The organism is Proteus sp. HMSC14B05 (assembly GCF_001808035.1).
In the GTDB taxonomy this organism is placed as follows: Bacteria; Pseudomonadota; Gammaproteobacteria; order Enterobacterales; family Enterobacteriaceae; genus Proteus; species Proteus mirabilis.
In genome coordinates this window covers 173,015-216,970 of sequence record NZ_KV792002.1, presented here as the reverse complement: position 1 = coordinate 216,970, position 43,956 = coordinate 173,015, and the positions used below count along the sequence as shown (strand labels likewise).

The 43,956-nt window shown below is 39.5% G+C and carries 40 protein-coding genes (1 of these 40 running past the window's edge); 13 read left to right on the top strand and 27 right to left on the bottom strand.

Annotation, left to right across the window (positions count from 1 at the left end; translation table 11 throughout):
• Nucleotides 1-61: 61 nt before the first annotated feature.
• Nucleotides 62-628, bottom strand: a complete 567-nt coding sequence (gmhB, locus tag HMPREF3129_RS17025) for a D-glycero-beta-D-manno-heptose 1,7-bisphosphate 7-phosphatase (RefSeq protein WP_017827605.1) — start codon at nucleotides 626-628, stop codon at nucleotides 62-64.
• A 210-nt stretch (nucleotides 629-838) separates the two neighbouring features.
• Here gmhB and metN point away from each other — a divergent pair, with 210 nt between their 5' ends.
• The 6 genes from metN (at nucleotide 839) to proS (ending at nucleotide 6,561) form a co-directional block, all read left to right on the top strand.
• Complete coding sequence (metN, locus tag HMPREF3129_RS17020; RefSeq protein ID WP_004245446.1) at nucleotides 839-1,870, top strand: methionine ABC transporter ATP-binding protein MetN; 1,032 nt, start codon at nucleotides 839-841, stop codon at nucleotides 1,868-1,870.
• Nucleotides 1,863-2,516, top strand: a complete 654-nt coding sequence (locus tag HMPREF3129_RS17015) for a methionine ABC transporter permease MetI (protein ID WP_004245447.1) — start codon at nucleotides 1,863-1,865, stop codon at nucleotides 2,514-2,516. The genes metN and HMPREF3129_RS17015 overlap by 8 nt, the downstream gene beginning before the upstream one ends.
• A 94-nt stretch (nucleotides 2,517-2,610) precedes the next feature.
• Nucleotides 2,611-3,426: a MetQ/NlpA family lipoprotein gene (locus HMPREF3129_RS17010; protein WP_004248707.1), complete on the top strand. Its 816-nt coding sequence runs from the start codon at nucleotides 2,611-2,613 to the stop codon at nucleotides 3,424-3,426.
• Between the two features lie 130 nt (nucleotides 3,427-3,556).
• Entirely contained in the window at nucleotides 3,557-3,967 is a 411-nt protein-coding gene (rcsF, locus tag HMPREF3129_RS17005; protein WP_004248708.1) for an Rcs stress response system protein RcsF, read from the top strand.
• Complete coding sequence (gene tsaA / locus HMPREF3129_RS17000; RefSeq protein ID WP_017628595.1) at nucleotides 3,964-4,671, top strand: tRNA (N6-threonylcarbamoyladenosine(37)-N6)-methyltransferase TrmO; 708 nt, start codon at nucleotides 3,964-3,966, stop codon at nucleotides 4,669-4,671. Before rcsF ends, tsaA begins: the two co-directional genes overlap by 4 nt.
• 174 nt (nucleotides 4,672-4,845) lie before the next feature.
• Nucleotides 4,846-6,561 carry a proline--tRNA ligase gene (proS, locus tag HMPREF3129_RS16995; protein ID WP_004245451.1) on the top strand — a complete coding sequence of 572 codons (1,716 nt, stop codon included), beginning with the start codon at nucleotides 4,846-4,848 and terminating at the stop codon, nucleotides 6,559-6,561.
• A gap of 117 nt (nucleotides 6,562-6,678) precedes the next feature.
• On the opposite strand, the gene nlpE is transcribed toward proS, so the two are convergent.
• Nucleotides 6,679-7,359: an envelope stress response activation lipoprotein NlpE gene (gene nlpE, locus HMPREF3129_RS16990; RefSeq protein WP_004245452.1), complete on the bottom strand. Its 681-nt coding sequence runs from the start codon at nucleotides 7,357-7,359 to the stop codon at nucleotides 6,679-6,681.
• Between the two features lie 261 nt (nucleotides 7,360-7,620).
• Between nlpE and rof the strand changes: the two genes are divergently transcribed.
• Nucleotides 7,621-7,881 carry a Rho-binding antiterminator gene (gene rof / locus HMPREF3129_RS16985; RefSeq protein ID WP_004245453.1) on the top strand — a complete coding sequence of 87 codons (261 nt, stop codon included), beginning with the start codon at nucleotides 7,621-7,623 and terminating at the stop codon, nucleotides 7,879-7,881.
• Nucleotides 7,882-7,917: 36 nt separating this feature from the next.
• Here the strand turns inward: rof and tilS are convergent, their stop codons facing one another.
• From tilS to rpsB, 19 genes are all read right to left on the bottom strand, one after another.
• The gene (tilS, locus tag HMPREF3129_RS16980) at nucleotides 7,918-9,243 is read right to left on the bottom strand and encodes a tRNA lysidine(34) synthetase TilS (protein ID WP_017628593.1); all 1,326 of its coding nucleotides are present in this window, start codon (nucleotides 9,241-9,243) and stop codon (nucleotides 7,918-7,920) included.
• A gap of 174 nt (nucleotides 9,244-9,417) precedes the next feature.
• Nucleotides 9,418-10,161 (bottom strand): SDR family NAD(P)-dependent oxidoreductase, encoded by a 744-nt coding sequence (locus tag HMPREF3129_RS16975; RefSeq protein ID WP_036918946.1) that lies wholly within the window; start codon nucleotides 10,159-10,161, stop codon nucleotides 9,418-9,420.
• A gap of 296 nt (nucleotides 10,162-10,457) precedes the next feature.
• A complete protein-coding gene (gene accA, locus HMPREF3129_RS16970) occupies nucleotides 10,458-11,417 on the bottom strand; it encodes an acetyl-CoA carboxylase carboxyl transferase subunit alpha (protein ID WP_004245456.1) in 960 nt (319 codons plus the stop codon).
• A gap of 12 nt (nucleotides 11,418-11,429) precedes the next feature.
• Nucleotides 11,430-14,912: a DNA polymerase III subunit alpha gene (gene dnaE, locus HMPREF3129_RS16965; RefSeq protein WP_036918949.1), complete on the bottom strand. Its 3,483-nt coding sequence runs from the start codon at nucleotides 14,910-14,912 to the stop codon at nucleotides 11,430-11,432.
• Nucleotides 14,913-14,934: 22 nt separating this feature from the next.
• On the bottom strand, nucleotides 14,935-15,525 hold the full coding sequence (gene rnhB / locus HMPREF3129_RS16960) for a ribonuclease HII (RefSeq protein WP_004245458.1): 591 nt from the start codon (nucleotides 15,523-15,525) through the stop codon (nucleotides 14,935-14,937).
• Nucleotides 15,525-16,697: a lipid-A-disaccharide synthase gene (gene lpxB, locus HMPREF3129_RS16955; protein ID WP_017628592.1), complete on the bottom strand. Its 1,173-nt coding sequence runs from the start codon at nucleotides 16,695-16,697 to the stop codon at nucleotides 15,525-15,527. The genes rnhB and lpxB overlap by 1 nt, the downstream gene beginning before the upstream one ends.
• 7 nt (nucleotides 16,698-16,704) lie before the next feature.
• Complete coding sequence (gene lpxA / locus HMPREF3129_RS16950) at nucleotides 16,705-17,508, bottom strand: acyl-ACP--UDP-N-acetylglucosamine O-acyltransferase (protein ID WP_017628591.1); 804 nt, start codon at nucleotides 17,506-17,508, stop codon at nucleotides 16,705-16,707.
• Between the two features lie 3 nt (nucleotides 17,509-17,511).
• Nucleotides 17,512-17,964, bottom strand: coding sequence for a 3-hydroxyacyl-ACP dehydratase FabZ (gene fabZ / locus HMPREF3129_RS16945; RefSeq protein ID WP_004245462.1), 453 nt, complete (start codon nucleotides 17,962-17,964; stop codon nucleotides 17,512-17,514).
• Nucleotides 17,965-18,090: 126 nt separating this feature from the next.
• The gene (gene lpxD / locus HMPREF3129_RS16940; RefSeq protein ID WP_004245463.1) at nucleotides 18,091-19,119 is read right to left on the bottom strand and encodes a UDP-3-O-(3-hydroxymyristoyl)glucosamine N-acyltransferase; all 1,029 of its coding nucleotides are present in this window, start codon (nucleotides 19,117-19,119) and stop codon (nucleotides 18,091-18,093) included.
• Between the two features lie 3 nt (nucleotides 19,120-19,122).
• Complete coding sequence (locus HMPREF3129_RS16935) at nucleotides 19,123-19,620, bottom strand: OmpH family outer membrane protein (protein ID WP_004248713.1); 498 nt, start codon at nucleotides 19,618-19,620, stop codon at nucleotides 19,123-19,125.
• Between the two features lie 92 nt (nucleotides 19,621-19,712).
• On the bottom strand, nucleotides 19,713-22,106 hold the full coding sequence (gene bamA / locus HMPREF3129_RS16930; RefSeq protein WP_004248714.1) for an outer membrane protein assembly factor BamA: 2,394 nt from the start codon (nucleotides 22,104-22,106) through the stop codon (nucleotides 19,713-19,715).
• 40 nt (nucleotides 22,107-22,146) lie between these two features.
• The gene (gene rseP, locus HMPREF3129_RS16925; protein WP_036918952.1) at nucleotides 22,147-23,499 is read right to left on the bottom strand and encodes a sigma E protease regulator RseP; all 1,353 of its coding nucleotides are present in this window, start codon (nucleotides 23,497-23,499) and stop codon (nucleotides 22,147-22,149) included.
• A gap of 9 nt (nucleotides 23,500-23,508) precedes the next feature.
• Complete coding sequence (cdsA, locus tag HMPREF3129_RS16920; protein ID WP_004245467.1) at nucleotides 23,509-24,372, bottom strand: phosphatidate cytidylyltransferase; 864 nt, start codon at nucleotides 24,370-24,372, stop codon at nucleotides 23,509-23,511.
• A 1-nt stretch (nucleotide 24,373) separates the two neighbouring features.
• Nucleotides 24,374-25,075, bottom strand: coding sequence for a (2E,6E)-farnesyl-diphosphate-specific ditrans,polycis-undecaprenyl-diphosphate synthase (gene ispU, locus HMPREF3129_RS16915; RefSeq protein ID WP_155195897.1), 702 nt, complete (start codon nucleotides 25,073-25,075; stop codon nucleotides 24,374-24,376).
• A 282-nt stretch (nucleotides 25,076-25,357) separates the two neighbouring features.
• Nucleotides 25,358-26,551, bottom strand: a complete 1,194-nt coding sequence (gene ispC, locus HMPREF3129_RS16910; protein WP_036918958.1) for a 1-deoxy-D-xylulose-5-phosphate reductoisomerase — start codon at nucleotides 26,549-26,551, stop codon at nucleotides 25,358-25,360.
• Between the two features lie 190 nt (nucleotides 26,552-26,741).
• On the bottom strand, nucleotides 26,742-27,299 hold the full coding sequence (frr, locus tag HMPREF3129_RS16905) for a ribosome recycling factor (RefSeq protein ID WP_004245470.1): 558 nt from the start codon (nucleotides 27,297-27,299) through the stop codon (nucleotides 26,742-26,744).
• 116 nt (nucleotides 27,300-27,415) lie between these two features.
• Complete coding sequence (gene pyrH / locus HMPREF3129_RS16900; protein WP_004245471.1) at nucleotides 27,416-28,144, bottom strand: UMP kinase; 729 nt, start codon at nucleotides 28,142-28,144, stop codon at nucleotides 27,416-27,418.
• Between the two features lie 135 nt (nucleotides 28,145-28,279).
• Nucleotides 28,280-29,131, bottom strand: coding sequence for a translation elongation factor Ts (tsf, locus tag HMPREF3129_RS16895; RefSeq protein WP_004248719.1), 852 nt, complete (start codon nucleotides 29,129-29,131; stop codon nucleotides 28,280-28,282).
• A gap of 135 nt (nucleotides 29,132-29,266) precedes the next feature.
• Nucleotides 29,267-29,992, bottom strand: a complete 726-nt coding sequence (gene rpsB, locus HMPREF3129_RS16890) for a 30S ribosomal protein S2 (protein WP_004245475.1) — start codon at nucleotides 29,990-29,992, stop codon at nucleotides 29,267-29,269.
• A 518-nt stretch (nucleotides 29,993-30,510) separates the two neighbouring features.
• Here rpsB and map point away from each other — a divergent pair.
• From map to HMPREF3129_RS16870, 4 genes are all read left to right on the top strand, one after another.
• Nucleotides 30,511-31,308, top strand: a complete 798-nt coding sequence (gene map, locus HMPREF3129_RS16885) for a type I methionyl aminopeptidase (protein WP_004245478.1) — start codon at nucleotides 30,511-30,513, stop codon at nucleotides 31,306-31,308.
• Between the two features lie 154 nt (nucleotides 31,309-31,462).
• Nucleotides 31,463-34,108, top strand: a complete 2,646-nt coding sequence (gene glnD / locus HMPREF3129_RS16880; protein WP_049257150.1) for a bifunctional uridylyltransferase/uridylyl-removing protein GlnD — start codon at nucleotides 31,463-31,465, stop codon at nucleotides 34,106-34,108.
• 34 nt (nucleotides 34,109-34,142) lie between these two features.
• Entirely contained in the window at nucleotides 34,143-34,967 is an 825-nt protein-coding gene (gene dapD, locus HMPREF3129_RS16875; RefSeq protein ID WP_004245480.1) for a 2,3,4,5-tetrahydropyridine-2,6-dicarboxylate N-succinyltransferase, read from the top strand.
• Nucleotides 34,968-35,036: 69 nt separating this feature from the next.
• Nucleotides 35,037-35,423, top strand: coding sequence for a DUF3461 family protein (locus tag HMPREF3129_RS16870; protein ID WP_004245482.1), 387 nt, complete (start codon nucleotides 35,037-35,039; stop codon nucleotides 35,421-35,423).
• Between the two features lie 119 nt (nucleotides 35,424-35,542).
• Here the strand turns inward: HMPREF3129_RS16870 and HMPREF3129_RS16865 are convergent, their stop codons facing one another.
• From HMPREF3129_RS16865 to syd, 6 genes are all read right to left on the bottom strand, one after another.
• Nucleotides 35,543-35,986: a flavodoxin gene (locus HMPREF3129_RS16865; RefSeq protein ID WP_004245484.1), complete on the bottom strand. Its 444-nt coding sequence runs from the start codon at nucleotides 35,984-35,986 to the stop codon at nucleotides 35,543-35,545.
• 71 nt (nucleotides 35,987-36,057) lie between these two features.
• Complete coding sequence (locus HMPREF3129_RS16860) at nucleotides 36,058-37,551, bottom strand: hypothetical protein (protein ID WP_036918960.1); 1,494 nt, start codon at nucleotides 37,549-37,551, stop codon at nucleotides 36,058-36,060.
• 121 nt (nucleotides 37,552-37,672) lie between these two features.
• Entirely contained in the window at nucleotides 37,673-39,121 is a 1,449-nt protein-coding gene (gene ptsG, locus HMPREF3129_RS16855) for a PTS glucose transporter subunit IIBC (RefSeq protein WP_004249509.1), read from the bottom strand.
• A 289-nt stretch (nucleotides 39,122-39,410) separates the two neighbouring features.
• The gene (gene truC, locus HMPREF3129_RS16850; RefSeq protein ID WP_004249508.1) at nucleotides 39,411-40,184 is read right to left on the bottom strand and encodes a tRNA pseudouridine(65) synthase TruC; all 774 of its coding nucleotides are present in this window, start codon (nucleotides 40,182-40,184) and stop codon (nucleotides 39,411-39,413) included.
• Between the two features lie 8 nt (nucleotides 40,185-40,192).
• Nucleotides 40,193-40,516: a YqcC family protein gene (locus tag HMPREF3129_RS16845; protein ID WP_004245488.1), complete on the bottom strand. Its 324-nt coding sequence runs from the start codon at nucleotides 40,514-40,516 to the stop codon at nucleotides 40,193-40,195.
• Between the two features lie 473 nt (nucleotides 40,517-40,989).
• A complete protein-coding gene (gene syd, locus HMPREF3129_RS16840) occupies nucleotides 40,990-41,538 on the bottom strand; it encodes a SecY-interacting protein (RefSeq protein WP_036920129.1) in 549 nt (182 codons plus the stop codon).
• Nucleotides 41,539-41,701: 163 nt separating this feature from the next.
• Between syd and queF the strand changes: the two genes are divergently transcribed.
• Together queF and ppnN are read left to right on the top strand one after the other, a co-directional pair.
• Complete coding sequence (gene queF, locus HMPREF3129_RS16835) at nucleotides 41,702-42,547, top strand: NADPH-dependent 7-cyano-7-deazaguanine reductase QueF (RefSeq protein ID WP_004245492.1); 846 nt, start codon at nucleotides 41,702-41,704, stop codon at nucleotides 42,545-42,547.
• Nucleotides 42,548-42,638: 91 nt separating this feature from the next.
• A protein-coding gene (gene ppnN / locus HMPREF3129_RS16830; protein WP_036918962.1) for a nucleotide 5'-monophosphate nucleosidase PpnN crosses the window boundary here: on the top strand, nucleotides 42,639-43,956 show its 5' portion. 50 nt of this gene lie beyond the right edge of the window; only the first 1,318 of its 1,368 coding nucleotides appear in the window; the start codon lies at nucleotides 42,639-42,641; its stop codon lies beyond the right edge, outside the window.

Below are 43,956 nucleotides of genomic sequence, written 5' to 3'. Positions count from 1 at the left end.
TGAGGCTGGCAATAGTTTTTTGAAAAAAAATGTTTGTTTGTTGGTTAATTAAACGAAGTGCCTATTTTTTGTGGCTTTTAAGCCATTTTGGCAAGTCGGATAAGCTATCTAGAACAAAATCTGCACAAGTTTCGGCCTCTTCTGTAATCGCTTTTCCTGTGCGAACGAGAATTTTATGCCCAACGCCAGCCGCTTTTGCTGCCAACATATCTTCTTTTTTATCTCCCACCATATAAGAAGATGCCATATCGATGTTTAATTGTGTTTTCGCATCCATAAACATACCTGTTGCAGGTTTACGACAGTCACACTCTTTTTTGTATTCTTCTATAATTGCATCTGGATGATGTGGGCAATAATAAATGCCGTCTAAATCGACGCCTCGATCAGCTAAAGACCAATCCATCCATTCAGTTAAATGTAAAAACTGATCTTCACTATAATACCCTCGACCAATACCTGACTGATTAGTCACTAGCACTAAAGCATATCCCATGGCTTTTAATTCAGCCATTGCTTCAATCACACCTTCGATAAATTCAAAGTTATCAATTTCAGATACATAACCATGATCGATATTAATCGTTCCATCGCGATCTAAAAAAATCGCAGAAATCCCCTTGCTCACAGCATTACTCCTTTTAGATATTTGCGCTTAGTATCGCATGTTTTTTCTTATATAGAGAAGCATATCCACCTTTCTTTCTTTTATTGACTATTATTACCTATTACGCTTCTGCTCTTTTTTGTTGACTTGGACGTCTAGACGCCTTAACATCTATTTTAACTCGGGCAGAATAGCGTGAATGCCCCATATTCTACTTATATAAAGAACAAGATGATTAAACTGACGAATATAAATAAAGTATTTAAGCAGGGAGCGCGTTCAATACAAGCGCTATCAAATATTAACCTGCATGTGCCACAAGGGCAGATTTTTGGTGTGATTGGGTCGTCAGGTGCAGGTAAAAGTACTCTCATACGCTGTGTAAACATGTTAGAAAAGCCGACATCAGGTGAAGTTTGGGTTGATGGTCGTGATCTAACAAAATTATCTGATAAAGAATTAACCAAAGCACGTCGTGGCATTGGCATGATTTTCCAACATTTTAATTTACTGTCCTCAAGAACGGTATTTGATAATGTTGCCTTACCTCTAGAACTTGATAACACGCCGCGTGCAGATATTAATAAACGTGTTAATGAGTTATTAGAATTAGTGGGTTTAGCAGATAAAAAAGAGTATTACCCTGCCAATTTATCAGGGGGACAAAAGCAGCGTGTTGCGATTGCTCGAGCATTAGCTAATTCACCAAACGTTTTATTGTGTGATGAGGCAACTAGTGCTCTTGATCCTGCAACGACGCGTTCTATTTTAGAACTGTTAAAAGATATTAATCGTCGTTTAGGATTAACTATTTTACTTATCACTCATGAGATGGATGTTGTAAAACGTATTTGTGACCAAGTTGCCGTGATCAGTGGTGGTCAATTAGTTGAAAGTGATGCGGTAAGTGAGGTTTTCTCTCACCCTAAAACACCCGTTTCTCAAGCATTTATTCAATCAACATTACAATTGGATATTCCTGACGATTATAAAGAACGTATGAAGCCAGAGTGGGAAGAAGGCTTATTCCCGCTGTTAAAGCTTGAATTTAATGGGTTATCTGTTGATGCGCCATTAATGTCTATTGTTGCTCGTCGTTTTGATGCTGATATTAATATTTTAAGTTCTCAAATGGACTATGCCGGTGGAGTAAAGTTTGGCGTGATGCTAGCAGAATTACACGGTAAAAATGGTAACACAGAAAAGTCTATCGCGTTTTTAGAAGAGCATCATGTGAAAGTAGAGGTTCTCGGTTATGTCTGAAGGAATGATTTATTTATTAATTAGTGGGATCTGGGAAACCTTAGTCATGACATTTGTCTCAGGCTTTTTTGGTTTTGTCATTGGATTACCATTAGGTGTCTTACTTTATGTGACTCGACCAGAGCAAATTATGGCGAACTCACCCGCTTATAAAGTAATTTCTGCTTTAGTTAATATTTTTAGGGCCATCCCTTTTATTATCTTATTAGTTTGGATGATCCCTTTTACACGTATGGTAGTAGGAACATCCATTGGTTTACAGGCGGCTATCGTTCCGTTAACTGTAGGAGCTGCACCTTTTATTGCACGTATGGTAGAAAATACCTTATTAGAAATACCTCATGGTTTAATTGAAGCTTCTCGTGCCATGGGGGCAACACCAATGCAGATAATCAAGAAAGTTTTATTACCAGAATCTTTACCAGGTTTAATTAATGCTGCAACCATTACACTCATTACATTAGTCGGTTATTCCGCAATGGGGGGCGCTGTGGGTGCCGGTGGTTTAGGTCAAATTGGTTATCAGTATGGTTATGTGGGCTATAATGCCACAGTAATGAATACCGTCATTGTACTACTTGTTATTCTTGTTTTTATCATTCAGTTTATTGGCGATCGTTTAGTTAAACTGACAACACATAAATAAATGAATTAAAGGTTTCTATTCATCTACTATCTAATCAATAAATGTAGTTTGTATGAAACCTTTTATTTAACCAGTTCAAAGAAAGGGTAAATCTATGTCATTGAAATTTAAATCACTTGCTGTAGTCAGTGCGTTAGTCGGTGCTTTAGCTTTAGCAGGTTGTGGCGAAAAAGAAAAAGATCCCAATCATATCCGTGTGGGGGTTATTTCTGGTTCTGAACAACAAGTTGCTGAAGTTGCTAAACAAGTCGCTAAAGATAAATATGGACTTAATGTTGAACTCGTCACTTTCAATGACTTTGTCATGCCGAATGAATCATTAAGCCGTGGTGATATTGATATTAATGCCTTTCAACATAAGCCTTATTTAGATCAACAAATCAAAGATCGTAATTACAAAATTACGGCTGTAGGTAATACCTTTATTTACCCTATTGCTGGTTATTCTAAAAAAATAACGGATTTAGCAGATTTACCCGATGGTGCACAAGTGGCTATCCCTAATGATCCAACCAACTTAGGTCGTTCACTGCTACTTTTAGAAAAAGTAGGATTAGTGAAATTAAAGGAAGGGGTTGGTTTATTACCGACTAAACTGGATATCATTGAAAATCCGAAAAACATACAATTAGTTGAGTTAGAAGCACCACAATTACCGCGCTCTTTAGATGATCAAAAAATCTACTTAGCGGTTATTAATACAACCTATGCGAGTCAAGTTAACTTAACTCCAGCAAAAGATGGTATTTTTGTTGAAGATAAAGATTCACCTTATGTCAATATTATTGTTGCCCGTGAGGACAATAAAGATGATGAAAATGTGAAGAAATTTATTCAATCTTATCAAACAGATGAAGTTGATAGCGCTGCGAATAAGATTTTTAACGGTGGTGCAGTAAAAGGTTGGTAATCATCTCACAACTCAACTTAATAATAAAAAAGGCGGACATTTGTTCGCCTTTCTCTTTTTTACTGGGCTAATTTGCATTAAATTAGGGCGGTTTAATTTTTGTATAGACAATAATAAAGAGGATATACCCATGCACATGCGCTTGCTACTTATTGGCATTATAGCGCTGTTTATGACCGGCTGTTCAATGCAGAAATCATCTGATGTTGATCAGTCTAAGTTTACGGATATGCGTTTAAATAAACCTGGCCAACCACAAAAGCCCAAACAGCAAACTTTATCTCCTGTTCGCATTGTTGAAAAAACAGAAGATCTTTTAGGTGCGCCTTTTAAAGATTTAGGTGTTGTTGCCGGTGAATCTTGCCGACAAACACTACAAGATCCACCCGCAAGCTTACCTGCTGCGAAAAAAAGAATGGCTATCAAAGCGGCTTATAAAAATGCGAATGCAGTTTTATTACATGAATGCCAAATAGTCACAGGAATGGGTTGCTATCAATCGGCAATCTGTGAAGGTTCAGCACTATTAATTACTCAATGAATAGCTACCAAATAACATCTATAGGGCATATTATCAGCCCTTATAAAGAGAAATTTGCCGTTCCTCGCCAACCTGGATTAGTCCAGGATGGCGTAGGCCAGCTAATACTACACACACCTTATAATCATCCCGATGCAGTAAGGGGCTTAGAACAATTTAGCCATCTTTGGTTATTATTTATTTTTCATCAAACAGCGCAACAAGGTTGGCATCCATTAGTGCGCCCACCAAGATTAGGGGGGAATAGCAAACTCGGGGTTTTCGCCACTCGCTCAACTTTTCGCCCTAATGCTATCGGCATGTCATTAGTCGAGCTAAAAGATATCATTATTGAAAAGCAATCGGTGATCTTGCAACTAGGCAGTCTAGATCTTATTGATGGAACCCCCATTATTGATATCAAGCCGTACCTTCCCTATGCTGAATCTATTGCTGGTGCAACAGCAGGCTTTGCCCAATATGCTCCTCATGAAGAGATGGAGATTCTTTTTTCTGAAGATGCCACACAGCAGTTACAATATTACTCTCATCAATATCCTCATCTTATGCGATTTATCACTCAAGTATTGCAACAAGATCCGCGTCCTGCTTATAAAAAAAGCGAACAAAGTGATAGAGTATATGCCGTGCATTTACTGGATTTTAATATTCGTTGGCAAGTCAATGGGCAGCAAACACTTGTTCTTAGTATAGAACCGCGCTAACTTGCACTTACTAACATTGAAACTTCTTGTCTTTAAGCAAATCAGATTGAAAAAAATGCTTTGCCTCTTTTGGCAAACCTAAGTCACTGGTAGACTAAAGACTTTCTCTATTTATATTGATGTAGACTGGCCTGACAGTCAGCCTAAGTATTTTTGTTCTAATGGAACCTAATAATGCGTACTAGCCACTATTTGCTCTCTACTTTGAAAGAGACGCCTGCTGATGCCGAAATTGTCAGCCATCAACTCATGCTTCGCGCAGGTATGATCCGTAAACTCGCATCTGGCCTTTATGATTGGATGCCGACCGGTGTTCGTGTCCTGAGAAAAATTGAGAAAATTGTTCGTGAAGAGATGGACAACGCAGGCTCACTTGAAATTTCAATGCCGGTTGTTCAGCCTGCTGATCTATGGCAAGAAAGTGGCCGTTGGGAACAATATGGCCCAGAATTGTTGCGTTTTACAGATCGCGGTGAGCGTCCTTTTGTTTTAGGTCCAACCCATGAAGAAGTGGTGACCGATATTGTTCGTAATGAAATCACCTCTTACAAACAACTACCACTCAACCTTTACCAAATTCAAACTAAATTCCGTGATGAAGTACGCCCGCGCTTTGGTGTTATGCGTTCACGTGAGTTTATCATGAAAGATGCCTATTCATTCCATATCTCTCAAGAGTCTCTACAAGAGACTTACGACAGAATGTATCAAGCCTATAGCAATATCTTTACTCGTATTGGTTTAGACTTCCGTCCAGTATTAGCTGATACAGGCTCTATTGGTGGTAGTGCCTCTCATGAATTCCAAGTATTAGCAGATAGCGGAGAAGATGATATCGTATTCTCAACAGCATCTGACTATGCTGCTAATATTGAATTAGCAGAAGCGGTTATGCCAGCAACACCTCGTTCACCAGCAACAGAAGAGTTACGTTTAGTAGATACACCAAACGCAAAAACTATTGCTGAATTAGTTGAACAATTTAATCTGCCTATTGAAAAAACAGTTAAAACACTTATTGTTCATGCAACTGAAGAAAGTGGTCATAAATTAGTGGCTTTATTAGTCCGTGGTGATCATGAGCTCAATGAAATAAAAGCAGAAAAATGTAGCATTGTCGCTTCACCTTTAGTTTTCGCGACTGAAGAAGAGATCCGCCAAGCTGTTAATGCAGGTCCAGGCTCTCTTGGTCCAATTAACTTGCCATTACCAATCATTATCGATCGCGCTGTATCTGTTATGAGCGATTTTGGTGCTGGTGCAAATATTGATGGTAAACACTACTTTGGTATTAACTGGGAGCGTGATTTACCTCTTGCTGAAATGGCGGATATCCGTAATGTTGTCGAAGGTGATCCAAGCCCAGATGGTAAAGGTACTTTACTTATCAAACGTGGTATTGAAGTCGGTCATATCTTCCAACTAGGTAAGAAATATTCTGAAGCATTAAAAGCGACGGTACAAAACGAAGAAGGCCATAACCAAGTTGTGACTATGGGTTGTTATGGTATTGGTATTACTCGTATCGTTGCAGCGGCAATCGAACAAAATCACGATGCTCGTGGTATTATCTGGCCTGATGCTATCGCACCTTTCCAAGTTGCCATTTTACCAATGAACATGCATCGTTCTTATCGTGTAAAAGAAGTAGCAGAGAAACTCTATGCTGACTTACGTGCACAGGGTATTGATGTATTATTTGATGATCGCAAAGAGCGCCCAGGTGTGATGTTTGCAGATATGGAGCTGATTGGTGTACCACACACCATCGTGATTGGTGATCGTAATCTGGATAACGAACAAGTTGAGTATAAAGCACGCCGTAGTGATGATAAATCGCTGGTCAATGTGAATGATGTTGTTGCCTTTATTAAAGAGCAACTGGTTTAATCCATTTAATATTGTTTAGCCCTTATGGGCTAAACTGACCAAACTTAACGACTGCTGTTACCACTTTTGTTAACGTAAAAAAAACCGCTTTATTTAAAGCGGTTTTTTTATAATGAATTAACTTCTGCTATTACGACGGCTATTGCAAGAGCCATGACGATCAAAGCGTGGTTTATTATCGGTAACCACTAATGCACGATCATACTGTCCATCTTCCATTGAAGGACGAATACTATAGTAACCTCTGACCTCTAGATAGACAGGTGTTCCGCCATCAACGCCTGTAGCAAAATAGCCTTTTTCTAATACTAATCCATCAGCGGCATAGACACGTCCAGATTGGCAATCTTTAAAGGTTCCAGCGTCAGCAAAATAGGTAAATTCACCCGCTAACTGCTTAGGTTGAACCTTTGCTAAGGTATAATTAAGACCCGAATTAATTACATTACCATCGATATCCAACATAACTAATTTATCTTCACGAGGTAAATAGTAACTCTTCTCGCCATAACTATTAGTCAAGGTCAGTTTATCTTTACTTAATGACCAAGTACCTGACTCAAAAAAACTTCGATTGTCATCAGAAGTGCCTTGGTAACTTTGCTCCATTACATAAGAGCCATCTTGATTGACAAGAATAGTCGTGTCGATACCAGAACAATCGGCACAAGGTAGAATACTGTTATATGTTTGATCAACAATTTTACCATCGAGTGACAGGCCAATATTATTCTGGCAGCCTGACATAATAAATAACCCTGCAGCAATGGCTGCAAATAAAAGTTTTTTCCCCATCATCAACTCCCTAAGTTCTGGGTACTTTCTAATTTCTCGTTTTCAATGCTAGTTTAGCATTTTTTTAAGCAAAAAGGGTGAATAAAACCCCCTTTAAGATAATTACACTACGTTTTAGTATAAATTCTTAAATCTTGTCGCAGAATGCACTATTTCAGAAAATTATCACAATAACTATTGTGATCACTTCGAATAACAGCATAATGATTTTATTCTGAATTATTCACTGGCGGCAATACCGCCACGAACGAGTGGTGAGGGAATATGTCAACAAATACAGAATATCAACCAATTAATTGTGATGATTATGAATATTTGGAGTTAGCTTGCCAACGAGGCTTAACACTCCATATTGAATTACATAATGGTGAGCAAATTGATGGTGTCGCAGATGATCTCTTTTTAAGTAAAAAAGTTGAATATCTGAAAGTAAAAACATCTGAGGGTGCAAAAGATTTACGACTGGATATTATTGCCAGTTTTTCTCATCCCGAACTTGGCACTATCATAATCAAATCTGAATAACTATTTACATAAACAACCGCCGTAATTGGCGGTTGTTTACGACGCTTGCCACTCAATTGTTATACTTTGTTCTGTTGTTGCATTTCCCTCTAAAGTCACAAAAGTATTAACCGCTGCAATTAATGTATCGTTATAATAAATCAATGGGATACGAGTTCTTTGCCATGGGGCAATATTAAGCTCTTGCCAAATTTTCTTGCTTGATCTGGCCAAATCTCGCCCAACAATACGTAAAGATGAAGCCGTTAAGCCAAAACGAACCGTCACTTTTTCATCTGCTAACGGTGCTCTGCAGATTGTTTTACCGCTATCACGACTCACCGCTAATATCCCTAACTGATTAGGCAAAATTAAAGGTTGTGATAATGACCATTCGATAACCCTATCCGTTAGTTCTTCCATAACTGGCACAAGATAGAGGCGTTGTTGATAACGCCTAACTTCATCTTGGAAAAAACGTAACCGTGGCTCTGCATCTGCTTTAGCTAAAGCAACTTCTTGCCATAGCCGCGACAATTGAGATCTTGATGGCATGCTTTTATTACATTTAGCAAACCAACGACGCAACAATGCATTACGTTTTATTTCGCTACAGCGGGACAATAAATTGATATCTAAACTCTGATGCTCATCAATCAATTGCTGCAATTCTACATCGAGTAACTCATCTAAGAGCGCTTCTTGTTCACCACACAGTGCGGCACTACGAGTAACTGCTTGAGAAAAATGTGGCCAGCGCTGAGTCAATAGAGGCATAACATGTAAACGTAAGAAATTGCGATCATAGCGATCATCTTGATTACTATCATCCTCAATCCATAATAAACCGTGCTCATGTGCATAAGCTTCGATTTGCTCACGTGTGATATTAAGTAATGGTCGTAATAAATACCCTTGTTCAAAAGGCATTTTTGCAGGCATTGAAGACAACCCAGCCGGTCCACTACCGCGTTTAAGCGCTAATAGGAAAGTTTCCGCTTGATCATCTTGATGTTGTGCCGTCACTAAAACTTGATTAGGCTGTAAATATTGGCGATAAGCTTGATAGCGCGCTTCTCTGGCACCCTGCTCAATTCCCCCTTCTTTCCCATTGACTTGTACTCTTTCACTGATAAAACTGACCTGCCAGTTGTGACAAAAATGTTCGCAATGCGTGAGCCAATCATCGGCTTTTGAGTTCAATCCATGATGAACATAAATTGCCGTTAATTCTAAAGGAAGTTGATATTTATCACGTAAGCAAACCAACCCATGCAATAAAACGGTTGAATCAACTCCACCACTAAAACCCACTAAAATATGAGAATGAGAGCCAATTTGTCGTTTAATTTCGTTAATAAGAGGACAATTTTTCAGTTCCATAGCATTATCAGTTATCGAGGAATTCAATGGGTTATGTTAAGCCTTTCCATTGCATTTTGCACGAACACAACCTTTCGCCGCAACATAATAAAAAAGAAAGCAGAATATAGCTTTTCACTTAAGCTGATAACGATACTAAGAAAATGCTGTCCTCATCGCTGTCATGGGTTTAAATTATGCCGTAAAACCACCATCAACGAGATAAGAAGCCCCTGTGACAAACGAGGCGGCATCACTTGCTAAAAAGGCAACAACATTAGCCACCTCTTCAGGTGTACCTAACCGACCAATAGGGTGTAAAGCGACGAGTTTTTGTTTGTCTAATTCACGCCCCTCTAATAAAGGAGTATCAATATAGCCTGGACAAACAGCATTAACACGAATACCTTGACTGGCATAATCAAGCGCTAACGTTTGTGTGAGTAATTTAATGCCCCCTTTAGAGGAGCAATAAGCAGGAAATGCATGCTGGCCGACAAAAGAGCAGATTGAACTACAGTTAACAATAGCGCCTGTGGTTTTAGTTTCTAACCAATGTTGAATAACCGCGCGGTTAATAAGAAATAGTCCATTAAGATTAACATCAAGCACTTTTTTCCATTGATCGTAATGTAATTTATCAGCAACGGTATCGGTTAAAACCCCCGCATTAGCAAATAAAAAATCCACTTTGCCATAATGTTTTACTACATGCTTAACCAGTTGTTGATTATCTTGCTCATTGGCGGCATCCATTTGTACAAATTCTGCGGAAAACCCTTTATCTTGCAAATACTTTTGTGCTTTTTCCCCAAGACCTGAATGACTTCCAGTAATAACAACCGATGCCCCTAGTGATAAAAATTTCTCAGCGCTAGCTAAACCGATACCACTATTACCTCCGGTGATAATGCCTACTTTGTTGCTAAATGAAATCATAACTTTTCCTTCTTTGATTAACGATAAGCCTTATCAAATCATAGGTAGGGTTACGTATTTTTTAAGCAAAGATAAACATAAATCTTATATTTGAGATCGAGTTAACATATTGATATATAATTAAAAATGAAAGTATCACAAGCTATTACTATTAATAATAGAAATAGTTTTATAAAAGAAAAATTAGCTGGAGTGATAGTGGTGTGATAATAGCCTGATCCTATTCGCCATAAAAAAAACCCCATGCTATAGCATGGGGAGTGATCTTTTTAATGGCTAGCTAAGTACCCGCTCAATCAGCAATAGCCATATTCCATTAAGCGTTGATAACGGCGGTTAGTGAGTTCTTCTGTATCAAACTCATCTAACTGCGCTAAATCAGCTTTTAGCTGTGCTTTTAGTGATGCTGCCATTTCATCATAATGACGATGAGCACCACCTAAAGGTTCAGGGATCACCGTATCAATCAATTTTAATTCTTTTAAACGATTTGCCGTGATCCCCATAGCTTCAGCAGCTAATGGTGCTTTATCAGCACTCTTCCATAGAATAGAAGCACAACCTTCTGGCGAAATAACGGAATAGGTGCTGTACTGCAACATATTCACTTTATCACCCACACCAATCGCCAAAGCACCACCAGAGCCACCTTCGCCAATAACGGTACAAATAATTGGCACACCAAAGCGAGACATTTCTCTTAAATTACGAGCAATCGCTTCTGATTGTCCACGCTCTTCAGCGCCCACCCCCGGATAAGCTCCCGGAGTATCAATAAAAGTGATAATAGGTAATTTAAAACGTTGTGCCATTTCCATTAAACGCAGCGCTTTGCGATAACCTTCAGGAGCCGGCATACCAAAATTACGACGAATTTTTTCTTTCGTTTCACGTCCTTTTTGATGACCAATGATCATCACCGGACGACCGTCTAAACGAGCAATACCACCGACAATCGCTTTATCATCAGCATAAGCGCGATCACCCGCCAACTCCTGAAAATCAGTAAAAACACGATTAATATAATCAAGGGTATAAGGTCTTAATGGATGACGAGCAAGTTGTGCCACTTGCCATGCACCAAGATCAGAGAAAATTTTTCGAGTAAGTTCTAAACTTTTTTCTCTTAAGCGTGCAACTTCTTCATCAATATTAATATCAATTTTTTCATCATGTTGGCTAACTGCGGTTAGCGAATCGATTTTCGCTTCTAACTCGGCAATTGGCTGTTCAAAATCCAGAAAATTAAGACTCATAACATTCCTATTCTAGTCAAATTCTAATTCCACCTGCTCATTACCCAGCAGAGTTCGCAGATCGGTCAAAAGCATATCAGTCGGCGTTACTCGCCATGTTGCACCAAAACGCAAACGTGCACAGGCATCATGCTTTTGAAAATAAAGATGAACCGGGATCGTGCCTGAACGATGAGGTTCTAAAACGCCGCGAAGACGATTTAATAATTGCTCATTAATTTGCCTGTCTGATAACGAGATAGCAAGCCCTCGAGCATATTTTTCACGCGCTTCGTTAATATCCATTAATTCGCGGACTGTCATTTTAAGCCCACCGTTGAAATCATCAAAGCTGACCTGCCCGGTAGCAATTAAAATCCGATCTTGTTCCAATAGATGTTGGTATTTATCTAATGCATCGGAAAATAACATAATTTCCAAACGACCAGAACGATCATCTAACGTACATATACCAATTCTATTCCCTCGTTTAGTGGTAAAGACTTTCGAAGCAAGGACTAATCCTGCCACTTTTACCATCTGACCTCGGGGGGTAGGTACTAAATCTTTTAGACGGGTTCCTGCCGCATATCGTTCAATTTCTTTTAGATAACGGGTGATGGGATGTCCCGTTAAATATAAACCGAGGGTTTCTCGCTCACCTTCTAAAACAACTTGATCTGGCCATTTAGGTACATTGGCATAAGAACGTTCCACTTGCTCTGGGGCTTCTGCCAATACACCAAACATATCGGATTGCCCAATGGCTTCCGCTTTTGCGTGTTGATCTGCCGCCTTTAAGGCATCTTCCAGCGAAGACATTAATGCTGCACGGTGAGGCCCTAATTTATCAAATGCGCCTGACATTATCAGTTTTTCCATCACTCGGCGATTCAATTTTTTGGTTTCTGTTCTCGCACAGAGATCAAAAATATCTTTAAAATGACCACCTTGTTGACGCGCTTCGACAATTGCCTCAATAGGGCCTTCTCCAACCCCTTTGATGGCCCCTATGCCATACACTATTTCGCCTTCATCATTAACATGGAAATGATAAAGCCCACTATTAATATCTGGAGGAAGGACTTTTAAACCCATTCGCCAACATTCATCCACCAGACCGACCACTTTTTCGGTATTATCCATATCGGCAGTCATGACTGCCGCCATAAACTCCGCAGGATAGTGAGCTTTTAACCAGAGCGTTTGATAAGAAACTAAGGCATAAGCCGCTGAGTGCGATTTGTTAAATCCATAACCGGCAAATTTCTCTACCAAGTCAAAGATTTTCATGGCTAATTCGCCATCAACACCATTTTTAATCGCCCCCGCTTCAAACACAGAGCGCTGTTTTGCCATCTCCTCAGGTTTTTTCTTACCCATCGCGCGTCGTAACATATCCGCGCCCCCCAAGGTATAACCGGCAAGTACCTGTGCTATCTGCATCACTTGCTCTTGATACAAGATAACACCATAAGTTGGCTCTAATACAGGCTGTAAGCTCTCATGTTGCCATTTAACATCAGGGTAAGAAATCTCTTCAACACCGTGTTTTCGGTCGATAAAGTTATCCACCATCCCCGACTGTAAAGGCCCTGGGCGAAACAGTGCAACTAACGCAATCATATCTTCGAAGCAGTCTGGTCGCAGACGCTTTATCAGATCTTTCATACCACGGGATTCCAATTGGAATACCGCGGTGGTTTCAGAGCGTTGCAACATATCGAAGCTACGCTGATCGGTTAATGAAATGGCTGATATATCAACAGGCTCAAGTGATTTTTTAGCCCGCCGAGCATTAATCATTTCTAATGCCCAGTTGATTATCGTCAGCGTTCTTAACCCTAAGAAGTCAAATTTAACAAGACCGGCATATTCAACATCATTCTTATCAAATTGTGTAACCGGGTTATTCCCTTCCGGATCGCAATAAAGTGGCGCAAAGTCGGTAATTTTGGTTGGAGAAATAACGACACCACCGGCATGCTTACCCGCATTACGGGTTACCCCTTCTAATTTACGCGCCATATCAATAAGCGATTTCACTTCTTCATCAGCTTCGTAAATTTCAGGTAACTGAGGCTCTGCGGCAAAAGCTTTTTCTAACGTCATTCCCGGATCAGGGGGAACAAGCTTGGAAATTCTATCAACGAAGCCATAAGGGTGTCCTAAAACACGCCCAACATCTCGAATAACAGCTTTGGCCGCCATAGTACCAAAGGTAATGATTTGCGATACGGCATCACGACCATACATATCCGCAACGTGATCGATAACTCTATCGCGCTTCTCCATACAGAAGTCAACGTCAAAGTCAGGCATTGATACACGTTCTGGATTAAGAAAACGTTCAAACAGTAGATCAAACTCAAGAGGATCGAGATCTGTTATCTTAAGCGAATAAGCCACCAGTGAGCCAGCACCTGAACCACGTCCTGGCCCTACAGGAACACCGTTATCTTTAGACCACTGGATAAATTCCATCACTATCAAAAAGTAACCGGGAAATCCCATCTGGTTAATAACTTTAAGTTCAATCTCAAGACGCTCATCGTATTCAGGACGTCGCTTTTCTCTCTCTTGCGGATCAGGAAATAAAAAGGCAAGGCGCTCTTCTAAGCCCTCTTTGGACTTTTTAATTAAGAAATCTTCTGTACTCATATCCCCGGTCGGGAATTGAGGAAGAAAGTATTCACCTAAACGAATGGTCACATTACAGCGTTTGGCTATTTCAACACTGTTTTCTAATGCTTCAGGAATATCAGCAAAAAGCTCACACATCTCTTCTTCTGTGCGCATATATTGCTGAGGACTGTAGTGTTTAGGACGTTTAGGATCGGATAATGTGAAACCATCATGAATAGCCACGCGAATTTCATGAGCATCAAAATCATCACTATCCAGAAAACGGACATCATTTGTCGCAACAACAGGAAGCCCTTTTTCTGATGCTAAGGCTACAGCTTCGTGTAAGTAGCTCTCTTCATCCGGACGCCCAGTACGAATAAGCTCTAAATAATAGCTATCAGGAAAGTGCGTTTGATAATATTCAAGACATTGCTCAACTAAAGCTCGATTACCGCGTAGTAGGAATTTACCAACATCTCCCATTCTACCGCCAGAAAGCAACAAGAGACCTTCTCTATATGTTGTTAACCACTCTTGTTTGATAACCGGTCCGGCAGCACCATAACCATGTTTATAAGCTTCAGAAATCAATAGTGTTAGGTTTTGATATCCCACATTATCACGGGCGAGAATGGTTAAATGCGCGTATTCATCACCTAATAGTTCCGTTTCCAGATAGACATCTGCACCAACAATAGGTTTGATACCGGCACCATGAGCCGCACCATAAAATTTCACTAACCCACATAAGTTAGTGAAATCTGTAATTGCAAAAGCAGGCATCCCCAGCGAAGCCACTTTCTTCACAAGAGGCCCTGTTTTTGCCAATCCATCGATCATTGAATAATCGCTGTGTACCCTTAGATGGATAAAACGAGGATCTGCCATATCTTATTAATTACTCTGTGGATTAGACTAAATTTAAAGCACGTTTTACAGGCGCAAAACTTTTACGATGATAAGGCGTTGCCCCTAATGAAGCCAGTTTTTCCATATGGAAGGCTGTTGGATAGCCTTTATGTTTGGCAAAGCCGTAATCAGGATAAAGTTTATCTAGCTGTTCCATTTCCCTATCACGGGTAACTTTAGCCAGTATTGACGCTGCGCTAATTTCTTGAACTAAACTATCACCTTTAATCACTGCTTGAGATGCCATTGGCAAGTTAGGACAACGGTTTCCGTCGACTAAGACCATATCAGGCGTTATGGATAATCCCGCGACAGCACGCTCCATGGCTTTCATTGTTGCCCAAAGAATATTCAGTTTATCTATCTCTTCAGGCTCAGCACGTCCAATAGCCCAACATAATGCTTTTTCTTTTATTTCATCATAAAGCGCATTGCGTTTTTTCTCGGTCAATTTTTTCGAGTCCATTAATCCTTGAATAGGATTAGCTGGATCGAGGATCACCGCAGCAGTAACTACCGCCCCCACCAATGGTCCGCGACCGACTTCATCGACGCCAGCAATTAGGTTTGCTTTAGGATAGACAAATTCCATTATTGACCTGCTAATTCTAAAACTGCATTCGCTGCTTGCTCATCAGCACGACAACGGATAGCTGAGTGTAATTGTAAAAATATCTCTTTTAAGTGTTGTGCTTTTTCCGCATCCGTTAATAGGGGGAGTAATTGTTCTGCTAGTGCTTCTGGTGTGCACTCTTCTTGCAGCAACTCTTTAATTATTTCCCGTCCCGCTAATAAATTGGGTAAAGAGACATAGGGCGTTTTAACTAATTTTTTTGCTAACCAAAAGGTAAATGGTTTCATACGATAACCCACTACCATCGGGCATTTCGTTAACATGCATTCTAAGGCGGCTGTACCAGATGCTAATAAAGTCGCATCACTGGCGGTCATCGCCTCTCTTGCTTGTCCATCTAAGAGTTGGATTTCAAGTTTTGGGGCAACACTTTGATGTATTTGTTCAAATTGTGCCCGTCGCTTCGCATTTACCAAAGGGACAACAATATGTAATGCGGGGATCTGTTGCTTTAATCGCTGCGCTGTTTTTATAAAGTCCGCACTGAGCATTTCCACTTCAGAATGCCGACTTCCTGGTAGCAGAGCTAAACAGATTGCCTCTTGATCAATACCTAGGTGTTCACGAGCCGCTTTTTTATCAGGGTGTAACGCAATTGCATCAGCCATTGTATGACCGATAAAGCGACAAGGAACCTGATATTTATCGTAAAACGCTTTTTCAAAAGGAAGGAAAGCTAAAACCAAATCCGTTGCTTTACCAATTTTAAAAACCCGTTTTTGACGCCAAGCCCATACTGATGGACTGACATAATGGATAGTTTTCAACCCTTTTTGTTTTAAGCGACCTTCAAGGGTGATATTAAAATCAGGAGCATCAATACCAACAAAAACATCTGGCTTAAGTTGTGTAAAGCGTTGAGTGAGATCTTTTCTGATCTTCAATAATCGTGGCAAACGTTCAAGTACTTCCACGATCCCCATAACCGCAAGCTCTTCCATTTCATACCAAGCTTCACAACCTTCTGCTTGCATCAAAGGACCTGCGACACCAACAAAACGAATATTGGGATGCATTTGTTTAAGAGCGCGGATTAATCCCGCGCCCAAGATATCACCGGACGTTTCACCAGCCACAAGGCCGATAACTAACGGACGCTGTTTTATAGATGATTGGCCTGACAAGGTCATATCCTAATTAGCGAATAATACCGCGGTTTGATTTTGCTGAATTTTCCAGAAAATCACTGAATATTTTTACATACTGATTATTATTGTCTGCGGCTAATTGAGCAATCTCTTCCCGCGCTTCTTCAAGCGTTTTACCATTACGATAAAGTATCTTGTAAGCGTTACGAATGGCATGCAGATCTTCTTTTGCAAAACCGCGACGTTTTAATCCTTCAATATTCAAACCATAAGGGGTGGCATGGTTTCCTTGTGCAATCACAAAAGGAGGAACATCTTGTGCTACACCGGAACAGCCGCCCACCATGACATGTGAACCAATCTGACAAAATTGGTGAACCGCACTCATACCACCGATTATCACATAATCACCTAAAGTGACATGTCCACCTAAAGTACCGTTATTTGCAATAATACAGCGATCGCCAATGATACAATCATGAGCAACATGGGTGTTGATCATCAATAAGTTATCATTGCCAATTTTAGTAATATTACCGCCTTGTGTCGTACCACGATGAATAGTGACACTTTCGCGGATAAGATTGCGATCACCAATAATGACTTGGGTCGGCTCACCACGATATTTCAGATCTTGGTTTACTTCACCGATAGAGGCAAATTGGTAAATCTGATTATCACGGCCAATGCGTGTATGGCCATTAATAACCACATGAGATTTGATATCTGTACCTTCATCAATCTCAACATGGCTACCAATAACGCAAAAAGGGCCAATGCGAACATTAGCACCAATTACCGCACCCTCTTCAATAATTGAAGAAGGGTGAATTACTGCGGATTTATCAATCATAAGCTAGACCTCACGGCGGCGAGCACACATCATCTCAGCTTCGCAGGCAATTTCTCCATCAACTTTAGCGACGCCTTTAAAGCGTGCAACGCCACGGCGTTCTTTAATGAATTCAACCTCAAGAACCATTTGGTCTCCAGGTAAGACAGGACGTTTAAAGCGAGCACCGTCAATAGCAGCAAAATAGTAAAGTTCACCGGGTTCCAGTTTTCCTACGCTTTTGAATGCTAAAATACCTGTTGCCTGCGCCATTGCTTCGAGGATCAGTACACCAGGGAAAATAGGTTTGCCCGGGAAGTGACCTTGAAAGAAAGGCTCATTAAAAGATACATTTTTTACTGCTCTTAGAAATTTCCCTTCTTCAAAATCAAGGACACGGTCAACCAATAAAAATGGGTAACGGTGTGGAAGTAAATCTAAAATTTCTTCGATTTGCAGAGTATGATTATCACTCATTGCAATACTCTTCCTGTCTAATAAAACTGAATCTAATTAAGAATGACACGACCTGCTGTGACTCAAAAAGGGAGTTAACGCGCAGGTCGCAAAATAGGTAACAACAACCGTCAAAGATGCTACTTGTTACTTGTCGCTATTTTCTACTTGACGTTCTAGCGACTTTAGCCTTTTTTGCATTTCATCAATTCGCAGCACCAGGGCTGCGGTTTTACGCCATGCTTTATTCGGTTGTAACGGAATGCCAGAAGAATAAACCCCAGGTTCAGTGATAGGACGCATAACCATCCCCATTCCTGTTACCGTAACTTTATCACAAATTTCCATGTGACCATTGATAACACTTGCTCCACCAATCATACAGTAACGCCCAATTTTCAGGCTCCCCGCCATGATGACACCACCTGCCACAGCAGTATTGTCACCAATAATGACGTTATGTGCGATTTGGCACTGGTTATCAATGATAACACCATTACCGATAACTGTGTTATCTAATGCGCCTCTATCGATGGTAGTACATGCACCAATTTCGACACGGTCACCAATGATCACTGAGCCTAACTGAGGAATTTTAATCCAATTGCCACGCTCATTGGCATAACCAAAACCATCAGAACCAATGACAGTACCAGATTGTACTAAACAATCTTTACCAATGATAACTTCATGATAAACAGAGACATTTGCCCACAAACGGCTATTATCGCCGATATGTGCTTTTTTACCAATAAAACATCCTGCACCAATAACTACGTTATTACCTAACTCAACACCTGACTCAATGACCGCATTGGCACCAATTGAGACGTTATTCCCTAATTTAGCATCAGCGGCAATAACAGCAGAAGGATGTATATCTTGTGCTGGCGCGGGCGTAGTATCCATAATCTGAGCCATTTGAGCATAAGCCAGATAAGGATTTTTCACCACCAGTGCAGCAACAGGACAAAAAGGAAGATCAGCCTCTGTTAATACCACCGCAGCGGCCTGACATTCACTTAATTTTTCACGATAGCGACTATCGGAAAGAAAGGTAATTTGTTCACCATTTGCTAAGCCCATTGAAGCAAGACCGGCGATAGTGATATCACCATCGCCGTGTAACTGTGCATTCAATTGCTGAGCAAGATCAGCTAATCGAATTGAAAACATCTATTATTTAACCTGTTTTTGAACCTGAGCAGTAATATCTTTACCGTCTGCGAAATAAGGAACAGTGTTTGCATCTAAAATCACATCATAACCTTCTTTTTTCGCTACAGCATCAACAGCGTCTAATACACGTTTCATGATTTTATTACGCTCTTCTGCTTGACGACGGCTAAAATCTTGCTCAAAAGCTTGTGCTTTTTGTGCATAAGCTTCACGTTTAGCAACCAGATCTTTTTCTGTATTAGCACGTTGTGTCGCATTCATGGTTGGTGCATCTTTTTGGTATTTCTCAACCGCAGTTTGTAATGCTTTACCTAAATTTTGCAATTCGGTATCACGTGATTTAAATTCATTTTCCAATTGTTTCTCTACCGCATCACGGTTAGGCACTTTTTGGAGAACTTGACCGATGTTCACAACACCTACTTTATCTGCAGCTTGAGCGCCTGCTGACATCGTCAATGCCATTCCTAGGGCAGCGGCACATAACAATTTTTTCACGATAGACTCCTTAAAACCCAAAATAAATTTTTTGTCAGATATGAGATGTCTTTTCTCAATATATAGAAAAGACATCAACTTTACTTACATCGCTACCACGTTCTACCAATATTAAACTGGAATTGCTCAGATTTATCGCCTTCGTAATCTTTAATTGGCTTCGCATAAGAGAAGACTAACGGACCTAAAGGTGATAACCACTGTAAAGCCACACCGGTTGAAACACGCACATCGCCAGCACGACTATAATCTGGCATACCAGCAGTCCAATTAGAGTTAGTGCTACTCCATTTAGTATCCCATACCGTACCCGCATCAACGAATACAGAGGTTCTGACTGATGAAGAGTATTTATCATCAATAAATGGCGTTGGAGTGATCAGTTCAAAGCTGGCGACTGCCATAGCATTACCACCGATAGCATCGCTAGATGGTTCACCTGGTTTTGGCTTACCATCTTTATCTAAATAAATTGCTTTAGGACCGATATTATTGGAACGGAAACCACGCACTGTACCAGAACCACCGGCATAGAAGTTTTCATAGAAGGGTAATTCTTTACCCCCTAAACCGTCACCATAACCTAAACGACCTTTGAACAAGGTGACCCAAGACTCTTTTTCATTTAGAGGGTAATAAGCCATACCGTCCCAAGTTACTTTATAGTACTTGTTATCAGAGCCCGGTATAGTAATACGCCCACTTAAATTACTTCTTGCCCCAGAGGTTGGGAAGAAACCACGGTTTAAGTTATTAAATGTCCATCCCATGCTGACAGTATAGTCATCCGCATTAAAGGATTCGCGTTTATCAAAGCCTGGGTTTTCCCCCATACTTTCAAGATAACGCCACATCGCCACTTGAGGTTCCATCCGTGACAGGCCGTTATGCGTATAGCCTAAGCCAAGACGAGCCGAGTTATATTCATTGATAGGGAAACCTAAGGTGCCGTCTAACCCATAAGATTTATTGGTATAGCCGGATAAATCTGCATCATTAGCTCGGAAATCGTTATAGAAAATACGACCCCCTAAGCTGACACCATTTACAGTAAAGTAAGGATCAGTGACTGACAATTCAGCATACGTTGAGTAATCATTTTTACTGGCATTAATCGCAACGGCATTCCCCGTTCCTAACCAGTTATCCTGTGTTACCCCAACTTGGAAGCTGACACCACTTTCTGTACCGAAACCGACACCAAAGTTAAGTGAACCCGTATTACGCTCTTTGACACGATAAACGATATCAACTTGATCAGGTGATCCCGGAATACGCTGTGTTTCCGTTTCGACTGTTTCAAAATAACCTAAACGGTTTAAACGCTCTTTACCTTGTTCAACTAAATCGCTACCTAACCAAGCCCCTTCCATTTGACGCATTTCACGACGTAAAACAGAGTCCTTGGTTATATCATTACCCGCAAAACGGATTTGACGCACATAGAAACGATTTCCTGCATCAACGTTAACATGCAGTTTTACCGTTTTATTTTCATCATTGATTTCAGGATTTGTCATCACCCGTGGATAGGCGTATCCATAGCGACCTAATAGATTTTTAATTTCATTTTCTGTTTTGGTCACTTGAGCACCGTTATACAGTGAGCCTGGTGCGATTTGGATCAGATCTTCAATCTCTTTGGTATAGCCTGCGGTATTACCATTGATTTCGGTACTTTCAACCGTGTATTTATCACCTTCTTTCAGGTTAATAGTAATATAAATACCTTTTTTATCAGGCGTTAAGCTAACGTTTGTGGATTCAATATCAAAACGTGCATAACCACGATCTAGATAAAAACTTCTTAATGTCTCTAAGTCACCAGCGAGTTTTTGTTTCTGATATTTTTCATCAGCCGCTAAGTTCCACCAAGGCACATCATCACGTAGTTGGAAGCGGTTAACTAATTCAGCAGTACTAAATGCTTTATTACCAACAATATTGATTTGTTGAATAGTAGCTGAAACACCTTCGGCAAATACCAGTTTTAAATCAACACGGTTACGAGGAAGAGGAGTCACAACAACTTTTACTGTGGCGTTATATTTACCAACACTATAGTAGAAATCTTCAAGACCTTTCTCAATATTAGCCAACATTGTTCGGTCAAGTGTTTCACCAATACGGATATTGGAAGCATCAAGATTTTGCTTAAGCATATCTTCTTTAATTGCTTTGTTACCTGAGAAAGTAATACTCGCAATTGTTGGACGCTCTTTAACTTGAACAATAAGTACATTTCCGTCACGCAGAACCCGAACATCATCGAAGTTTCCTGTCGCAAATAATGAACGGATAGTTCGACTAATATCATCATCGCTGACCGAATCTCCAACTCGGACAGGCATGTTCAGTAATGCTGCACCAACGGCGACGCGTTGAAGACCTTCAAATTGAATGTCCTGAACTACGAATCCGTCTGAACCGTATGCAGTGGCGCTGCCCAGCAGCAGCGACGCTATAAGCAACTTTTTCATCGCCATCGTTGTTTTGTGTTTTCCTAACCGGTCCCTGCTTATTTTATTATAAGCGAGAGAAATCATTGAAAAGTGCAAGTCCCATTAACAGCATCAGTGCCATAACACCGAAACGATAACAGACATCTTGTACACGCTCAGATACCGGCCCTCCCTTTATCTTCTCGATAACCAGGAAAAGCAGGTGCCCACCATCTAAGACAGGCAGGGGAAACAAATTAATGATCCCCAGATTGACACTGATAAGTGCGATAAACATCAAATAGTAAACAAAACCTGAATCTGCAGACATTCCAGCGCCTTTAGCGATAGAAACCGGTCCACTAAGGTTTGTTAACTTGACATCACCAACCACTAACTTGCCAATCATTTTGACAGTCAAACCCATTAACTGCCATGTTTTATCAGATGCTTCATATAACGCTGAAAATGGGTTGTATTGTTGCATTATCAAGTATTGCTCATCTGGCGGTAATACTTGTAGCTTCGCACCCACTTGTCCAACTTCGCTACCATCTTTCAGCGCTATTGCTGTAGGAGTAATATTTAACACCAAAGAAGCACCGTTACGTTCAACTAACAGTTCCAACGTTTTGTTGGGGCTTTGTCGAACAAAATAAGTAAATGGGTGCCAAGTATCAATTGGCTGACCATCGACTTTAACGATCCGATCCCCTGCTTGTAAACCTGCTTTTTCAGCCGCAGAGTCTGGTGTTACTTCTACAACTTTAGAGTCCAACCGTGCGCCAACAGGCATGATGCCTAGGGATACGATAGGATCTTGTCTTTCAGGATCAAAATTCCACTGTTGCAAATTCAGTATATTCTCACTCTCAGAAAGAGAGTTAGGCTGAGTTACAACGAAAGTCACCTCTTTTGCACCAATCTTACTCACTAATGCTAAACGAACAGCATTCTGATCAGGCGTTTCGATACCTGCAACGGATTTTAGTTCCATTCCTGGCGTTAATTTTGCTTGTTCTGCGATAGAATCAGGGCGAATATCTGCAATTATTGGCTTTAATGCCGGCACCCCTATCATAAAAACAAGCCAATAAGCCACAATGGCTAATAAGAAATTTGCAATAGGTCCGGCGGCAACAATAGCGGCTCTTTGCCCGACGGTTTTATTGTTAAAAGCGAGATGACGACGCTCTGGTGCAACTTCGGCGACACGCTCATCCAACATTTTTACATAGCCACCTAAAGGTATCCATGCAACGACAAATTCGGTGCCATGTTTATCTGTTTTACGCAAAATCGCTTTACCAAAACCAATAGAAAAACGCTCAACATAAACGCCACAGCGTCTTGCTACCCAAAAATGTCCAAATTCATGTACCGTAATAAGAATACCTAAAACGATAATAAACGCGGCTAGATTCCACAGGATACCCATTGCTTACCTTTACATTTGAAAGCCAGAAGAAACTAAAAACACCAATCCAGCGAAAACAGGGATCGCCGCGGTCAAACTATCAATACGATCTAGCACACCACCATGCCCAGGGATAAGCTGACTACTGTCTTTGATGCCGGAAACACGTTTAAACATACTCTCAGCCAGATCGCCGAATACGGAAACAATCACCACGATGCCCGAAATCAGTAATAGATGGTTAGGCACTTCAGTAATTGGTGCGAAACGCGTAAATAGCCATGAAACAACACCTGCAGTGATTAACCCGCCCACCAGACCTTCCAAGGTTTTACCCGGTGATACTTTCGGTGCCATTTTATGTTTACCCATTAAACGGCCAAATGCATAAGCCCCTGAGTCCGCAGCCCAAACCAATAACATGACATACAGTAACCACCAGGCCCCTGTATATGAGTTTGTACTATATCCCAACATACGTAGCGCCATCATGCCACAATAAAAAGGAACAATCGTCAATATACCGAACAATAACTTAAGAAGAACAGAATTTTTCCACATATTGGCTGAATTCGGATAACTGACAACTAATAAAATCGCCGCTACCCACCAAAAGAGCCCAGCCCATAAGCTATTCTTAATCATTGCTGTATCAAGCAGGTGATCAAAATCCGGTAACGAGGCTTGCATAAGAACTAAGAGTGCAGCAAATCCAACACCAGTAGCAATACGTTTACCTTGAGAATGCCAGCCGATAAATTGAGCCCATTCCCAACCCGCTAAGCCTGAAATGGCAATAATAACTAATCCAAATCCTGCGGGAGGAAGAAGAAATAAAGCAGCAATAACAATAGGGATTAGTATTAATGCAGTAATGACACGATACTTAAGCAAATTATCCTCCCAGATTTACAGTATCTGTTTCCGATGTAGTACCACCGAAACGTCTTTCCCGTTTAGCAAAAGCATCAAGTGCATTCTGAAAAACTTGTTCATCAAAATCAGGCCATAAAACCTGTGTAAAATATAACTCAGCATAAGCAATTTGCCAGATAAGGAAATTACTTATACGATGTTCTCCACCTGTGCGGATCACAAGATCTACAGGTGATTGATCGTGTAAACACAAGTGTGAGGATATCGCATTTTCATTAATATCTTCGACAGCTAACTCCCCTTTTGCGAGGGAACTCGCTAATTGTTGTACACTTTGTGTAATATCCCATCGTCCACCGTAATTGGCAGCAATATTTAAATTGAGTCCGGTATTATTTGCAGTCAGTGCAACAGAGTTTTTTATTCTATCTTGTAAACGACGACTAAAGCGGCTGATATCACCGATAATTGTTAATCTGACATTGTGTTTGTGTAGGCTTTTCACTTCATTATCTAATGCAAAAACAAACAACTCCATCAAAGAACTCACCTCTTGTTCAGGGCGATTCCAGTTTTCGCTGCTAAATGCATATAACGTTAGTGATTCAATTTTATGTTTGACGGAAAAGCTAACCGCATCTCGAACTGCTTTAATTCCCGCGCGATGGCCCGTAACTCGGAGTTTCCCTTGTTTTTTTGCCCAACGTCCGTTGCCATCCATAATGATGGCAACATGCTTTGGTTTTGATGCGGATGAATCGTCACTGGATAAGTTCACTCAATTTAACCCTTTGCTAATCTGATACTGATACAGACAGTCCTCTTCGGATAACCTACGCACAAAAAAACCGTGTGACTCCACGGCCTTTGGCAAAGCCTCAAAGTTGCTAAAGCGGTTGCTTTAGTAATGAACTGTTAATTTTCATTATTGTCTTTAGTGATTTGGCAACTATACCATTAGCCAGAAAGACGAACAAACACACTCTGGTAAATATCATCATCATTATACAATTTGTGCGATAATCTGCTGTGTTTGTAACCTTGCTAATTTATCAATTTCTAAAACATCGTCGATACTTTGAGGCTCAGAGAGGTCAAAATGTTCAACCACTTTGCGATTAATTTTAGCAATATCAGTGAATTTTACTTTTTCGTTTAAAAAAGCATCAACAACAACCTCATTAGCGGCATTTAATACCGTTGTTGAAGCTTGTCCCCGTTGCGAGGCTTCGATGGCAAGTGCTAAACAAGGATAGCGCTGATAGTCTGGACGGATAAATTCTAGGGCTTGTATCTCAAAAAAATCTAATGCTTTCGCACCCGATTGGGTGCGATGAGGGTATGCCATGGAATAAGCGATAGGCGTTCTCATATCTGGCTCACCAATTTGTGCGATAATGCTACCATCACGATAGCGAACCATTGAATGGATCACCGATTGGGGATGAATAATGACTTCCATCTCTGCTTCCGAGGCATTAAAGAAATAACGAGCTTCGATATATTCCAAGCCTTTATTCATCATAGTGGCTGAATCAACCGAAATTTTACGCCCCATTGACCAGTTTGGATGTGCGCAAGCTTGGTCTGGAGTCATTGCATCTAGCTCATCTAAAGGCGTATAGCGAAACGGCCCACCGGAGCCTGTGAGTAAAATACTGGTGATGCCATGGGCTTCTAAAGATGCATGACCTAAATTGTCTTGAATACCTGTAGGTAAACTTTGGTAGATAGCATTATGTTCACTATCAATAGGTAAAACCTTCGCACCATATTTAGCCACCGCATCAAAGAATAAACGACCACTCGTGATCAGGGATTCTTTATTGGCTAATAAAATTCTTTTCCCTTTTTCTATCGCAGCCAGTGTAGGCTTAAGCCCCGCCACCCCTGTAATAGCAGACATCACTTGATCGGCTTCATCCAATGCAGCAATTTCATTAACAGCATTAGAGCCTGATAATATTTCCGTTTTACACGATGTATTGGCTAATAATTGTTTCAGCTCACCGGCACTTTTTTCATCTGACATCACCGCATATTTAGGCTGAAAAGCGCGACATTGCTGCGCCATTTTAGTTGCATTTTTTCCAGCCACTAAAGCAAGCACCTGAAACTCATCAGGGTTATTTTCAATGACGGATAACGTACTTGTTCCGATAGACCCTGTTGAGCCTAATATAGTTATTTGTTTCATTATTAATCAATCAGTATATCAATAACATTTTCATTAAAAGGAATTATATCAGCATGACGAGATAAATGAGGGGAAAGATGATAACTTTAATAAATAATGTGATAAAAAGAAGATATTAGGCATTTATTTTCCAGTAAATGCTCAAAAATAATGCCACATTTCAGTGGCATTATCATAAAAAGAATAAAAATTAGAATTCCATTAACTCAGCTTCTTTCAGCGTTAATGCTTCATCAATTTTTTTAATGAACATATCAGTTAATTTCTGAATTTCATCTTGTGAACGGCGTTCATCATCTTCACTAATTTCTTTATCCTTCAGTAATGCTTTGATTTTATCATTAGCATCACGACGGATATTACGAATAGAGACACGACCTTGTTCTGCATCTCCACGCACAACTTTGATTAAGTCTTTACGACGTTCTTCAGTTAACGGAGGCAGTGGAACACGGATGATCGCGCCTGCAGATGAAGGATTTAAGCCTAAATCTGATGCCATAATCGCTTTTTCAACAGCAGGTGCTAAAGTACGATCGAACACCGTAATTGCCAATGTGCGACCATCTTCTGCCACAACGTTAGCAACTTGATTTAATGGAGTTGGTGCGCCGTAGTATTCTACAACAATACCATCTAATAGGTTTGGAGACGCACGGCCAGTACGAACTTTATTAATTTGGCTTTTTAGTGCTTCAACGCTTTTGTCCATGCGTTCTTGAGCATCTTTTTTGATTTCATTAATCACGTTATAAACCCTTGGGAACTGGTTATCTTCCAGACGATATCAAATTATGATATCGACATAAATGAATTGGCGTACTTTAAGATGTTAACGCCAAATTATACCATTGTCTCTGTGTATTAAGCGTGAGAAATCAAAGTTCCTTCACTTTCACCCATTACAACCCGACGTAATGCACCCGGTTTATTCATATTGAATACGCGGATAGGTAAATTATGATCTCGGGCTAATGTGAATGCAGCAAGATCCATGACTTTCAATTCACGTTCTAATACATCCTGATAAGTCAGCTTTTCATATAATACCGCATCAGGATCTTTGGTTGGATCGGCTGAAAATACACCGTCAACTTTTGTCGCTTTCAATACAACGTCAGCTTCAATTTCAATACCACGTAAACACGCAGCTGAGTCAGTCGTAAAGAATGGGTTGCCTGTACCTGCCGAGAAGATAACAACTCGGCCATGGCGTAATAAGCTAATAGCCTCAGCCCAACTGTAGTTATCACAAACACCATTAAGTGGAAATGCTGACATTAATCGTGCATTGACATAAGCACGATGCAATGCATCACGCATTGCTAAGCCATTCATTACTGTGGCGAGCATTCCCATGTGGTCACCCACAACACGGTTCATACCTGCAGCTGCTAGACCAGCGCCACGGAACAAGTTACCACCGCCAATTACGACACCGACTTGTATGCCCAATTCAACGAGTTCTTTAATTTCCTGAGCCATGCGATCAAGTACGCTCGCATCGATACCAAAACCTTCTGCGCCTTGCAGGGCTTCGCCACTCAGCTTTAATAAAATTCGCTGATATACGGGTTTTGCATTGGTTGCCATGGTGTTCTGTCCTAAGCAGATTAGTTAATTGGAGGTTTTAGATAGCCTTACTCTTTTCAAAGAAAAGCAAACTGTCAGTGGAGATTGTAACAAAACAGAACCGCCTTAAGGCGGTTCTATTAACGCAAAGCGTTATTATTTGCTCATTGCCGCAACTTCTGCTGCGAAATCAGCTTCAACTTTCTCAATACCTTCACCAACTTCGAAACGAACGAAGTTAATGATTTCAGCATTGTTTTCTTTCAGCAGATCGCCAACAGTTTTGCTTGGATCCATAACGAAATGCTGACCAGTCAGAGAGATCTCACCGGTGAATTTGTTCATACGACCAGTAACCATTTTTTCTGCGATTTCGCGTGGTTTACCTGATTGCATTGCGATATCCATCTGGATTTGGTGCTCATGCTCAACAACATCAGCAGGCACATCTTCAGGGCGAACATATTCTGGTTTGCTTGCAGCAACGTGCATAGCAATGTGTTTGATCAGTTCTTCGTTAGCGCCTTTAGCTGCAACTAAAACACCGATGCGAGCACCGTGCAGGTAAGTACCTAACTCTTCGCCTTCTAAAATAGCAACGCGGCGAATGTTGATGTTTTCACCAATTTTTGCAACTAATGCAGTACGAGCGTCTTCGAATTTCGCTTTCAGTGCTTCGATATCGTCAGTTTTGTCTGCTAATACTGCGGCCATAACATCTTTACCGAATGCGATGAAGCCAGCATCTTTAGCAACGAAGTCTGTTTCACAGTTCAGTTCAACCAGCGCACCGAATTTACCATCAGCAGCAACTTCTGCAAGGATGATACCTTCAGCAGCAACGCGACCTGCTTTTTTAGCCGCTTTTGCTTGACCTGATTTACGCATGTTGTCGATAGCTAATTCGATATCACCGTTAGCTTCAACCAGCGCTTTTTTACATTCCATCATGCCTGCGCCAGTACGTTCACGCAGTTCTTTTACCAATGCAGCGGTAATTCCAGACATTTGTTTCTTCCTCGACTTTTCTATGGGCGAGCCATAGATGTTCTCATAGCAGATGTGTAAAGGGGGCCTATTGAGGCCCCCTAACCAATATATAGCAATACCTGGTTAAATAAGGGCTCTTACGAGCATGCCTTATTATTCAGCTTCGACTAAGCCTTCTTCAGCCTGAACAGCCAGATCTTGAGAACGACCTTCACGAACAGCTGTTGCTGCAGCGGTCAGATATAATTTAACCGCACGGATTGCATCATCATTACCAGGGATAATGTAGTCGATACCATCTGGATCAGAGTTAGTATCAACGATAGCAAATACTGGGATACCCAGGTTGTTTGCTTCTTTGATAGCAATGTGTTCGTGCTCAGCATCGATAACAAACAGAGCGTCAGGTAAACCGCCCATGTCTTTGATACCACCCAGGCTGTTTTCTAACTTACCAAGTTCACGAGAACGCATTAACGCTTCTTTCTTGGTCAGTTTGTCAAAAGTACCGTCCTGAGATTGAGATTCTAAATCTTTCAGACGTTTGATTGACTGACGAACAGTTTTCCAGTTAGTCAGCATACCGCCTAACCAGCGGTGGTTTACATAAAACTGGTCACAGCTTTCTGCTGCTTCTTTAACAGCTTCAACGGCAGAGCGCTTTGTACCAACAAACAGGATTTTGCCTTTACGAGAAGCAATTTTGTTCAGTTCAACCAGAGCTTCATTGAACATTGGAACAGTTTTTTCCAAGTTAATGATATGAACTTTGTTACGCGCACCAAAGATGAATGGTTTCATTTTTGGATTCCAGTAACGAGTTTGGTGACCGAAGTGAACACCGGCTTGCAGCATATCGCGCATTGAAACAGTTGCCATTTTAGACCTCTATAAGTTTAAATTTGGGGTTATTTCCTCCACAAATCCCATACGACCGACTCATCAGCTGTAAAGATTAAACCTTTACATAAGAGCACCCCGGCGTATGTGTCGATTTGTGTGTGTCATTAACACAATTGAATGTTTTCAGATTTACTGCTATTTCTTAAACCTCACGCGGTGAAGTCATAGCCAATAACAGAACTCCGGCGCGCTTTATACCATAAATAACCTCAAGAAACCACTATTAGTTACGGTTTCACTGCCAATATATCGGTTAACAACAGCGAATAAAAAAGCGCAATATGTAAAGACAACAAACAATATAAGGCGTAATGTGCCTGATTATTGGCGATATCAAACAGATTACTCCTATCCTCTTTGATTGGCACACCCACTTTCTGCTGATATCATAAATGGTAATTAGAATTATTTCTCACCATCATAATTCATAGACCTGCAATACCATGCAATAATGATTGTATTGTGGCTTTTAAATCTATTAATGAAGAACTCAAATGGCTATTGTAATCAAGACTGAAGAAGATATTCAAAAAATGCGCGTCGCGGGTCGTCTTGCGGCTGAAGTCCTTGAAGTTGTCGCACCCTATGTAAAACCCGGCGTAAGTACAGCGGAATTAGATCGTATTTGTCATCAACATATTGTTGATGTTCAGCAAGCTATCCCTGCTTGCTTAAACTATCATGGCTTCCCTAAATCAGTGTGTATTTCTGTTAATGATGTTATTTGCCATGGTATTCCTAGTGAAGACAAAATCTTAAAAGACGGCGATATTGTTAATATTGATGTCACTGTCATTAAGGAGGGTTTTCATGGCGATACGTCAAAAATGTTTATCGTCGGTAAACCGACTATTCAAGGTGAGCGTCTGTGTCGGATCACCCAAGAAAGCCTCTACCTTGCAATAAAAATGGTAAAACCAGGTATTCGCTTACGTGAATTAGGTAAAGCCATTCAAAAATTCGTTGAAGGACATGATTTTTCTGTGGTACGCGAATATTGTGGACATGGTATTGGCGAAGGTTTCCACGAAGAGCCTCAAGTATTACACTATGATGCTGATGACGGTGGTGTTGTGTTACAAAAAGGCATGGCATTTACTATCGAGCCGATGGTCAATACTGGAGATTACCGTATTCGTACCATGAAAGACGGTTGGACAGTAAAAACCAAAGATCGCGGTTGGTCTGCTCAATATGAGCATACTTTAGTGGTTACCGACAATGGTTGTGAAATCATGACACTGCGTAAAGAAGAAGAGCCATTTATTTCTGCCGTATTAGTCAACGAATAAATCGCACTCTTCTAAAATGTAAAAACGACATATTTTTTCGAGGTATGTCGTTTTTTTTATTTTCAACTTTGGTAAGAAAATAGAAATGCTAGTCAGGTTACCGTTTTAACATTACTCTTAATATAATCAGCATATATGAGTGAGATGATTAACTATGATAACCTCCAATACCTTTCAAACAGCACCACCGTCCCCTTCGTTGCTGACTGAAAATACGCTAGATAGTACTTTACTAAAACACTCTATTGAACAATTTCAGTCATGGTTAACAGATGCTTTTCATCATGATGCTGATGTTGCTTTGTTACTACAAGCTCGTAGTCACTTTATCGACCAACTACTCACACAATTATGGCGTTATACTGAATTAGCGGATCACCCTGATCTCTGTATCATTGCAGTGGGGGGGTATGGTCGCCAAGAATTACACCCTCTTTCTGACATTGACTTGCTATTTTTAAGTCAACAGCCTCTTCCTCCCCAAATTGCCGAAAAAGTGAGTCAATTAATTACCTTGCTTTGGGATATCCGTTTAGAGATAGGTGTCAGTGTGAGAACGATGGAAGAGTGCCTTTTAGAAGGACTGTCTGATTTAACTATTGCCACCAATTTACTAGAAGCGCGTCTTGTTTGTGGTAATAACGCACTCTATCAACAATTAATTAAACACATTTTTAGCCAAGGTTTTTGGCCATCGCCTGATTTCTTTGCAGCTAAAATTGAAGAGCAAGAACAACGTCATCAACGCTTTCATAGCACCAGTTATAATCTAGAGCCTGATATTAAAAGTAGTCCTGGGGGACTTCGTGATATTCACACCCTTATATGGGTCGCTCACCGTCATTTTGGCGCAACATCAATATCTGAAATGGTCAACTTTGGCTTTTTAACCCCTGCCGAAGGACAAGAATTACTCGAGTGCCAATATACCTTATGGAAGATCCGTTTTGCGCTACATTTAGTCCTCAATCGTTATGACAATAGGTTACTGTTTGATCGCCAATTAAGCGTTGCCCAACTTTTAAATTATCAAGGTGAAGGCAACCAACCTGTCGAAAAAATGATGAAGGATTACTATCGCGTTACTCGCCGTGTGAGTGAGCTAAACGATATGCTACTGCAACTCTTTGATGAAGCAATCCTCGCATTACAACCCAATGTTAAACCTCGCCCTCTTGACAAAGAATTTCAATTAAGAGGTACATTAATTGATGTTATAGACGATGAATGTTTTCTTAATGATCCTATTGCCATTATGCGGTTATTTTTACGTATGGCAGAGCATGCAGAGATAACCGGAATTTATTCGACCACACTACGCCATTTGCGTTATGCCCGTCGTCATTTAGTACAACCTTTATGTGAGTACCCACTAGCTAGACAAGTATTTATGCAAATCTTACGTCATCCTAGGGCGGTTTCGGGGGCATTTGTCCCAATGCATAAACATAGTGTATTAAGTGCTTATTTCCCACAATGGAACAATATTGTCGGGCAAATGCAGTTTGATCTATTCCATGCTTATACAGTTGATGAGCATACTATCCGTGTATTACAAAAACTTGAAAGTTTCGCTGATGATGCAAATCGAAACCGACATCCTCTTTGTGTCGATATCTACCCGAAACTACCTCAAATTGAGTTATTAAGACTTGCTGCTCTATTTCACGATATTGCTAAAGGGCGACATGGTGATCACTCTTTATTAGGTGCACAGGATGTTATTAGCTTTGCTCAACAACATGGACTAAATCAACGAGAAATCGCTTTAGTTGAATGGCTTGTAAGTCATCACTTACTTATGTCTGTAACGGCACAAAGACGTGATATTCAAGATCCCGATGTTATCTTCCAATTTGCCTCTGAAGTCAAAAATGAGAGCCGTTTACGCTATTTACTCTGTCTCACTGTTGCTGATATTTGTGCAACAAACAGTAGCTTATGGAATAGTTGGAAACAAAGCTTACTGCGTGAACTATTTCTCGCTACGGCCAATCAATTACGCCAAGGGATGCATTCTATTCCAGATTTACGGGAACGTATCCGCGATCACCGTCAGCAAGCACTAACTATTTTACAACAGCAACAGGTCGATGAAGAAAAACTGCAAGCGATTTGGGCTCGTTGTCATGCGGACTATTTTTTACGTCATACTCCAGAGCAAATTGCTTGGCATGCTCAGGCACTTATTGAGCACAATAGTGCCGAGCCTATGGTATTGATTAGCCAACAAACCGAGCATGGTGGTACAGAGGTTTTTATTTGGTGTGCTGACCGACCTTCTCTATTTGCTTCTGTTGCAGGTGAGCTAGATAGACGTAATTTAAATATTCACAACGCACAAATTTTTACTAATCGCGACAATATGGCAATGGATACCTTTATCGTTTTAGAGCCTAATGGTAAACCACTGGCGATTGATCGCTATCATGCTATACGCCAAGCGCTTATTCGCGTTGTATCAGCCCCTTATAACGCCAATGCCAAAACCCGTGCTTTACCAGCTAAATTACGCCATTTTGAGGTACCCACTAAAATTAACTTTATCGCCTCTAACCATAATAAACGAACTTATATGGAATTATTTGCGCGCGATCGCCCAGGCTTATTAGCTATTATAGGTAAGGTTTTTGCCGATCTTTCTCTTTCGTTACATGGCGCCAGGATCACCACTATTGGTGAGCGTGTTGAGGATTTTTTTGTATTAACAGATAACGAAAATAATGCGTTAAACCAAAAAATGAAGGATGAAGTCGTAGAAAGGTTGACAAAAGCCCTCGTTTCAAAGGATAAAATATAGAAACCCACGACAATACATATAGGAAATACTATAGATGCAAGCATTACAATCTATTATTGATAACGCCTTTGAACAACGCGCTGAAATCACACCAGATAATGTTGAACCACAGGTACGCGATGCGATAAATAACGTTATCGCTCAACTAGACAGTGGAAAATTGCGAGTTGCTGAGAAAATTAATGGTCAGTGGGTTACTCATCAATGGCTAAAAAAAGCGGTTCTACTCTCTTTTCGTATCAGTCACAATCAAGTGATCGACGGTAGCGAAAGCCGTTATTTTGATAAAGTGCCAATGAAATTTGCAAATTACGATCAAGCTCGTTTTGAAAAAGAAGGATTTCGTGTTGTGCCACCTGCTGCCGTCAGACAAGGGGCCTATATTGCTCGTAATACGGTTCTAATGCCTTCTTATGTCAATATTGGTGCTTATGTTGATGAAGGAAGTATGGTGGATACATGGGCAACCGTTGGTTCATGTGCGCAAATTGGTAAAAATGTCCATTTATCCGGTGGCGTTGGGATCGGTGGCGTATTAGAACCTTTACAAGCTAACCCAACCATTATTGAAGATAACTGCTTTATTGGAGCACGTTCTGAAATTGTTGAAGGTGTGATTGTTGAAGAAGGCTCTGTCATTTCAATGGGTGTTTATATTGGACAAAGTACCAAAATTTATGACAGAGAAACTGGCGAAATCCATTACGGTCGTGTTCCTGCTGGTTCAGTGGTGGTTTCTGGTAATTTACCGTCAAAAGATGGTCGTTACAGTTTGTACTGTGCTGTGATTGTAAAAAAAGTCGATGCTAAAACACGCGGGAAAGTGGGTATTAATGAATTGTTAAGAACTATCGACTAATATAATAACAGCGGATAGAATGAATTCTGTTCGCTGTATCTCATTCATCTTTCTATCTGGTGCCAATATATGTACGATAATTTAAAAAATTTAGGGATCCAACATCCTGAAGATATTGATCGCTATACCCTACGTCAAGAAGCTAACAACGATATTTTAAAAATTTATTTTCGCAAAGATAAAGGTGAATTCTTTGCAAAAAGTGTAAAATTTAAATATCCACGCCAACGTAAAACAATTTCTGATACTCAATCAGGACAAGGTTTTAAAGAAGTCAATGAAATCAACACTAACTTACGTTATGTGATTGAAGAATTAGATCAAATTTGCCAGCAAGATCAAGTGGAAGTGGATTTGAAACATAAAATCCTCGATGATTTACGTCACCTTGAGCACGTTGTTGCCAATAAAATTGCTGAAATTGAAGCCGATTTAGAAAAATTGACTCGTCGTTAATTAATTGTCTCAATTTTATAAGAAACACCGCTTATAACTATTCACAACTTAATAGTAAGCGGTGCTCTTTAATAAGATAGCCATGATCCATCAATTTATTGCTCAAGTAACCGATTAATTTAATTCAATAATGTAGCCCAGTTTTCCAGCCAATTTATAGCAAATACTTCTGGCTCGGCAATATCCATACTGTCTATTTTTAATATTTCACCAATACGCTTTGCTTGATGCTCTTGTAATAACGCTTCAAATTGCATACCTGCACCACAAAAATTATCGTAACTGCTATCACCTAACGCAATTAGGCCATAATGTAAATTAGGTTGATAACCAACATTATCTCGTAGCTCATAAAATAAAGGTGCTATTGTATCGGGTAAATCGCCTTGGCCGGTTGTAGAGCTTATCACCAGTACTGTTGAATATTTTTGCCAATCGGCAAGTGTACCCTCTTCATAGATATTAGCTTGATGTTTATGCTCAAGCAAAATGCGCTGCGCTTCTTCAGCAACCGCCAATGCATTGCCATAAACAGTACCAACAAAAATGCCGATTTTAGCCATAATGTCCCCTATTTTATTTATCTATAATCATAGTAAATCACATACTATATTATTGATATATAATTTATGCTCTATATTTCTTCTCTCTTTCTCTCTACAATAAATGATCTATCTACAATAAATGATTTATAAATTTTATTCCATTCTGTGCGCTCTTTAGAGAATCGCCAAAAAATATCGTTTCTAGGCATTGATTCATTTATTATTTTAGCTACTAATTTGCAAGCCCAATCAGGTACATAATTATTTTTAAAATCTTTAGATTCAAGCAAAAAGAATAAATCCCTATCCAATATTTCTAATTTTTTAACAGCATTATCATTTATCTCTTTTTTTCTTAGGTATTTGTTTTTAAATAATAATTTATACAGTTTAAGGAAAAAACCTTTATTTTCCTTTAATGATTTATTATAAGAAGATAATTGAGAAAACATATCTTTTATATTATTAAAAAAAACCTTTTTAAAATTAACATTAATCTCGTTAACTGTAGTAAAATTAGATTCATCTGCTTCTTTATAAAAAAAATATAACTGATTAGATTTAAAACTCTCCATCTTTTTTATAATTTCATTAAGTTCTTCAATTGTTATTTTTATGTCACTTAACTCTATCTCAATATCTTTTTCAGGTAAAAACTGACTATCTTTGTTAAAGACATTACATTTTTTTACCAAAGTTTCAATAGACATTTTGAATTGGTCAATGAGGTCGGAATTACAAATGCCATTATCAGTTTTAGAACTAATTAAATTAGATAGATTATCTATATACTCTACAGTTTTTAATAACCCTTGGCTAGAAATAGCTAACAACTCATTCATTTTCTTTTTATCTTTATCAAGTTGTTCCATCAAGGCTGTTTTTTTTGATTTTTTGTTTTTTTTGGAGGAGTCTTCTTTTTTTATTTTATCAAGATTATTTTTATTATGAGAATCATCGTTTGTTATATCAGTATTCTCTGGCTCCTTAAAAATTTTATTCGAAATAGTAGTTATATGTTGATATTTAAGAGATTTATTATTATATAATGTAAATTCTGGGTTACGCATAATTTTATTTGCTATCTTTTCTATGTCATCAGAAATCTTTTTTTCTTTTTTAGAGATAAAACTATTAATTATAGTATTTTTATTACTAAATATTTTATTAAAAAGTGTACTAGAATCATCTTTATTCTTTAGCAAAGAGGAAAATAATACATTTATATCATTAGCATCTTTTATTTCTGATACAATTACCTTATTATCAAGTATTTTTATTTTATCAGTTAATCTTTCTTTTTCAAGAATATCTTTTAATTTCTTCAGCCTATCTTTTTTTTTATTTTTTCCAAATATGTATTTTTCCAGAGCACATTTCAACTCTAATGTAAATTTAAGAAATAAAACTTCTTTATCTTTATTAACAATCATAAAGTCTCTATTACTATTACTTATAAGTAAAGATAAATCTTTTCTTCCTAAAGAAATATCATATTCTCCCAAAGAGATGTTTTTTTTATTCCCTATAGAGAGCACAAAAGTTTTATATTCATCATCTTTTCCAAATAATTTCATTGTCATTTAATCTCTTAAACTCTGTTTATGTTCTAAAATAATTACATAATTAACACCTATATTATTTCAATAAAAAAACACTCTTAGCTGATGCATAAGAGTGTTTTCTAATTTAGTCAAAAATAATTTATTTTTCAGTTGTACCTATAGACCGAATATATTCATCCATTTCAGTTTTTAAATTATCAGACTTAGGGCCAAAAATTGCTTGAATACCGGATCCAACCACCACAACACCAGCCGCTCCCAGTCTTTTCAGCTCATCACGATCGACCTTATCAATCTCTTTTACACCAATACGCAAGCGTGTAATACAAGCATCTAAGCTACTGATATTATCTTTACCACCGAAAGCAGCGACTAAAGATTGTCCCATCGCACTTTTATCCGCTTGTTTCGCATTTTTATCTTCTACTTCTCGCCCTGGGGTTTTCAGGTTTAGTTTCACGATTAAGAAACGGAAAATAGAGTAATAAGTTATCGCATAAAGTATGCCAATAATTGGGAATAGATACAGTTTACTGCTATTGCCACTCAATACGATAAAGTCGATTAAACCATGAGAAAAACTTGTACCGTCACGCATACCTAACAAGATACAAATAACAAATGCTAAACCGGCAAGAATGGCATGAATAACATAAAGAATAGGTGCTACGAACATAAATGAGAATTCAATTGGCTCTGTGATCCCTGTTAAAAAGGCAGTCAATGCCGCAGAAATCATGATCCCGCCAACTTTTACACGGTTTTCAGGACGTGCTGTATGCCAAATAGCAATGGCGGCCGCAGGTAGACCGAACATTTTAAATAGGAAGCCACCTGATAACATCCCCGCAGTTGGATCACCTGCCATATAACGTGGAATATCACCGTGGAACACTTGTCCTGCGCTATTTACATACTCACCCACTTGCATTTGGAATGGTACATTCCAGATATGATGCAGACCAAATGGCACTAACGCACGCTCAACAACACCATAAATACCAAATGCAACGGCTGGATTTTGATACGCAGCCCACTCAGAAAAACGTTGAATAGCAGTACCAATAGGAGGCCAAATAAAGGATAAAAGAATACCGACAAAAATCGCAATCAGACCAGAAATAATAGGTACAAAACGTTTACCTGCAAAGAAGCCTAAATATTCAGGAAGTTTAATACGATAAAAGCGGTTAAACATTGATGCGGCAATAATACCGGCAATGATCCCACCGAGTACCCCCGTATCAGTTAAACGTTGTATTTCAACACTATCAGGAGATAATCCTAAGACCCAAGGTGCCACCACCAGCATGGTTTTTGACATAATGCCATAGGCAACGACGGACGCAAGAGCTGAGACACCATCATTATTGGTAAAACCTAACGCCACACCAATAGCAAAAATCAGTGGCATATTAGAGAAAACCGATCCCCCCGCTTCTGCCATCACTTGAGAAACAGAGACAGGGATCCATGATAGTCCCGCAGACCCAACCCCTAGTAAGATACCGGCAATAGGTAGCACAGATACCGGTAACATTAAGGATTTTCCAATTTTTTGTAAAACAACAAATAGGTTTTTAAACATCAAGCAGACTCCCGAATATGGGTTGTATGTGTTATAAGTTTTTTATTTGTTTAAAGCTAAGGTAGGTTTATTCAATTAACTTATCTAATAATAAGCTCTATTTATTTTACATCATAAAATAAATCTATTATTGAATATATGATAGCTGTCACGTTTCAGTTCATATCTTTTATCAATAAAAGTAACTTTTTATATTACAACCAGTTATTGAGCAATAAATATTGCGCAAACTATCAAAACTTAAGTAAATAAGTCTTGATAGTCACGAGATGTAAGCAATATTTAAATATCAAGAAAGTACAAAATGGTGAGCTAAATCCTCACCGAATTGCTCTAATTCGGGCTTTAGACCACGCCAGCCAAACTGATTAATCAGATGTTGCCATGGCAGATCCCACTTCGCTGTTAAGTTAAGAGGTAGTTGAGTGATCGGATGAATTAAGTTTAGCTGACTTGCGTGTAACATCAAACGATGTGATTGAAAATGATTTACGACCCCACGATTTTGTCGTAAATCACCATGGGCTGTATCCCCAATAATAGGATGACGAATATGAGACATATGACGGCGCAATTGATGCTTACGCCCCGTTTCAGGACGTAATTCCAATAAGCTAAAACGCGATGTTGGATAGCGCCCTATCGCCACTTCTTTTTCCACTTTTGCAAGTGGCACACAATGCGTAATACAGTGTTGAATTTTAGGGGGTTGAGAGGCAAATTTGTCAGCGATTTTGTCATGCTCTTCAACAAGTGGACTATCAATTATCATTGGCTCTTCAACATAGCCACGCACAACTGCATGATACACTTTCTCCATTTGATGTTGTTCAAAACAGACTGAAAGTGTTCTTGCAACCTCGGAAGAGAGCGCCATTAATAGCACTCCGGATGTGGGTCTATCTAAACGATGAACAGGAAAAACATGCTGACCAATTTGATCTCTTAATGTTTGCATCACAAACACGGTTTCATGCCTATCAAGCCAACTGCGGTGAACAAGCCAGCCCGCCGGTTTATTCACCGCCACAAGATATTCATCTTGATAAATAATATCTAGCATCATTGACCTTATTGCTTAAATAACGCATCAAGTTCACGAAGGTGATTGAGTAAATCCACATAATCACGCGTCTCATCGTCCTTAAATGCTTCTTCATAATAAGGTGCGATAGCAAAAGCCGTCGGCAATGCCATACCACTGTCAATAAGAGAAGATAAACGAGGGATCAGAACCCATTGCAACCATTCATGCGCCTCCATTGTATCAATACAAAAAGGCTCTGAGCTTGCAAAAGCCTCATCATTAGGCGCATCCAATTGCCATAACCCTATGTTTTTCATCTCTTCTTCAATTAATAACAGTCTTGCTAAAATGTGTTGTTCTGAGGTCATTGTTTATTCCTTACATAAAAACAGAATAAGCATAACATTGGGGCTGAAAGAGTGAAAAGCAAATAGAAAATAAAGGGGCCGTAGCCCCTTTAGACAAGAAGATATGATTATCTAATATAATACCTGCATCCTAGCAGAACCGTTTTATTGTCATCTGTCATCCATGATGATGAAAGTCTATATCTTGTATTAATGGAAATATCCTATTTCCTACATCCTTGATTACTTTCTTTATCACGGTTACCAAATAATCCCTTAGTTGGCGGAGGTAGAATGCCAATAATTGGTTAGTGAAACAACCCACAAAACAAAGGTAATCAATAAAGAAAAACCATCACGAAAAACAATGTATGATTAATCCATTGAAATTATTTAACAAACAAAAAAAGCATTACGCAATATTTGCATTTAGTAAGCTAAAGATGCTCTTTTTGTAAGATATATCTCACAGAAAAAATAGCTAAATGATTACCTTACTTATCAAAAACAGGGGTTAATTTTATTAAAAATAGTGATAAATTATCTGCAAGCACTTCCCTTTTCTTTTGACCAAAAGTTTCTAGTATTACTTCACCTGAAAGATTACATACAGAAATAATATCGTTTTCAGACGCTGTTGTACCGATAAACAAAGTCGGGGTGAGCTTCAATCGTTTTTGTGTCACAAGGTGTCCGATCATGTTCTCTTGTAGGCGAATAAAATCCTCTTCACTCCAAATTTGAAGCAGAGTAAAGTTGAGCGAATCAAAACGGACTTGCATATCACCAGCATATTGCGTAGTAAAATAGTCATGTAATTCAGGGCGAATAATAATCCCCATCGCTTTTTCAACTTTTTCTAATTTATCTCGACCCGTAAAAGGCTGTGGTAACCAATAAACCACATTATCTCCGGTACGAGAAATACAAGGAGAAGGAACACCATAAAGCTCATGGCTGGCAGGAGGAAACCCTGACTCTTGTTGCCATAAATCAACATAATTTTGCGTAAGCTGTTTTAATTCAGTGGAAATATCATTCATCGTTATCATCGTCTGTAGGCATAAAAAAGAGAAATATATCCCTTATGTTACCTGATAATACCGGTAATTTTGAGCGCCAATAATAAAGCGTTCATATACTCTTGATATTTCGCTAGTATAATCACGGCTCTTTCCATTTTTTGATGACATTAGGATATCGATTATGTCTTTATATCAGGGAGATAAGGCTCTCGAAGCACTATCATTAGGCAAAGAAACACAATACCACACACACTATGATGCGAGTCTATTACAAGGTGTACCTCGTCGCTTAAATCGAGATTCACTCTCTTTAACTGCTGACAATCTACCTTTTCATGGTGGTGATATCTGGACAATGTATGAGCTATCTTGGCTCAACAGCCAAGGCTTACCTCAAGTGGCTATTGGCCATGTAGAATTAGATGCAACGACAGAAAATCTCATCGAATCAAAAAGCTTTAAGCTCTATCTCAATAGCTTTAATCAAACTCGTTTTGAAAATTGGCACATTGTTGAAGAAACATTACTCAAAGATTTAACTGCTTGTGCTAAAGGCAGGGTGCATCTAACGCTTTACCCACTTTCCCATTTTACCTCACAGCCTATTGTCGATTTTGTAGGAGAGTGCATTGATAACCAACCTATTGAAATTGATAATTACCAATTCGATAGCCAATGGTTAAACGGATCAACAACAGATACACTGGTTGAGGAGACGCTTGTTAGTCATCTGCTAAAATCAAATTGCCTGATCACGCACCAACCTGATTGGGGATCTGTGATGATCCAATATAAAGGCAAAAAAATCGACCGTGAAAAACTACTACGCTATCTTGTATCCTTTAGACAGCATAATGAATTTCACGAGCAGTGTGTTGAGCGAATATTCCACGATATTATGACATTTTGTTCACCAGACACATTAACGGTTTATGCAAGATACACTCGCCGTGGAGGATTAGATATTAATCCTTGGCGTAGTAATTGTGAGTTTGTTCCAGAAACTGGCCGCTTAGCCAGACAATAACGTGAATAATGCCTGTATGTTAATATGATCTATGTTATACAGAGATCAGTTGCACTTCAGTTTGTTATTTCGGGAGAAAAAGGAGTCCTACGTGATAACTCATGTCAGCCCATTAGGTTCCATGGATCTGCTTTCACAGCTAGAAGTTGATATGCTTAAAAGAACAGCCAGCAGTGATCTTTATCAACTGTTTCGTAACTGTTCACTTGCAGTTCTCAACTCTGGTAGCCTTACTGATAGTAGTAAAGAACTGTTATCTAAATACCAAGATTTTGATATTAACGTACTGCGTCGCGAACGTGGTGTAAAATTAGAGCTAGTTAATCCCCCAGAAGATGCCTTTGTTGATGGAAAAATTATTCGCTCTCTACAAGCAAACCTATTTGCTGTACTGCGCGATATTTTGTTTGTGCATGGACAAATAACCACGGCAAAACGCGACCTACATTTAAACCTTGAAAACAGCGCCCATATAACAAACACCATTTTCTCTATCTTACGTAATGCAAGAGCGCTGCATATCGATGAAGATCCAAATATGATCGTTTGCTGGGGCGGACACTCCATCAATGAAACAGAGTATCTTTACGGTAGAAAAGTCGGTAATGAATTAGGGTTACGCGAACTGAATATCTGTACTGGGTGTGGACCTGGGGCTATGGAAGCTCCCATGAAAGGCGCTGCAGTGGGGCACGCTCAACAACGTTATAAAAATAGCCGTTTTATTGGTGTTACAGAGCCATCAATCATCGCCGCAGAGCCACCAAATCCTCTGGTTAATGAACTTATCATTATGCCAGATATTGAAAAACGTCTGGAAGCTTTTGTTCGTATTGCCCACGGCATTATTATTTTCCCAGGGGGCGTAGGAACCGCAGAAGAGCTACTCTATCTACTTGGTATTCTGATGTCACCAGAAAACCAAGAACAAGTACTGCCACTGATTTTAACGGGTCCTAAAGAGAGTGCAGACTATTTCCGAGTACTCGATGATTTTATTGTTAATACCTTAGGTGAAGATGCACGACGTCATTATCAAATCATCGTCGATGATGCGGCTGAAGTGGCTCGTATTATGAAGAAATACATGCCATTGGTAAAAGATAACCGTCGTAGCACAGGGGATGCTTACAGCTTCAATTGGTCAATAAAAATTAATGCGGACTTACAACATCCTTTCGAGCCAACTCATGAAAATATGGCATCACTTAATTTAAGCACGCATCAATCTCCTGAAAAACTGGCGGCTGATTTACGCCGTGCATTTTCCGGTATTGTCGCAGGTAACGTAAAAGAAGTGGGAATGAAGGCGATAGAAGCTCATGGCCCTTATAAAATTCACGGTGAAAGCGATATTATGCGCCGTATGGATATTTTATTGGCGGGTTTTGTCGAACAACATCGTATGA

What these genes read in the sequence shown, in the direction of transcription:
- metN (WP_004245446.1), top strand. Translation starts at nt 839, where the DNA reads ATGATTAAACTGACGAATATAAATAAAGTATTTAAGCAGGGAGCGCGT.
- HMPREF3129_RS17015 (WP_004245447.1), top strand. Translation starts at nt 1,863, where the DNA reads ATGTCTGAAGGAATGATTTATTTATTAATTAGTGGGATCTGGGAAACC.
- HMPREF3129_RS17010 (WP_004248707.1), top strand. Translation starts at nt 2,611, where the DNA reads ATGTCATTGAAATTTAAATCACTTGCTGTAGTCAGTGCGTTAGTCGGT.
- rcsF (WP_004248708.1), top strand. Translation starts at nt 3,557, where the DNA reads ATGCACATGCGCTTGCTACTTATTGGCATTATAGCGCTGTTTATGACC.
- tsaA (WP_017628595.1), top strand. Translation starts at nt 3,964, where the DNA reads ATGAATAGCTACCAAATAACATCTATAGGGCATATTATCAGCCCTTAT.
- proS (WP_004245451.1), top strand. Translation starts at nt 4,846, where the DNA reads ATGCGTACTAGCCACTATTTGCTCTCTACTTTGAAAGAGACGCCTGCT.
- nlpE (WP_004245452.1), bottom strand. Translation starts at nt 7,359, where the DNA reads ATGATGGGGAAAAAACTTTTATTTGCAGCCATTGCTGCAGGGTTATTT.
- rof (WP_004245453.1), top strand. Translation starts at nt 7,621, where the DNA reads ATGTCAACAAATACAGAATATCAACCAATTAATTGTGATGATTATGAA.
- tilS (WP_017628593.1), bottom strand. Translation starts at nt 9,243, where the DNA reads ATGGAACTGAAAAATTGTCCTCTTATTAACGAAATTAAACGACAAATT.
- HMPREF3129_RS16975 (WP_036918946.1), bottom strand. Translation starts at nt 10,161, where the DNA reads ATGATTTCATTTAGCAACAAAGTAGGCATTATCACCGGAGGTAATAGT.
- accA (WP_004245456.1), bottom strand. Translation starts at nt 11,417, where the DNA reads ATGAGTCTTAATTTTCTGGATTTTGAACAGCCAATTGCCGAGTTAGAA.
- dnaE (WP_036918949.1), bottom strand. Translation starts at nt 14,912, where the DNA reads ATGGCAGATCCTCGTTTTATCCATCTAAGGGTACACAGCGATTATTCA.
- rnhB (WP_004245458.1), bottom strand. Translation starts at nt 15,525, where the DNA reads ATGGAATTTGTCTATCCTAAAGCAAACCTAATTGCTGGCGTCGATGAA.
- lpxB (WP_017628592.1), bottom strand. Translation starts at nt 16,697, where the DNA reads ATGACCTTGTCAGGCCAATCATCTATAAAACAGCGTCCGTTAGTTATC.
- lpxA (WP_017628591.1), bottom strand. Translation starts at nt 17,508, where the DNA reads ATGATTGATAAATCCGCAGTAATTCACCCTTCTTCAATTATTGAAGAG.
- fabZ (WP_004245462.1), bottom strand. Translation starts at nt 17,964, where the DNA reads ATGAGTGATAATCATACTCTGCAAATCGAAGAAATTTTAGATTTACTT.
- lpxD (WP_004245463.1), bottom strand. Translation starts at nt 19,119, where the DNA reads ATGTTTTCAATTCGATTAGCTGATCTTGCTCAGCAATTGAATGCACAG.
- bamA (WP_004248714.1), bottom strand. Translation starts at nt 22,106, where the DNA reads ATGGCGATGAAAAAGTTGCTTATAGCGTCGCTGCTGCTGGGCAGCGCC.
- rseP (WP_036918952.1), bottom strand. Translation starts at nt 23,499, where the DNA reads ATGGGTATCCTGTGGAATCTAGCCGCGTTTATTATCGTTTTAGGTATT.
- ispU (WP_155195897.1), bottom strand. Translation starts at nt 25,075, where the DNA reads ATGGATGGCAACGGACGTTGGGCAAAAAAACAAGGGAAACTCCGAGTT.
- ispC (WP_036918958.1), bottom strand. Translation starts at nt 26,551, where the DNA reads ATGAAACAAATAACTATATTAGGCTCAACAGGGTCTATCGGAACAAGT.
- pyrH (WP_004245471.1), bottom strand. Translation starts at nt 28,144, where the DNA reads ATGGCAACCAATGCAAAACCCGTATATCAGCGAATTTTATTAAAGCTG.
- tsf (WP_004248719.1), bottom strand. Translation starts at nt 29,131, where the DNA reads ATGTCTGGAATTACCGCTGCATTGGTAAAAGAACTGCGTGAACGTACT.
- rpsB (WP_004245475.1), bottom strand. Translation starts at nt 29,992, where the DNA reads ATGGCAACTGTTTCAATGCGCGATATGCTGCAAGCCGGTGTTCACTTC.
- map (WP_004245478.1), top strand. Translation starts at nt 30,511, where the DNA reads ATGGCTATTGTAATCAAGACTGAAGAAGATATTCAAAAAATGCGCGTC.
- glnD (WP_049257150.1), top strand. Translation starts at nt 31,463, where the DNA reads ATGATAACCTCCAATACCTTTCAAACAGCACCACCGTCCCCTTCGTTG.
- dapD (WP_004245480.1), top strand. Translation starts at nt 34,143, where the DNA reads ATGCAAGCATTACAATCTATTATTGATAACGCCTTTGAACAACGCGCT.
- HMPREF3129_RS16870 (WP_004245482.1), top strand. Translation starts at nt 35,037, where the DNA reads ATGTACGATAATTTAAAAAATTTAGGGATCCAACATCCTGAAGATATT.
- HMPREF3129_RS16865 (WP_004245484.1), bottom strand. Translation starts at nt 35,986, where the DNA reads ATGGCTAAAATCGGCATTTTTGTTGGTACTGTTTATGGCAATGCATTG.
- HMPREF3129_RS16860 (WP_036918960.1), bottom strand. Translation starts at nt 37,551, where the DNA reads ATGACAATGAAATTATTTGGAAAAGATGATGAATATAAAACTTTTGTG.
- ptsG (WP_004249509.1), bottom strand. Translation starts at nt 39,121, where the DNA reads ATGTTTAAAAACCTATTTGTTGTTTTACAAAAAATTGGAAAATCCTTA.
- truC (WP_004249508.1), bottom strand. Translation starts at nt 40,184, where the DNA reads ATGCTAGATATTATTTATCAAGATGAATATCTTGTGGCGGTGAATAAA.
- HMPREF3129_RS16845 (WP_004245488.1), bottom strand. Translation starts at nt 40,516, where the DNA reads ATGACCTCAGAACAACACATTTTAGCAAGACTGTTATTAATTGAAGAA.
- syd (WP_036920129.1), bottom strand. Translation starts at nt 41,538, where the DNA reads ATGAATGATATTTCCACTGAATTAAAACAGCTTACGCAAAATTATGTT.
- queF (WP_004245492.1), top strand. Translation starts at nt 41,702, where the DNA reads ATGTCTTTATATCAGGGAGATAAGGCTCTCGAAGCACTATCATTAGGC.